Annotated in this window: 43 protein-coding genes and 1 riboswitch (2 of these 44 only partly in view); of the genes, 26 read left to right on the forward strand and 17 right to left on the reverse strand. The window is 47.3% G+C overall.

Annotated features, from left to right (window positions below; genetic code table 11):
- A protein-coding gene (locus ASG33_RS05185) for an exo-beta-N-acetylmuramidase NamZ domain-containing protein (protein ID WP_056281071.1) crosses the window boundary here: on the forward strand, window positions 1–730 show its 3' portion. 536 nt of this gene lie to the left of the window's left edge; 730 of the gene's 1,266 nt are visible here — the last part of the coding sequence; its start codon lies beyond the left edge, outside the window; the stop codon is at window positions 728–730.
- On the opposite strand, the gene ASG33_RS05190 is transcribed toward ASG33_RS05185, so the two are convergent.
- From ASG33_RS05190 to ASG33_RS05220, 7 genes are all read right to left on the reverse strand, one after another.
- Complete coding sequence (locus ASG33_RS05190; protein WP_157474578.1) at window positions 721–1,356, reverse strand: hypothetical protein; 636 nt, start codon at window positions 1,354–1,356, stop codon at window positions 721–723. The two genes, ASG33_RS05185 and ASG33_RS05190, sit on opposite strands and share 10 nt — an antisense overlap.
- 12 nt (window positions 1,357–1,368) lie before the next feature.
- Window positions 1,369–2,412 (reverse strand): hypothetical protein, encoded by a 1,044-nt coding sequence (locus tag ASG33_RS05195; protein ID WP_200942720.1) that lies wholly within the window; start codon window positions 2,410–2,412, stop codon window positions 1,369–1,371.
- Window positions 2,413–2,422: 10 nt separating this feature from the next.
- Window positions 2,423–3,133 carry an NRDE family protein gene (locus ASG33_RS05200; protein ID WP_056281075.1) on the reverse strand — a complete coding sequence of 237 codons (711 nt, stop codon included), beginning with the start codon at window positions 3,131–3,133 and terminating at the stop codon, window positions 2,423–2,425.
- Window positions 3,121–3,606, reverse strand: coding sequence for a DinB family protein (locus ASG33_RS05205; protein ID WP_056283297.1), 486 nt, complete (start codon window positions 3,604–3,606; stop codon window positions 3,121–3,123). Before ASG33_RS05205 ends, ASG33_RS05200 begins: the two co-directional genes overlap by 13 nt.
- 504 nt (window positions 3,607–4,110) lie before the next feature.
- Window positions 4,111–4,845 carry a LytTR family DNA-binding domain-containing protein gene (locus tag ASG33_RS05210; protein ID WP_056281076.1) on the reverse strand — a complete coding sequence of 245 codons (735 nt, stop codon included), beginning with the start codon at window positions 4,843–4,845 and terminating at the stop codon, window positions 4,111–4,113.
- A gap of 237 nt (window positions 4,846–5,082) precedes the next feature.
- A complete protein-coding gene (gene eat / locus ASG33_RS05215; RefSeq protein WP_056281079.1) occupies window positions 5,083–6,384 on the reverse strand; it encodes an ethanolamine permease in 1,302 nt (433 codons plus the stop codon).
- Between the two features lie 25 nt (window positions 6,385–6,409).
- Complete coding sequence (locus ASG33_RS05220) at window positions 6,410–7,189, reverse strand: phosphatidylinositol-specific phospholipase C/glycerophosphodiester phosphodiesterase family protein (protein WP_056281081.1); 780 nt, start codon at window positions 7,187–7,189, stop codon at window positions 6,410–6,412.
- 196 nt (window positions 7,190–7,385) lie between these two features.
- Here ASG33_RS05220 and ASG33_RS05225 point away from each other — a divergent pair, with 196 nt between their 5' ends.
- Window positions 7,386–9,074, forward strand: coding sequence for an amino acid permease (locus ASG33_RS05225; protein WP_056281083.1), 1,689 nt, complete (start codon window positions 7,386–7,388; stop codon window positions 9,072–9,074).
- Between the two features lie 2 nt (window positions 9,075–9,076).
- Here the strand turns inward: ASG33_RS05225 and ASG33_RS05230 are convergent, their stop codons facing one another.
- From ASG33_RS05230 to hxpB, 3 genes are all read right to left on the reverse strand, one after another.
- Window positions 9,077–9,532 (reverse strand): hypothetical protein, encoded by a 456-nt coding sequence (locus ASG33_RS05230; RefSeq protein WP_056281085.1) that lies wholly within the window; start codon window positions 9,530–9,532, stop codon window positions 9,077–9,079.
- Between the two features lie 74 nt (window positions 9,533–9,606).
- Complete coding sequence (locus tag ASG33_RS05235; protein ID WP_229238558.1) at window positions 9,607–10,920, reverse strand: PAS domain-containing sensor histidine kinase; 1,314 nt, start codon at window positions 10,918–10,920, stop codon at window positions 9,607–9,609.
- A gap of 247 nt (window positions 10,921–11,167) precedes the next feature.
- Window positions 11,168–11,842 carry a hexitol phosphatase HxpB gene (gene hxpB / locus ASG33_RS05240; protein WP_056281089.1) on the reverse strand — a complete coding sequence of 225 codons (675 nt, stop codon included), beginning with the start codon at window positions 11,840–11,842 and terminating at the stop codon, window positions 11,168–11,170.
- A gap of 90 nt (window positions 11,843–11,932) precedes the next feature.
- A riboswitch (TPP riboswitch) is annotated at window positions 11,933–12,028 on the forward strand.
- Window positions 12,029–12,113: 85 nt separating this feature from the next.
- On the opposite strand from hxpB, the gene thiM reads away from it, so the two are divergent.
- The 7 genes from thiM to ASG33_RS05275 all read left to right on the forward strand — a co-directional run bounded on the left by thiM (window position 12,114) and on the right by ASG33_RS05275 (window position 19,125).
- Window positions 12,114–12,917, forward strand: a complete 804-nt coding sequence (thiM, locus tag ASG33_RS05245; RefSeq protein WP_056281092.1) for a hydroxyethylthiazole kinase — start codon at window positions 12,114–12,116, stop codon at window positions 12,915–12,917.
- An 8-nt stretch (window positions 12,918–12,925) separates the two neighbouring features.
- A complete protein-coding gene (gene thiE / locus ASG33_RS05250; RefSeq protein ID WP_056281094.1) occupies window positions 12,926–13,585 on the forward strand; it encodes a thiamine phosphate synthase in 660 nt (219 codons plus the stop codon).
- Between the two features lie 28 nt (window positions 13,586–13,613).
- Window positions 13,614–14,432, forward strand: coding sequence for a bifunctional hydroxymethylpyrimidine kinase/phosphomethylpyrimidine kinase (thiD, locus tag ASG33_RS05255; RefSeq protein WP_056281096.1), 819 nt, complete (start codon window positions 13,614–13,616; stop codon window positions 14,430–14,432).
- On the forward strand, window positions 14,429–15,073 hold the full coding sequence (gene tenA, locus ASG33_RS05260; RefSeq protein WP_229238559.1) for a thiaminase II: 645 nt from the start codon (window positions 14,429–14,431) through the stop codon (window positions 15,071–15,073). Before thiD ends, tenA begins: the two co-directional genes overlap by 4 nt.
- Before the next feature lie 150 nt (window positions 15,074–15,223).
- The gene (locus ASG33_RS05265) at window positions 15,224–17,539 is read left to right on the forward strand and encodes a TonB-dependent receptor (RefSeq protein WP_056283304.1); all 2,316 of its coding nucleotides are present in this window, start codon (window positions 15,224–15,226) and stop codon (window positions 17,537–17,539) included.
- 86 nt (window positions 17,540–17,625) lie between these two features.
- A complete protein-coding gene (locus ASG33_RS05270) occupies window positions 17,626–18,126 on the forward strand; it encodes a pyridoxamine 5'-phosphate oxidase family protein (protein ID WP_056281098.1) in 501 nt (166 codons plus the stop codon).
- 84 nt (window positions 18,127–18,210) lie between these two features.
- Window positions 18,211–19,125, forward strand: coding sequence for an LEA type 2 family protein (locus tag ASG33_RS05275; RefSeq protein WP_056281100.1), 915 nt, complete (start codon window positions 18,211–18,213; stop codon window positions 19,123–19,125).
- Window positions 19,126–19,131: 6 nt separating this feature from the next.
- Here ASG33_RS05275 and ASG33_RS05280 read toward each other — a convergent pair whose 3' ends face one another.
- Both ASG33_RS05280 and ASG33_RS05285 read right to left on the reverse strand, forming a co-directional pair.
- Window positions 19,132–21,078: a glycoside hydrolase family 127 protein gene (locus ASG33_RS05280; protein WP_056281103.1), complete on the reverse strand. Its 1,947-nt coding sequence runs from the start codon at window positions 21,076–21,078 to the stop codon at window positions 19,132–19,134.
- Between the two features lie 116 nt (window positions 21,079–21,194).
- Window positions 21,195–22,562, reverse strand: a complete 1,368-nt coding sequence (locus tag ASG33_RS05285; protein WP_056281105.1) for a sigma-54 dependent transcriptional regulator — start codon at window positions 22,560–22,562, stop codon at window positions 21,195–21,197.
- Between the two features lie 392 nt (window positions 22,563–22,954).
- On the opposite strand from ASG33_RS05285, the gene ASG33_RS05290 reads away from it, so the two are divergent.
- From ASG33_RS05290 to ASG33_RS05350, 13 genes are all read left to right on the forward strand, one after another.
- The gene (locus ASG33_RS05290; protein WP_056281107.1) at window positions 22,955–24,202 is read left to right on the forward strand and encodes an efflux RND transporter periplasmic adaptor subunit; all 1,248 of its coding nucleotides are present in this window, start codon (window positions 22,955–22,957) and stop codon (window positions 24,200–24,202) included.
- Between the two features lie 120 nt (window positions 24,203–24,322).
- The gene (locus tag ASG33_RS05295) at window positions 24,323–25,000 is read left to right on the forward strand and encodes an ABC transporter ATP-binding protein (protein WP_031525984.1); all 678 of its coding nucleotides are present in this window, start codon (window positions 24,323–24,325) and stop codon (window positions 24,998–25,000) included.
- 171 nt (window positions 25,001–25,171) lie between these two features.
- The gene (locus ASG33_RS05300; protein WP_056281109.1) at window positions 25,172–25,768 is read left to right on the forward strand and encodes a hypothetical protein; all 597 of its coding nucleotides are present in this window, start codon (window positions 25,172–25,174) and stop codon (window positions 25,766–25,768) included.
- A gap of 12 nt (window positions 25,769–25,780) precedes the next feature.
- Entirely contained in the window at window positions 25,781–28,210 is a 2,430-nt protein-coding gene (locus ASG33_RS05305; protein WP_056281111.1) for an ABC transporter permease, read from the forward strand.
- 130 nt (window positions 28,211–28,340) lie between these two features.
- The gene (locus ASG33_RS05310; RefSeq protein WP_056281112.1) at window positions 28,341–30,701 is read left to right on the forward strand and encodes an ABC transporter permease; all 2,361 of its coding nucleotides are present in this window, start codon (window positions 28,341–28,343) and stop codon (window positions 30,699–30,701) included.
- A 121-nt stretch (window positions 30,702–30,822) separates the two neighbouring features.
- Entirely contained in the window at window positions 30,823–33,213 is a 2,391-nt protein-coding gene (locus ASG33_RS05315) for an ABC transporter permease (protein WP_056281114.1), read from the forward strand.
- Window positions 33,214–33,272: 59 nt separating this feature from the next.
- Window positions 33,273–35,654, forward strand: a complete 2,382-nt coding sequence (locus ASG33_RS05320) for an ABC transporter permease (RefSeq protein ID WP_056281116.1) — start codon at window positions 33,273–33,275, stop codon at window positions 35,652–35,654.
- A 62-nt stretch (window positions 35,655–35,716) separates the two neighbouring features.
- Window positions 35,717–35,956 carry a hypothetical protein gene (locus ASG33_RS05325; protein WP_229238560.1) on the forward strand — a complete coding sequence of 80 codons (240 nt, stop codon included), beginning with the start codon at window positions 35,717–35,719 and terminating at the stop codon, window positions 35,954–35,956.
- Between the two features lie 225 nt (window positions 35,957–36,181).
- A complete protein-coding gene (locus tag ASG33_RS05330; protein WP_056281118.1) occupies window positions 36,182–36,409 on the forward strand; it encodes a DUF433 domain-containing protein in 228 nt (75 codons plus the stop codon).
- Window positions 36,410–36,641: 232 nt separating this feature from the next.
- Entirely contained in the window at window positions 36,642–39,104 is a 2,463-nt protein-coding gene (locus ASG33_RS05335; RefSeq protein WP_056281120.1) for an ABC transporter permease, read from the forward strand.
- A gap of 80 nt (window positions 39,105–39,184) precedes the next feature.
- Complete coding sequence (locus ASG33_RS05340; protein ID WP_056281122.1) at window positions 39,185–41,599, forward strand: ABC transporter permease; 2,415 nt, start codon at window positions 39,185–39,187, stop codon at window positions 41,597–41,599.
- 108 nt (window positions 41,600–41,707) lie between these two features.
- The gene (locus tag ASG33_RS05345) at window positions 41,708–44,119 is read left to right on the forward strand and encodes an ABC transporter permease (RefSeq protein WP_056281124.1); all 2,412 of its coding nucleotides are present in this window, start codon (window positions 41,708–41,710) and stop codon (window positions 44,117–44,119) included.
- Window positions 44,120–44,229: 110 nt separating this feature from the next.
- Complete coding sequence (locus ASG33_RS05350) at window positions 44,230–46,605, forward strand: ABC transporter permease (RefSeq protein ID WP_056281126.1); 2,376 nt, start codon at window positions 44,230–44,232, stop codon at window positions 46,603–46,605.
- Between the two features lie 21 nt (window positions 46,606–46,626).
- Here the strand turns inward: ASG33_RS05350 and ASG33_RS05355 are convergent, their stop codons facing one another.
- The 4 genes from ASG33_RS05355 to ASG33_RS05370 all read right to left on the reverse strand — a co-directional run bounded on the left by ASG33_RS05355 (window position 46,627) and on the right by ASG33_RS05370 (window position 48,163).
- Window positions 46,627–47,022 carry a type II toxin-antitoxin system VapC family toxin gene (locus ASG33_RS05355; protein ID WP_056281128.1) on the reverse strand — a complete coding sequence of 132 codons (396 nt, stop codon included), beginning with the start codon at window positions 47,020–47,022 and terminating at the stop codon, window positions 46,627–46,629.
- A complete protein-coding gene (locus tag ASG33_RS05360; RefSeq protein WP_056281130.1) occupies window positions 47,023–47,235 on the reverse strand; it encodes a DUF2281 domain-containing protein in 213 nt (70 codons plus the stop codon).
- A 176-nt stretch (window positions 47,236–47,411) separates the two neighbouring features.
- Entirely contained in the window at window positions 47,412–47,960 is a 549-nt protein-coding gene (locus tag ASG33_RS05365; protein WP_056281134.1) for a dephospho-CoA kinase, read from the reverse strand.
- A complete protein-coding gene (locus tag ASG33_RS05370; protein ID WP_056281136.1) occupies window positions 47,957–48,163 on the reverse strand; it encodes a hypothetical protein in 207 nt (68 codons plus the stop codon). Before ASG33_RS05370 ends, ASG33_RS05365 begins: the two co-directional genes overlap by 4 nt.
- A 222-nt stretch (window positions 48,164–48,385) precedes the next feature.
- Between ASG33_RS05370 and ASG33_RS05375 the strand changes: the two genes are divergently transcribed.
- Together ASG33_RS05375 and ASG33_RS05380 are read left to right on the forward strand one after the other, a co-directional pair.
- Window positions 48,386–48,763, forward strand: coding sequence for a hypothetical protein (locus ASG33_RS05375; protein ID WP_056281138.1), 378 nt, complete (start codon window positions 48,386–48,388; stop codon window positions 48,761–48,763).
- Window positions 48,764–49,098: 335 nt separating this feature from the next.
- A complete protein-coding gene (locus ASG33_RS05380; protein WP_229238561.1) occupies window positions 49,099–51,537 on the forward strand; it encodes an outer membrane beta-barrel family protein in 2,439 nt (812 codons plus the stop codon).
- 43 nt (window positions 51,538–51,580) lie between these two features.
- On the opposite strand, the gene ASG33_RS05385 is transcribed toward ASG33_RS05380, so the two are convergent.
- Window positions 51,581–52,786: an ATP-binding protein gene (locus ASG33_RS05385; protein ID WP_056281140.1), complete on the reverse strand. Its 1,206-nt coding sequence runs from the start codon at window positions 52,784–52,786 to the stop codon at window positions 51,581–51,583.
- A gap of 332 nt (window positions 52,787–53,118) precedes the next feature.
- Between ASG33_RS05385 and ASG33_RS05390 the strand changes: the two genes are divergently transcribed.
- The gene (locus ASG33_RS05390) at window positions 53,119–55,527 is read left to right on the forward strand and encodes an ABC transporter permease (protein WP_056281142.1); all 2,409 of its coding nucleotides are present in this window, start codon (window positions 53,119–53,121) and stop codon (window positions 55,525–55,527) included.
- A 117-nt stretch (window positions 55,528–55,644) separates the two neighbouring features.
- Window positions 55,645–57,671 carry the 5' portion of an ABC transporter permease gene (locus ASG33_RS05395; RefSeq protein WP_056281145.1) on the forward strand. 376 nt of this gene lie beyond the right edge of the window, so the window shows 2,027 of its 2,403 coding nt (coding positions 1–2,027); its start codon is at window positions 55,645–55,647; the stop codon falls past the right edge of the window.

Below are 57,671 nucleotides of genomic sequence, written 5' to 3' on the forward strand. Positions count from 1 at the left end.
GCTGATCCTCGACCGCCCTAATCCAAATGGTTTTCTGATCGACGGACCTATCCTGGAAGATCATCTGCATTCAGGAATAGGTATGTACCGGATCCCGATCTCACATGGGCTGACAGTGGGCGAGTTTGCGCAAATGATCAATGGAGAAGGTTGGCTGCCGAATAAAATGCAGTGTAAGCTTAAAATCATCAAAGTAGCCAACTATACGCACGATACGCCTTATACCGTGCCGGTGTTTCCATCACCCAACCTCAATACGCAGCAGTCGGTGATGCTCTATCCGCATATCTGTATGTTTGAAGGTACTATTGTCAGTCAGGGGCGTGGAACTTACATGCCCTTTACAGTGCTGGGCGCGCCTGCTTTGAAGGGGAAATACGAGTTTTCGTTTAAGCCGCAAAGCATTAAAGGAATGAGCGAAACGCCGCTGCACCAGGATGTGGAATGTTACGGATTGGACCTGCGAAAATATGATATGTCTTCGATCAGAAAGTCAGGCAAGCTTAACCTGGGCTGGTTAATGGATATGTACAAAGCTTATCCCGATAAAGCACGTTTTTTTGACAGGTCACAGAGCAAGCAAATGAACGATTTTGATAAGCTCGCAGGTACCGAAAACCTGAGAAAGCAGATCATCGCGGGGGCTTCTGAGGAGGAAATCCGGAAAAGCTGGGAGCCCGGACTTTCACAATTCAAGGAAGCCAGAAAGAAGTACCTGCTTTATCCCTGAGCGTGCCTGTACTTGCGGTAGAATTTGACCGACTGCATGATCGCCAGCAGCACGAATATTAGTGAAAATATGTGAACCGAAAGCCAGGGGCTAAACCTGGATGTGCGGGTGAGCACTTTTTGCAAAATCATTACAAAAATAAAAACGCCCGTAAAAGTGCCGGCAGAAGTGCCCGACACGTAGGCGTATTTTCGAGAGCCGGAAACTTCAATGTAACCGGCATTGATCAGGTATAAATTCCAGCCCATCCAGAAAGGCACCTGCACCAGGTTAATGCAGTTCAATGCAAGACCAAGAACAAACGGCGAAAAGCCCGTCATAAAAGCAGGAATACTGTTCTCACTTTTGGTTTCCGTTCCATTGTAGAAGGAAACCGCAAGTGCAAGCATAAAAACGATCGAGAGTATCTCGGTTGCTTTAGTAAAACGCTTATGGTTGTGTAGCCAGTTGGCAGCTTTTAACGTGAGCAGGATCAGCAAAAATTCGATAATCACCACACCGAGCAGGAACGAGGTAAGGCTTGCAATGCCTTGCGACTGGTACATTTTCAATGCAATGACATTGATGTAACCCAGCGGCATTGAGCCTACCATGCTTACTATAAAACCCACCAGAATGTTCTTCAAATGCACCATAGGTTAAAATCTTTCCAGCTTTTGAACATGGAGCTTATTTTGCCTTAACATCCGGATACCTTCCGCAAAGGTCAGGAACCGGTGCCCTTTGCTGTGATTAATGCGGCTGATCCGGAACAACATCGAGAAGTGCCGCACGATCTCCTTCCAGGCTGTGAAAATGGACTGGCCAGGGTCGTAAATGTGCGTTGGTTCGCTGCCAGCGCCATTAAGCTCGATGATCGACAGGTTTTTACCTGCCCGCAATTCTTCCAGCGTGTTGTACTTCATATCAATGCGACCGTAGTAAAAATCAGGTACCTGCAGGCAAATCCTGTTGATTACTTCTGTAAGCTGTTTATCAGCCCAGGAAGTCGCATTGACAAACCTCGATCCGCGCGCGTGATTTCCGTAAGGTACCAGCATCACCCGCTCTCCGGCAGCCGGCACTTCCAGCAAACGTTCCTTGTACATTTTCCGGAGTGCATTCAGTTGCAGGTGGAAGCGCGGATTTCGTTCAATGAGGTCCAGTATTGATGAATTTCCATCGCCCGTAATGGTCAGGAATTCCTTCGCTACAATGCCGGTAATTCTTCCGGTAGCCTGATTTGGAAAACGGACGTAAAACACGCCCATTTCGTTAGGTAAGTCGATATACTCCTGGACCAGGAATTCGAAGTCGACTTTTTCGATGTAGGCTTTAAGATCTTGTTCATTCTCGATCTTTTGGACAGCCATACCACGCATGCCGATATCGGGTTTGGCGATCAGCGGGAAAGTAAGTCCGGCCAATTTGCATTGCTGCTGAACAATGGAGAAAGGCGTACCGGGTTTACACAAAATCGTTTTCGGATAAAACTGACGCGGTATCAGATCGTAGATTTCTTTTTTCGACTCCATTAAAAAACCTCCATTCCGGATCAAAGGATTGGAAGCATTGAAGAAGAAAAACGACCGCGCCCGCAGCGAATAGTAAAACCACACGAAGTACATCGGGATATACACAATCCCGAAAGGCCAGTATTCCCAATGTGTGATTTTGTGAAACAGGAGTGCAGCTCTTTTCAAGACGGTTGCATTAAACGGTGGTGAAAGAGTTGGCGCATGTTTGTTCCTGTAAAAGATCCCGGTGGAACATTTCAGTGTTGTTACGCAGCCTCACAGCCTGTGTAATGCTGAATGTCTTAATGATATTTCCCCTGTTAATGACCAAGCCGTTTTCACGATTGTCCCTGGCTGTATTGGAGTGGAAAAAACGCATATCCTCCGGATCAGGTAGCCGGTTTTGTTCCAGAAAATCCCTGAACCACAACTCCCTTTCCTGCCGGACTTCGGGTGCATATAGCGTGCTCGAAGACCAGATGTAATGCGCATTTACAGAAAGCTCCTGTATTTCCTTTTTCAAACCATCCCAGCGCAGCTGATACAGGTTGTCCGTCAGGCTCAGGATAATTGTAAATGGCTCAATTTCATCCAGATCATAATCTGCCCAGGTAGTAACCGACGATTCCGCAGCGACAATATCGAGCAGTACCAGGCCACGGCTTTTACGGTAAAATGGCTGGGCGACGTGCCGGTCCGCAGCGCCATTCAGAAGTACGCCGACAGTTGCATTTCCATCTATCGCAAACCAACTGCCGCCTCCGAGCGGATCTTTCGGGAAAGTAATCTCCTTATTACCGATCAAATAAGCTTGTGGATAAATTGCCGCCGGCCGGTTTTTATGTTCGTCGCGGTTTGAAGTCAAAATGGTACATTCACCATGCCTCACGTAGGTTACTGTGCACATTGTCTGTATTCAATAGTGGAAGGAGCTACTCCAAAACTTTCGTCCACCTCCACATTGTGCATATCCATGATCGCAACGCGGATCAGCGCCTGGTGATGGATACAATGTTCAAGATTGTAAAGCAGCTCTCTGTGATAATTGGTGTCAATGGAAAATTCCCTGCCCGGCGCATGGTGCAGGAGGGTAAGTCTTTTATCAGCTTTATCAATGCTTTCACGGATCCTGTGAATACACCCGCGTGCGTATTCGGGCAGCGTTTCGATCAGGGTATTCCTGGGCCGACTCTCATAATTGATCCTGCCGCATTCATATTGGTTGATCAGGCATTGAAACAGCTCGATAATATGCCGGGTATGCTGACCAATGCTCGCACCGCTAAGTTCCCGGCAAGGGAAATTGTACTGTTCATTTGTCAACTGACTCAAAAAGGTATCTATTTCGCCAAGGGTGTGCCTTACGGATTGAACGAGCATATCAAAAGTCTTTTTTTTCGGCGGTAAAAAATTGTTCCAGCTACCTGCCCGAATTTCAATAAGCACCGCATTTCCCGGTCTGCGGACTTCCCTGCGAGCAGCAATCATCGCTTGTTTAATGAGGCAGACTGAAAAACGAAACATCCCGGGGATAGCTTCCCAGGGATGTTTAATTATTCTCAACGATATTTAATTAAAGGCGCAAATAGATTTAGTTTAGGTTATAAGCTCTTGGTTAATGTGTGCATAATACAAAAAAAATGTCATTTAATGCCATTTTGTATAGATACGATAATTGGGTCAAATCGGATCTGTCGCGTGCATTTATTTTTGAATTTTTTCGACAGTATTATTAGTGGAAAAAATAAAACTATAAATGCTTGTGGATGCTCTATGAAAATAGTTCGATACCATCGATCTCCCAAAATTTTGGGACAATCCCGAAGTTTTTAGGGGTGAAGTCCTGGAATTGTTGGGTAAAGCCTGCTGAGACTTCAATACTGGTCAGGAGAACGTTTTGACCCTGCTGAGCAGATCGTTCCGGTTGTCGTTTGTGATCGGAATTTCGATTTCGTTGATCATCACATGCACATAGTCAATCGCCGTAATCGCATTCAGATTGATGATGAAGGATTTATGAACGCGGAAGAACACGTTTGCAGGGAGCTGCTGAAGCATGTTTTTAAGTGTTTCCCGGATCGTATATTTTTTGTTCTTTGTGTGCAGTTCAAGATAGTTATCGTCGCTGCGGATGTAAAGGATATCTGCCAGCTGGATCTTTGTAAACATCTGTTTTTCCTTGATAAACAGCGCATCCTTGATCACAGTCGTATCCTCTTTTTCCTTGCTTTTGCTTTCGCCGGCCAATGCAGCAAGGCGGTAATTTTCAAGCGCCAGCTTCACGGCTGTATATACCGTGATTTTCTGAAACGGTTTTTGCAAAAATGCATGCGGCGCCGACTGCAGGGCTGCATTTACTACGGCGATATCGTCGTGGCTGGACAGGAAAAGGAATGGTATGCCGAGATTTTCCCGAATGTGATCGGCAAGATCAATACCAGTCTGGTAGCCGTTCAGGTTGATGTCAAGAATCGCAAGGTGGAAGATTCTGGAATTGAGCATTTCTACCGCAGTAGCATAGTCAGAAGCAATGTCATTGGCCTCATAGCCAAATCCATTCAGGAGAAATTGGAGGTGTCTGGCAATAATAAAATCGTCCTCAACAATTAGAATGTTCATTTTGTCAAATTGTACGCAACGCACTTGGCGAATCGTGACCGATAAATCTTTAATAGAACAGGGCTTACTCGCCGGACTTGAAATAGTATGCATTCAAATACGAAATAACTTGTGTTTCGGATTTTCTAATACGTACTAGTCTTACAATTCACAGCTTTGCAAGATATTAAAATAAATATAAAATCGATTCTCACACAAGGACTTATAAATTTTGTAGAGATATTTCGAATAATGAAATCAGTGCGTTTTGTGGCGGCCGGTGAGTAGAAAAAGCAATGTAACCAATGCAAGTCCGCCGAAGAACCAGAGACTTAATGCAGGATTATAGTAGATAATTGCCACTAGGCACACGCCCGAGAGCAGGAGCGCGACCGCTGGAAAATAGGGATAGGCGGGTACTTCGAAAGGTCTTTCGAGGGCAGGTTCTTTTCTCCGCAGTGAAAACAACGCGGCCATACTGATCATATACATGACCACTGCACCTAATGCAGCCAAAATGATCACCTGATCCGTAGTACCCAGCAGCAACGCGGCGCACCCGGCCACTCCACCGGCGATCAGCGCCCAGTGCGGCGTTTGGAAGCGCGCATTTACCTGGCCTAAAAAAGAAGGAAGATACCCGCTTCTGGCCAATGCGAAAATTTGCCGCGAATAGCCGATTACCGTTCCGTGAAAGGAGGCGATCAGCCCGAAAAGGCCAAGACTGGCGAAGAGCTGCGTGAGCCCGCTGTCGCGACCCAGCACAATGCCCAGGGCAGCAGGCAATGGATAGTCGATCTCGCTCAGCGACTGCCACGGAGCGATACCGCCCGTAACGATCATCACGGCCAGCGCAAGTACCACCAGCGTAAGGATACCATAAATGTAGCCTAGTGAAATAGTGCGCCTGGGATCTTCCACTTCTTCGGCCACCATTGCCACGCCCTCTATCGCCAGGTAAAACCAGATCGCGAATGGAAGTGCAGCAAAAACGCCCGGCCAGCCAAACGGCATCGGGTCTGTGACGTAAGTCTCGTACGAAAAGTGCGGGGCAATAATGCCGATGTAGATCAGCAGCTCGGCAACAGCGAGCAGGGTTACCACCAGGGAAAAGGTAGCCGATTCTTTTATCCCCAATAAATTGATCATAATGAAGATCAGGTAACACGCAAATGCGACGTGCAGCACTTCCAGCTGCGGGTACAGGAAGTGGGAGTAGCTGCCCAATGCAAAAGCAATGGCGGTAGGTGTTACCAGAAACTCGACCAGCGTGGCATAGCCCGCGATCAGCCCGCCCCACCAGCCAAATGCCCGGTGAGCGTAGGAAAACGGCCCGCCAGCCTGGGGAATGGAGGTTGTCAGCTCGGTGAAGCTGAAAATGAAGGTAACGTACATCACTGTTACCACCAATGTCGCGATCAGAAAACCGATTGTTCCTGAAACCCCCCAACCATAATTCCAGCCAAAATATTCACCTGAAATAACCAGTCCGACCGCGATCGCCCAAAGGTGGATTGGCTTTAAAACTTTTTTAAGAGCAGCACTTTGTACGGAGGTCATACGGTTCAGGTTAGTTGTTCAGGAGCTATCTTGGGGCATTGCGCAGGTAGTCGCCCATTTCCCTGACTTTGTCGGTGTTCAGGTAGTCGACATTCATGGACATGAGCGTGCGCCAGGAATTGATATTATCAGGCGTGGCCCAGATCCTTACTTTTTTGCCCATATCGTGAACCTGGCTGATCATTTTCATCAGGTTTTTCTTTTCTTTTTCGGGAATTGGACCTTCACCATTCCAGCGGGAGTATTTCTGGAATGCCTGACTGATCAATCCGATTCTCCGCAGCTGCGCAGGTGTGTAGGTGATTTCAGGCCGGCCGTCGAAATAGATAAACGCAGGATACTTTTCGAATGTGGCGGGATCAGGCACGTTTCCGCTGATCACGATTTTGACAGAACCTTCGGGCGCAAAAATGGCTTTATGCGGTTCGAGCTGCCTGATCAATGCGGCCAGGGTTTCCTCTCCCGGCGTCTTTAGGTCGATGAGCAGTTGCATAGGCATATCGCCGGGATAGATCTTGCCGCCGTTTTTGCCAGCCTGTTCCAGAATGGGTTGAAGATAAAGCGCTCCGAAAGTTCTTTTGGGACTGATTTCCTTTATCTCATGCGCCACGTAAAGGCTGTCCTGCACGAGATAAAGATCCGCCTCGATAGAGCCGAACTGCTGTTCATAGGCATCAAAGAATGGTTTACGGCGCGTGTAATCATTGTGTGAATGCGCCTGGGCGGTGGTGTAAGCTTTGTTTTTTTGAGCAAATGTAAAAGGGGCAACGAATGCAAAAAGCAGGAACGTAAAGGTCAGTTTCATGTGGCTGGTGCGGAATGGGTAAGCTAATATCAGATCGAGAACACAATCTTCTTCGGTTTGATTTATAAAGCAAGAATTTTCTTCTGAAATAAGGGGCTATTTCAAACAAATTTGCAATGAAGTGCGCAGATGAGCTGAGAATATCTTTATTTTAGCCCCACTTATCGCATTCCGATACAGGTAAATCAGCTCCTGCATGAAACAAAATTCTTCTCTATTCCGGAAAAAAACGGTTGATCAAATTCTTAAAGACGCACATGCCAATGAAGGTGGATTAGCAAAAATCCTGGGAGTGAGGGACCTGGTATCGCTTGGAATTGCGGCAATCGTGGGAGCAGGGATTTTCAGTACCATCGGTCTGGCCAGCTTTAATGGCGGCCCTGCTGTTTCACTTCTTTTTGTTTTCACTGCAATCGCATGTGTGTTCACAGCATTGTCTTACGCACAGTTTGCCAGCACGGTTCCTGTATCCGGTAGTGCCTACACGTACGCATACGTCGCTTTTGGCGAGCTCTTCGCCTGGATTATCGGATGGGCGCTTATTCTCGAATACGCCGTGTCCAATATGGTCGTCGCCATTTCGTGGTCGGAGTACTTCGTCAGTATGCTCAAAGGTTTCGGCATTACGCTGCCGGGCTGGCTTACGATCAATCAGGAAAGTGCATTTGAAGCATACAGTAAGCTGCAAACTGCCGGAGCCGCCGAATTGTCGAGCTACGAACAATTTGCTGCTACTGCCTACGAGACCGCCCCGCGCATCGGCGACTTCGCGATCATGCTTAACCTGCCCGCGGGACTGGTTACATTGCTGATCACCGCGCTGGTTTACATCGGTATCCGCGAGTCGCGGACAGCAAGCAACATTATGGTGGTGTTGAAGATAGGAGTAGTGCTCCTGGTGATCCTGGCAGGTGCATTTTATGTAAAACCGGAGAACTGGACTCCCTTTGCACCCAATGGGGCCAAGGGTGTTCTGAGTGGAGTAGCCGCAGTATTTTTTGCATTTATAGGTTTTGACTCCATTTCTACCACGGCAGAAGAATGTAAAAATCCGCAACGCGATATGCCGCGGGCGATGATCTACTGTCTGGTAATTTGTACCGTTCTATATGTACTGATTACACTTGTACTGACGGGGATGGTCAATTACAAAGAACTGAAAGTAAGTGATCCGCTTGCATTTGTTTTCCAGCAAAACGGGCTTGACTTTATGGCGGGGGTTATATCGGTTAGTTCTGTCATCGCAATTACAAGCGCATTGCTGGTGTACCAGCTGGGCCAGCCAAGGATCTGGATGACCATGAGCCGCGACGGCTTGCTGTGGAAAAGGTTTTCGAAGATTCACCCCAAATACCAGACACCCTCATTTGCCACGATCGTCACAGGTTTTGTGGTAGGTATCCCTGCATTGTTTTTCAAAATGGATTTCTTCGTCGACCTGACCAGCGTGGGTACATTCTTCGCATTCATTCTGGTTTGCGGCGGCGTACTTTACCTGGATCACAAAGGCATTTCGGCGCAGTCCAAGTTCAGGGTACCTTACCTGAATGGAAAGTACCTGGTTGGGTTGTTGTTTGTGGTTGCAGTGATCGGTCTCGCCTTGTACGGACAGGAAGTTATTGCAGAATGGGATACACTTTCAGGCGCTGAAATCATCGAGCACAAGCTGCTGACGATTATTTTCTGGATTACCTGGGCGGTTTTATCAGTAATGAGCTTCAAACATAATTTTTCAATACTACCGGTAGCAGGTATCCTGACAAACCTGTACCTGATGACCGAACTAGGCTCTTCCAACTGGCTGATCTTCGTGATCTGGCTGGCGATCGGGCTGGTGATCTATTTCAGCTACGGATACCGTCGGAGTAAACTAGCCGCTCAATAATTTTATAGTTTTTCTACTTTCAGCTTGATCCGGCGAACCTCTTTTTGACGCACGCTGTCGAGGGAAGGTCCGGGTTCCAATGCCGAGAGTATGAATCGGTATTGCTGGCCCGCGAAGTTTTTGTCAAGGGTATCTATCAATACATAAGACGTTTTAACGCTGTCTTTCCGGGAAAACTGGCAACCTCCGAGGCACATCTTGACGTGCTCATTGATCCTACCCTCTGTCGTTATGCCCGATAACAGCAGGTCTACCTGCGCATTGCCCGCCCAAATGCAGTTTGCGCCTTCGGGACAGCGGCTGTCTCCATAAGCAAAGAAGGTCAGGGTAGCTTTGGGAACGTCATTAATTGTGATGGTTTCCTTATAGGCGATCCCTTCATCCCGCTTGTCAATGGAGTTATTTTGGCAGGAAACGATACTGCAAACCGCCGTGATCATCAATGCAAACTTTTTCATACCAGTCAGAATTTTTTTTCTTAACAGATGTTTGAAGGCGGTAAATAGTTGGAATGGAGCTGCCGATGGGCTTACTATATAATAAGCGTAAAAGTGGTACCCTTTCCTACTTCGGAAGTCACATTGAGCTGGCCGTTATGCTGTTGCAAAATCTGGCGGGAAAGACTTAATCCAATGCCGGAGCCAGTCTTTTTGGTTGTGTAAAAAGGAATGAAAATGTTCTCGATCGCCTCTGGTTCGATACCGTCCCCATTATCAGCTACTTCTATCATCACGGTGTTGTCGGTCTGGTAGGCGGTGAGTGTGATGAGCCGGTCGGTTTGGGCCGAAAAAGCCTCGGAAGCATTTTTGACGAGGTTGATCAAAACCTGCTGGATCTGGTCTGCATCAGCTTTGACCATCAGGTTCTCCGGTTTTACCGAAAGTTTCCACAAAACACCCGACTTGGTCAGGTCTGTTTGGAGCAGCTGCAATACTTCCTGCAAAAGCTCTGCAACACTGTGGCTGGCGAAAACCGGTTTGGGCAGCGTCGTAAAATCGCGATACGCATTTACAAATTGCATCATACCCTTGCTGCGCTTTTCGAGCGTAGATAATGCCTCTTTCAAGTCATTAACAGCCTCCTGGTCGCTGGTGGATTTTTCAATATCTTCATTCACGATCAATCGCATGGTACCTACCAGCGACACGATCGGCGTCATGGAATTCATGATCTCGTGACGTAAAACCCGCGTCAGGTTTTGCCACGATTCAACTTCCTGCTGCTGTAATTCGGTTTGGATATTTTGTAAAACCACAATCCTGACCCACATACCGCGCAGCTGGATCGCCGCACCCTGCAATGCAAGCGGCTGGTCTGACGGAGTACGGTACAATTCCCGCACGCCGCTGTTCAGATTGGAAAGCAGCTCGTAAAGGCGCGGATGCTTGTCTTTCAGCTCCACAAGCTGGTGTAGCCGGTAAATACCAAGCATGCGCAAAGCCGCATTGTTGATCAGGTTCACCTGGCCCGTGCTGTCAAAAGTGATCAACCCCGTACCAATATGCTGCACAATGGTATTCAGGTATTGAAGATTCGCCTCCTTTTCTGCCCGCGCCTGGCGAAATGCGTGCAATACCTCATTGAATTGCTGGTTAAGCTCCTTGAAAGTACGCCCCATTTTGTTGTCCGACCGGAAATTGATCGTAAAGTCAGAGTACCGCACCGATTCCAGGAAATAGGTGAGCTTCCTGTTCACATTGGTCACATACTGATACAGCAGCGAAGCCTGCACAAATATGAAAATGGTTCCGAGCACATACACGAGCATTTCATTGGTATGCCTGGCAGCAAGCCACGCCAAAGCAATCACGCTCAGGATAATAATCGCTATCCTGATCATGATCATAATACTAAAGTGCCGAAGTCCGATCATCGAAGGGCTGGTGGTTTTTTAGTTAATGGGTTGTTTGGTCGTTTGTAGTCATTGGGTCATTGATTGCCATTTATGGTCTTTAGGTCATTTGTAGTCATTAGCTTATTGATTGTATTGGATGAAGGTATGCTTTGAGTCAATTGATGAATCTCAAAAGACAAAAAATGACAATCAATGACTATTAATGACCATCAATGACCAAAAATGACAATAATCCCCTTTAACCCTCAACCACATTCGCCGGCACGCCTGACATTTCGCTCAATATATATTTTTCCAGCGAGCTGATTTTATAATGCGCCATATCAAATTTCGGATCTTTGAAAACTTCCGCAGCAGGGACCGAAATGGTTACCATTCCCGCAGCATGCGCCGACCGCAGCCCGGCATGTGAATCTTCAAATGCAATGCATTCTTCCGGCAGTACGCCCAGTTTTTTGGCGGTGGTCAGGTACACAGCCGGGTGTGGTTTGGTAAATTCTTCCAGTTCTCCTGAATGCCAGGTATCGAAGTATTCTGTGATATTCAATCTCTCGAGTACGCCTTCGATCAGATCCATGTGTGAAGCGGAAGCTACTGCCAGCTTCAAACCTTCTGCTTTAAGCGTTTTGAGCAGTTCGATTGCGCCGGGCATTGCCTTGGCATTGTTCAGGATCAGCGTATGTGCCTTTGCTAGGATCTCTTTTTCAAGCTCTTCGAATGAAGGCGTGTTCCAGGGTTGGATTTTGTGACAAAAATCCAGGAAAAGCTTGATCGACAAGCCTGTGGTCTGGAGTTTAAGTGCGTCAGTAATTTCAAAATTCACTTTTTTCATTACTTCATGAGCCGCCTGGTGCCACATTGGCTCTGAGTCGATCAGGAGGCCGTCCATGTCAAAAATTGCTGCTTTGATCATATTTGGGTTATTGTAAATGCGAAATCGGGTTGGTGATTGGTTATAAATTGTTTTTTAATAACTCCTTAAAACTACTACTTTCGTAAATAAGAATGGCTTTGGGGGTGTCCAAAATAAGGACTGAGATTTATACCCTTTGAACCTGAAACAGTTGGTACTGTCGTAGGAAAAAGCGTGCGCGATCGTGTGATCTGCAATACCTTACAAAAAGCCCGCCAATGCGCGGCCGCTCCCTCCATTTGCCCATTCGTTTTTAAACAAACACCGTGCTATGGACTTGCATCTTGAACAAAATCTCACCCAACTGAGGAATACCGCGCCGCTCGTGCACAACATTACCAATTTCGTGGTGATGAACTATACAGCCAATGCATTGCTGGCAGTTGGTGCTTCGCCGGTAATGGCGCATGCGGTTGAGGAAGTTGAAGAAATGGTATCGATCGCCGGCGCCCTCGTTGTGAACATTGGTACATTATCGGCACCGTGGGTAGCAGGTATGAAACTGGCGATCCGAAAGGCTTCCGAACTGAACAAACCCATTGTGCTGGACCCCGTGGGTGCAGGCGCGACCAGCTACCGGAACCAGACGCTCACAGAGCTGCTGGAACTCGCATCTCCTGCTATTATCCGCGGAAACGGATCTGAAATACTCGCAGTGGCCGGCGCTAACATCCGTACAAAAGGTGTCGACAGTACCGCCAATTCTACCGACAGCCTTGGAGCAGCGCGCGCATTGAGCAGTCAGTTTGGCTGCGTCGTAAGTGTGAGCGGCGCCACCGACATCATCGTTAAAGGAGAACAAACTGCCTACATTTCCAATGGAGTCGCATTGATGACGAAAGTAACCGGAATGGGCTGCTCCGCCTCTGCAATCGCAGGCGCCTATGCGGCGATAGTTGCCGATCCATTTGAAGCAGCTGTTTCAGCTGCGGCTACAATGGGCGTTTGCGGCGAACTGGCTTACCGCCATGCAAAATTGCCCGGCTCTTTCCAGATTGCTTTTCTGGATTGCTTGTCAGATATTACGCCGGCACACCTGGCTGAGCTGGCCAGGATCAAACTTTCTGAATTATAATAGAAACAATGAATGCACCTGAAGAAAACGTACAGCTTTACCTGGTCACAGACGAGGCCGCCTGTATGGGACGCGATTTGTACTGGGTAGTGGAAGAAGCGGTACAAGGCGGAGTTACAATGGTGCAGCTGCGGGAGAAAACGCTCTCCACGCGTGCCTTTATTGAACGTGCCAAAAGGTTGAAGGAAGTTTTACAGCCCTATAATGTACCGCTGATTATTAATGATCGGGTAGATGTTGCCCTTGCAGCCGACGCAGACGGCGTGCACGTGGGACAAAGTGATATGCCTTACGAAATCCTGAATCAAATGCTGCCCGCCAGCAAGATCATCGGGCTTTCGGTTGAAAGTGAAGCCGATTTGATGGAGGCAGCGCAATGGGATGTGTCATACCTCGGGTTAAGCCCGCTGTATGCAACTCCAACAAAAACGGATACAAAAAATCCCTGGGGAATAGAGGGTCTGCGCCGGGCAGTTACGCAGACCAAGCACTCGCTGATTGCGATCGGCGGAATCAACTTTATGAATGCAGAGGAGGTGATCCGGAATGGTGCCGGCGGGATTGCCGTAGTATCCGCGATCTGCAGCGCGACTTCCCCTTACGAGGCAGCATTTCGGCTCAAATCGATCATTCTGAATACCAAAGCCGGCACACCTGAACAAACCTGACGATACCTACCAAATCCACAACCACCAAATGACCCGATACCCCACAGTTCTCACCATTGCCGGCTCCGATAGCGGAGGTGGCGCAGGAATCCAGGCCGACCTGAAAACCATTGCTGCATTAGGCGCCTACGGCGCATCGGCGATCACTGCGCTCACTGCCCAGAATACCATGGGTGTAAGATCGATCCACGCAGTACCGCCTGCCTTTCTGAAAGAACAGATTGAAGCGGTGTTCGACGATATTGCTGTTGATGCGGTGAAGATCGGGATGGTCAATACCATTGAAGTGGCGCAGGTAATTGCTGAAATGCTGGAAAGGTACAAGCCAGGGTTTGTGGTTTTTGATCCTGTGATGGTCTCAACGAGCGGTTCCAGGCTGATCCGCGACGAAACGGTAGCTGTGCTCTGGGAGGTACTATTTCCGCTTGTCCATTTAATTACGCCTAACCTCGACGAAGCACGTATCCTGATTTCTGAAAAAATCGATTCTGTTGAAGCAATGAAAATGGCCGCGGAAGAAATGGTGCGCAGAGGTTGTAACGCCGTGCTCCTCAAAGGCGGACATCTTGTGGCACCTGTTTTGTCAGACATTTTTGCCCGGAAAGATCAGGATACCCTTATTCTCGAAAGCAGCTATATCGACAGCCGGAATGTGCACGGGACAGGCTGTACATTGTCTTCGGCGATTGCCGCGTTTGTTGCAGCCGGCAACTCGGTACCGGAGTCAATCATTTTCGCAAAGGAGTACATTTCCGGAGCAATCGCGGCGGGTAAGGACGTAACCACAGGCCATGGACCCGGTCCGCTTAACCATTCTTTTTCTCCCATTCCCATGCAGTTGATATGATCCGGTTTACAGACCTGCTCTGGCAGAACGCACTACCTGTTTACGAACAAATTCAGGCACATCTATTTAACCAGGAACTGAAAGCGGGGACTTTGCCGCTGGATAAGTTCAAATATTACATTTACCAGGATTCACTCTACCTCGCCGATTTTGCCAGGGCGCTCGCCGCCACAGGCGTGAAAGCAGGCAATAGCCACGAGCTGCTGGACTTTCTGGAATTTGCACAAAACGCGATCCTCGTCGAACGTGCGCTTCATGTCAGCTATTTCAATGAATACGCGATCGATTACCAGAGCGGAAAAGGGCCGGGCTGTTTTGCCTATACCAACTACCTCCTGGCGACCAGCGCATTTGAACCTTACGAAGTATCAGTAGCTGCGTTGCTGCCTTGTTTCTGGATATATAAAAAGGTCGGTGACTACATTTACGCCAATCAAACCACACCGAATCCTTACCAGAACTGGATCAATGCATACGCCGGCGAAGACTTCGCGCACTCGGTCCAGAAAGCACTCAACATCTGCAACCAACTGGCCGAAAACGCCTCAGAACAAACCCGCAAGAAAATGATGGAAGCATATCTCACAGCAACACGGATGGAGTTGGAGTTTTGGGAGAGTGCTTATGGGGGTGGCTTTTAGGTGTATTGGGGGAGGAAGGAGGAAGGGGAGGATGGAGAAAGGCTTCCCTTTCCTCCCTTTCCTCCTTCCTCCCTTTCCTCCACTAAATCATTTCCCCCAAAAAAAATAGGGTAACGCTTAGCCTGGTTGTCAATGCTGAAACAACCAGCTATGAAAAAATATATCTTCACGATGATTGCCGCTGCTTTTGGGGCGGGGGCTTTTGCGCAGCAGCTTGCGCAGACTGTCAAGGGACGCGTTCTTGACACTGAATCACAGCAGCCTGTTATAGGTGCCAATGTGATTATCACCTCACTTAATCCCGTACAAGGTGCAGCCACCGACGCAGAGGGCAACTTCCGGATTGAGCATGTGCCGGTGGGGAGGCACGCATTCAGAATTACTTCTGTGGGGTATGATGATGCTTTTTTGCAGGAAATAGGAGTAGGGTCCGGGAAGGAAGTGGAGCTGAATATCAGGCTCACAGAATCTTTCCGCGCATTGGACGAGGTGGTGGTAAAGGCTCAAAAGGAGACCGGTGCTCCATTGAACGATATGGTGAGTGTAAGCGGAAGGTCGTTTACAGTTGATCAGACTAAAAGATTTGCTGCTTCCGTCAACGATCCGGCGCGAATGGCGCTGTCTTTTGCGGGCGTGTCCACCACCGACGACGGAGGCAACCTGATTATCATCCGCGGTAACAGTCCCAAAGGTTTGTTGTGGAGAATGGAAGGGGTTGAAATTCCGAACCCCAATCACTTCGCTTCCGAAGGTACCTCGGGCGGCGGCGTAAGTGCATTGAGCGCGAATGTGCTGGGTAACTCCGAGTTCCTAACTGGTGCATTCCCTGCTGAATATGGCAATGCAACGTCCGGGGTTTTTGACCTCAAACTCAGGAAAGGTAACAACGAAAAGCGCGAGTATGCATTGCAGGCGGGTGTACTCGGCCTTGATTTTGCTGCCGAAGGTCCGATCGGGGCAAAAGGAGGTGCATCTTATCTTGCCAACTACCGGTATTCAACGCTGTCTATCCTGAGCAAGTTGGGGGTCACGATGGGCGATGCCGTCAATGATTTTCAGGATGGGGCATTCAAGGTATACCTGCCTTACGATGAAAAAGCCGTGGTTTCGGTCTGGGGAATGGGGGGTATCAGTACTTCTACGGTTAATAATGACGATATCAAAGAAAAGTTTACCTCCAACCGCGGCATGCTGGGGGTGAATTACCTGCGGTATCTAAACAGCCGGTCTTACATGGAAACCATTGTATCCTACGCGGCTACCAGGCAGACCGGCGATTTTCTGGATAAGGAAAGTCAGGACGTTTATCAGCAGAACTTTATCAATCAGACCCTGCGCGTGTCTTCCTTATTCAATGCAAAGCTGAATTCTCGGAATACGCTCAGAATCGGTGCGATCATCAACCATCTGGACTTCAACCTTTTTGACCAAAATAATGAAGACGGACCTTTTGTAAAGAACCTGGACCAGAAAGGAAATACGCAATTGTTCCAGGCTTATGCACAGCTGAAATCAAGGTTATCACCCAATGTGACTTTGAATGCAGGCTTGCATGGTATGTTACTGGGACTGAACAACCAGTACGCTATCGAGCCGAGACTTGGGATGAAATGGGCGGTTGCGCCCCGGTCCACAATTAGTTTAGGCGCGGGGCTGCATAGCCGGACAGAGTCCATTTCCACTTATTTTGCGCAGGTAAAAGCGATCGACGGACAGAGTAACCTGGTGAATAAAAACTTGAAACTCATGAAATCGGCGCATTTCGTTGCGGGTTACGAATTCAGGCCGTCGGCAGGCTGGCGCGTGCTCGCGGAGACTTACTACCAGCACCACTACCACATTCCGATCGGGCCGCCTAATACCAACTCCCCATTTCTTTTACATAACTCCATGCTCAATGAGATAGACGGGTTCGTAAATGATTCGCTGGTAAGTGCCGGAAAGGGCAGGAGCTACGGGCTGGAAGTGACGGTCGAGAAATCTTTGACAGCCGGCATTTACCTGATGAGTACTACTTCCCTTTATCAATCCAAATACACCGGACGCGACGGCATTGAGCGCAGCAGCCGTTTTAACGGACAGTTTGTTCAAAACCTGCTCGCAGGAAAAGAGTGGAAAGTGGGTAAAAACAAAACCAACATTTTCGCAGCAAACATCAAGCTGCTGGCTGCCGGTGGAAATATGACCACGCCGGTTGATCTTGAAAAGTCAAGAAAAGAAGGTCGCACCGAGCGTGATTGGTCGCGGAGTTACTCCGAGCATCTGCCCCATTATTTCAGGACCGACCTGCGCGTGAGCTATACTAAAAATAAAAGGCGCACAGCTTCCACCATTTCGCTTGATTTACAGAATGTAAGCAACCGGTTAAATGCATTTGACAGGTATTATGATAAAAAGGAAGACCGTGTGAAGCTGATTACACAGGTAGGTTTGATTCCGGTGCTCAACTACCGCCTCGAATTCTAGTAAAAGAGTCAGCGGCTTCCCATGCAATGGAACGGTTGTTTTAGTTTTTTGTAAAAAATGATTTTGATAGACAAACTAAAACAATCATGGAAAAGGATTTTGAAAATAAGGATGCAATAAAAAAGCTGAAATCACTGGCCGAGGATATCCGGTTTTGTATGTACACCACTTATAAAAACGATCGGATTGACTCCCGTCCGATGACCACGCAGCAAATTGACGAGCAGGGAAACGTATGGTTTTTTACAAACCGCAATTCTGAACTCGGGGATACATCCAACCATGGAGAAGGCGTCACGCTGATTTATGCCGACCCTAAAAACAACACTTACCTGAGCATTTCAGGGAATGCAGAGCTGGTCAACGACGAGCAGAAAAAAGATGAACTCTGGAATGTCATGTCAAAAGCATGGTTCCCGGAAGGAAAAGAGGATCCGGATCTGGTATTGCTCCGGGTGATCACGGAGGAAGCTGCCTATTGGGATGCAACATCTTCGAAAATGGTCGTATTCTTCTCGATGCTGAAAGCGGCACTTACAGGAACAACGCCCGAAGGCGGCGACCACGGAAAGCTGAATCTGGCTTAATACCATATATCTTTCAAAAAGAAGTGCTGACTGGCGTTAAGCCGGCCAGCATTTCTTGTTATCTATAAGCAACCTCAAACACCCATGAAAAACAACAAAATCCTCGTCTATATCCTTGTTTTTGCACTCTTGATCGCTGCCGGCTGGGCTGGCTGGCATTTTTACAAAAAGGAAAATGAAAATCCGGTTTCCGGTTTGAAGCCGCGGGTTGAGATGGGGATCGGGCACATTTCCAATATTACGGACAGTACGATTGACCTTTCATTGCAATTGCTGGTACACAATCCCTTGCCCGTCGAGCTGGACATGAAGGGTTTCGAGTATTTTGTTGAAATGAATGGGGTCAAGATTATTGAAAACGAATACTCCAAGCCCTTACTGATCAAATCCCGGGACAGTACTATGGTAATGCTGCCTTCCCAGCTGAAAATCAAAGCGCTCAAACAGGAAGGTAACTCGGAAGCAAAGCGCGGCGAAGACAGCGCCGACTATCATTTTGAAGGTACTTTTGCATTGAACAAGCCATTTTTGGGTAAAGATTCAGTTACACTTTCGAAGGATAAGAGACTGCCTCTTTATCGCCTGCCCAAAGTGGAAATTGTCGATTTTGACATTACCAAATTCCGCCTCGGGAACTCAGATGTGACGCTGCAATTGAAGTTTTCAAATCAAAATCCCTTTCCCGTTCAGTTTGAAGATCCTTCCTATGTAGTTAGTCTGGGAAGTCAGGAGCGACTGGCTGAGGGTAGCGTAAAAGGAGCGACCAAGATCAAGGGAAAAAGCAGCGAGATCTATCAGATCCCGCTTTCGGTTGATATGGGTAAGTTTTTGAAAGCAGTAGGGCAGGTGATTACAAAAGGTAAGTCAATCCCTTTTACACTTTATTTTAAAAGCAAGCTGGTGTCCGATAACGAGATTTTCAAGAAAAGTGACGTGAATGTAGTCGTTGACGGAACCTTGAAGGATATTGAAACCGTAAAGAAAAACTTGTCCAAATAGCAAGAGCTATTTGGACGCGGTAAACCAGACGGTCATTTCATTCGCGCCGCGGTTGGCCCAGGCGTAATAGGGGATCAGCGTTACATTGTCCTGCGACTTCAACACATTCAGTCCGCCCAGCATATCCTCCCGGAACTCGGGAGTAAATGCCTGGTCGGGCTTGATTTGCAGAGAAAGTGCTTTGCCATTGTTATCGTGGCCTTCTGCACAATACAGTACCGGTCCGCGCTCAATAGCGACTTTGCCCTGATTTGATTTAATATTTTCATTGGATACCACTTGTCGCACAGGCATATCCATCGTTACCTCTATCACATCACCTTTTTTCCAGGTTCTGTCGAGTCTTACATAACCGTTTACAGCAGCAGCTTCGCTCTTTTTACCATTAATCAAAATGCTGACAGGCTGCTTTGCAGGTGAAGTGTAGGTATATAAGTTACCCGGAATCGCCTGTCCGGTTGCCCAGCCCGGAATGCGTACCGAAATCGGGAATGCGGCTGCTTTTTCGGGAGATACCGTAATTTTTACTTTTCCTTCCCAGGGATAATTCGTTTCCTGCACCAGCTTTACGGCAGCTCCATTTACGGAGAGCGTAGCGTCATTCCCCGCGAAGAGATTTACAAAAACCTCATTGTTCTTCACAGCATATATGTAACCCGGCATAGACGGGAGAAAGCGGGATACATTGCTCGGGCAGCAGGCAGTGCCAAACCATTCGCTCCGGATCGCCGCGGTACCTTTGCCAAAATCGTTTTTTCCATTGGATGACATCGGATTGACGTAGAAGAACTCATTGCCTTTGACCGATATCCCACCCAGAAATCCATTGTAGAGCACACGTTCGAATACGTCCATGTACTTGCTGTCACCCGAGTTAAGGTACATTTTGTGGTTCCATAGCATATTGGCAATTGCCGCGCAGGTTTCCTGGTAAGCATTGTCGTTGGGAAGCACATAAGCTTTGTCAAATGCTTCGCCATCCTCGCGCGCCCCCACGCCGCCGGTGATATACTGCTTTTTAAAAGTAGCATCTTCCCAGATCGTATCGAGCGCTTTGCTATACGCAGGCTCATTCTCGACCATCAACATATCCGCCACGGCTGCATACAGGTACTGCGCGCGCACCGCGTGGCCCACAGCTTCGCGCTGCCTTACAAATGGTACCTGGTCCTGAAAATAGGAGGGGCCGAGCTTGTGTTCGTCCAGAAACAATGTGCGCTTATCTGAGCGGCCGCGCATTGCGATGAAAAATTTGGAGAGTTCGAGGTATTCTTTTTTGCCGGTCGCGTGGTACAGGCGGATCAGTGCAGTTTCCGTTTCCTCGTGGCCAGGGACTACAACCAGCTGTCCGGGTTTTGGGCCAATGGTTTTGACAAGGTGATCAGCATTTTTAGTAGCAACATTCAGCAGGTTTTTCTTGCCGGTAGCCTGGTAGTGTGCAACAGCCGCTTCATAAAGGTGCCCCACATTGTAGAGTTCGTGGCTGCCATTTTCAAAAGAATAACGGTATGGTCCCGCGATCCAGTCGTAAGAGCCCGTCGTGTCTTTGTTGATTGTACGTATAGTGTACAAATAACCATCAGGCTCCTGAGCAGCTGCGAACAGCGTGATCAGACTGTCGAGATAATGGTCTAGTTTGGGATCGTATTTGTTTTGTAAAACGTAGGAAGCTCCCTCCACCACTTTAAAAACGTCGGAGTCGTCGAACCTGGCGCCCCTGAATTTTCCCTTCTTCAAGCCGCCTGCAACTGCAAAATTGTCAAACCGGCCTGATTCTTCGCATTGGTGTAATGCATGCGGGATTGTGGTATTCCGCGCTGTTTCCAGCCTTTCATGCCAGAAGCCGGTCGTTGTTTTTACATTTTTAAGAGGGACCGGTTTGAGCTGGGTAGTTTGGGCAAAAATGGATATGGATAAAAAAGATAATAGGACCGTCGAGAAGTATTTCGTCATTTTTGGTGGTTTTGAAGGTAGTTTTCTTCGTGGATTCATTTACCAATTCTGTAAATAAACATACCAGCAATGGCACGAAACTGCTCTGTTGCTTCCTTCAAACCCGTCTGACCAACTTACAATCCGTACTTCTCCATTCTCCGGTACAATGCGGCGCGGCTGAGGCCAAGCTCGCGGGCAGCATCGGTAATATTTCCATTGAAACGCTTCATTGCTTTCACGATCATCGTCTTCTCCATGTCTTCGAGATCGAAGCCGGTAGCGGTTGTGGGTTGTCCGGCTGAGCTTTTCAGGAAGAGATCGTCGGGCTGTAATGTTTTTTCCTGCGACAAAATCACCGCCCGCTCAACTGCATGCTGCAACTCGCGGATGTTACCGGGCCAGTTGTACTGCTGCATTTTCTTGATCAATGCACTGCTGATATCGTTAACTGGCCGGTTGTACTTTTTAGCGTATAATTTGAGGTAATAGTCAGCTAATGCGCTGATATCTTCCGGACGTTCGCGCAATGGAGGAAGGTCCAGCTCAATGGTATTGATCCTGTAAAGCAAATCCTGACGGAATGTCTTTTCAGTAACCATTTTTTCGATATTCATATTGGTAGCGCATATCAGGCGCACATCCAGCGTAATGGGCTTGTTGGAACCCACGCGCGTCACCCGCCTTTCCTGGATTACAGTCAGCAGCTTCGCTTGCAGGGGTAAGGTAAGGTTACCTATTTCATCCAGGAATATAGTCCCTCCTTTTGCCTCTTCAAATCTTCCTGCCCTGTCCTCCTTCGCATCAGTAAACGCGCCTTTCACGTGACCGAAGAGCTCGCTTTCAAAAAGAGGTTCACTTAATGCACCGAGGTCAACTGCTACAAAAGGTTTGTCTGCCCGCTTGGAATGCTGGTGAATATGCTTGGCAAGCTGGGTTTTACCAGTTCCGTTTTCACCGAGAATTAACACGTTTGCATCCGTTCCGGCCACTCGTTCCGAGGTGCTCAGCAGCTGGCGCATGATTTCGCTGGTCGCTACAATGTTATCTGACGATGATTTTGCCTTCTTGGGATCTTCCTTGGATTTTTCTTCCTGAACAACAGCGGGCTTGTCTTTCCCGCCTTCGAGTGCCACGGCGATCGTCGCGAGCAGCTTATCGTTTTCCCATGGTTTGAGCACAAAATCAATTGCGCCGGACTTGATCGCGCGTATCGCCATTTCAATGTCGCCGTAAGCAGTGATCATGATCACCTTCGCTGCCGGGTTGATATCAAGTATCCTGTCGAGCCAGTGAAAACCTTCGCGGCCACTGTTCACGTCACGCGTGAAGTTCATATCCAGCAGGATGAGGTTATAGTCCCCGTTGGTAACCAGGAACGGCAGTTTCTGCGGATTTTTTTCGATGTCTACTGCTTTTGCGTGGCGTTTTAGCAAAAGTTTGGCGGCACTGAGTACGTCCACATCATCGTCAATGATCAGGATTTTGGCTTCGGAGAGTTGCATGGCTGTGCTAATTGCCGTCGACTTAAGTCGACGGTTATGGATTAGTTTGCAGTTGCTTTTGGCAACTGATTGTTATTGTGCGGTAAGTTAGTTGATACAATTTAGAATTCTATTTCCCGGCTTGCCAAAAACTCAGTATTTTGAGCCTTAACACTAAAAAACAGGCTTGTCCGCAGCCGAACAAAAATGTCCGATAACGAACATTGGAAGTACTTCATTGATATGTAACCGACTTGAAATTGAGCGTGTTATCCTTATTTCCCTTCTTTGGCACAGCGATTGGATAATCTAGGGAAAACTATCACGGCGAATTTTCAATAACACATATAATGGAAGTCAGGACACCTAACTCAACAAGCACGAGCAACAACGGTTTTTCCGGAGGATCATCAATGGACAAAATTAAACCAAAGAAATTCTGGACTACCCAGCGGATCGGTATCATTGCCGGGAGCACATTGCTGGTCGCTTTTCTGGTTTACCAGTTTTTCTTCGCAGACAAGCGGAGCAAGCTGAATGTAGAACAGGACAAGCTTACTGTATCAACCGTGAAGACCGGGCGTTTCGACGAGTTTATCGTGGTTACCGGTGTGGTTCAACCACTCAAAACCATTCAGCTGGATGCAATTGTGGGCGGATATGTTACCGAGAAGCTGATCGAAGGCGGTAACATGGTCAAGCAGGGAGATATCTTGTTGAGATTGGAAAATCAAAACCTGAAACTGAGCTTCCTGCAATCTGAAACGGAGGCAAGCCGACTGGTTAACGATCTTCAAAATACGCGTCAGAGCTTGAAAATTGCGCGGTTTAATCTTCAAAAGACATTAAGTGACCTGGATTTCCAATTGGACCAGGCCAAAGATGCGCATGACCGGAATGTCAAATTATATAAGGATAAGGTAATCCCGGAGGCTGATTTTCTCAAAACAAAAAGAGAGTATGAGAAGCTGGTGCGTCAGCGCGAGATTGAGATAGAATCGCAGAAATACCAGGAGGAAAATGCGCGGATGACGATTAATCAGCTGGAAGGTACCCTTGCAAATACGCAGAAAAACGTGAGCCTGTGGCGCCAGACATTGGATAACCTGGTTGTGAAAGCGCCGGTGTCGGGTTTGCTTTCTTCCATGAACGTGGAAGTGGGTTCCAACATCAACCAGGGCCAGAATATCGGTCAGATTGATGATTTGAATGGATTTAAAATGCGTGTCAGTGTGGATGAGCATTACATTTCGCGGATTTTCGCAGGGTTGCAGGGTTCAATGGAGTTCAATGGGAAAGATTATGGTTTGAAGATCATTAAAATCTATCCTGAGGTACTCAGCGGCCGGTTTGAGGTGGATATGCAATTTGATAAGGGAGCGCCAGAGCTGATCAAGAGAGGACAGTCGGCACCGATACGCCTGCAACTGGGCCAGCCTTCGCAAGCAACATTGCTGCCAGTAGGAGGGTTCTTCTCTGAAACAGGAGGTAACTGGGTATATGTAGTAAGCGAAGACGGCAAAAGAGCAGCCAAACGCAGCATTACCCTGGGCCGCAAAAACCCTGAGTATTTCGAAGTACTGGAAGGATTAAAACCAGGCGAAAAAGTAATCACAAGTTCCTACGAGAACTTCGGGGATAATGAGGTGTTGGAATTTTAAAGGATACTTCGGCCGTCGGCTTTCGGCGGTCGGCCTTTTTGAGACTCTATTAGTAAATAATCAAATTAACAACAACCCTGGCCGACAGCCGACTGCTGAAAGCCGATAGCCAAGAAACCAATGATCAAAATCACCAACCTGCACAAGGTCTTCTCTACAGAGGAAGTTGAAACTACTGCGCTTAATGGCATTGACATGGATGTGAAAGATGGCGAGTTTGTCGCTATCATGGGTCCGTCCGGATGTGGAAAATCCACTTTGCTGAACATCCTGGGTTTGCTTGACAACCCGAGCGAAGGCTCTTACGAGTTCTACGGCACGGAAGTAGCAAAAATGTCAGAACGTCAGCGTGCGCAGATCCGCAAGGGGAATATCGGTTTCGTATTCCAGAGCTTCAACCTGATCGACGAACTGACAGTTTATGAAAACGTGGAGCTTCCATTGCTGTACCTCAAAACACCTCCTGCCGAGCGCAAGGAAAAAGTAGAGGCCGCACTGACCCGCATGAACATGATGCACCGCCGTAACCACTTCCCGCAACAGCTTTCGGGAGGTCAGCAGCAGCGTACTGCCATCGCCCGCGCCGTGGTAGCAACACCCAAGACCATACTTGCCGATGAGCCGACAGGTAACCTCGACTCCAAGAACGGGGAAGAAGTAATGAACCTGCTCAGCCAGCTGAATGCATCGGGAACCACGATATTAATGGTAACCCACTCGCCTTACGACGCAGGTTTCGCCCACCGGATCGTGAATTTGTTCGACGGCAAGATCGTGACGGAGAAGGTGCATGTATAGGTTGTCGGCTATCAGCTATCAGCTTTGTTTACTACAGTCGAGTAGAAGTCGTCAATTCTCTTTTTTCGACTGCCGACTGCCGACTGCCGACTGCCGACTGCCGACTGCCGACTGCCGACTGCCGACTGCCGACTGCCGACTGCCGACTTTCCATATTTAGCCAAATTAACCATGAAAAGAATCCTGACCATTTTGCTGGCTTGTTCCGGCACATTTGCTCTGGCTCAGAAAAAATGCCATTTGAGCAGAAGTATTGACGACGACGGCAAAACAATGTCGATCCGGGTTACCGGGACGATTGATGGTCGGGAAATTAATTTCTCCCGTTCTTTTGATGTGGCCGAACTGAGCCGCGACGAAAGAACGGAGTTGCGGGATGAAGTAATGGAATCAATAGCAAGCGGTGAACTGGATGTTCCTGAACCGCCTCAGCCTGTGGAAGCTCCTGCACCAGTACCGCCTGTCCCTGCCTTACCAGAGGAGCCGGTTGTTTATTCATCAATTCAACCGGAGCCTGAATTCTCCCGGTCCCGCGATCCGCACAGGAAAGCTTTTGACGGCCTGGAATCGACTGGATACCGGAAGCATGTAAAGTACAATCCGCAAACCGGCGAGCTGTTTTTGCAGTACCATTTCAAGAAAAACGAGGAAGAGTTCGTCTTTGAGAAAACCGTGAATGCGGAGGATAAATCAGAGTCGGAACGCCAGCGTATTATCGACAACTTCGAACGCGAAATCGAATTACCTGGCAAGGGAATGGACATGTAAACCGCCAAGATTATGCTTCAAAATTACCTCAAAATAGCCTGGCGGAATCTCCAAAAGCATAAGTTCTATTCATCCCTGAACATTTTCGGGCTCTCGCTCGGTCTGGCCAGCTGCCTTCTGATCACATTGTACGTGATCGATGAACTGAGCTACGATAAATCATTTGATGCTGCTGACCGGATTTACAGGGTAAATTCGGATATCCGCTTTGGTGGTGCAGATATGACGCTGGCCGTCGCACCGGATCCGCTTGCATTTACATTGCTCAAAGATTATCCGCAGCTGGAATCAGTTGCGAGGCTGCGGGACGACGGAAGCTTTCTTGTACGCCGCAAAAACGCGACGGAGAGTCTGAAAGAGGATGTTGTATGTTATGCTGATTCCACCTTTTTCGACGTATTCTCAATCCCTCTCATTGCAGGCGATCGTAAACGTGTACTCAGGGAACCTTTAACAATGGTGATCTCCGAGCGCGTTGCGCAAAAGTACTTCGGTTCGGAAAACCCGGTCGGGCAAATTCTGGTGCTTGATAACAATCTTACCTATACTGTTACCGGTGTGATGAAAAACATTCCGGAACATTCGCATTTGTCAGCGCTGAACATGCTGATGGCTATGAGTGCTTATCCCGAGAGTAGAGAGGACAACTGGGGTAGTCACAACTTTGTGACTTATCTCAAATTGCGGGAAGGAGTGAAAGCGGCTCAGTTCGAAAAGAATTTCGATACCATTCTTGAAAAATATACGAGTAGCTGGTTAAAGCAGGTGATGGGCGCTACGCTGGGCGAGATGCGGAAGTCAGGGAGTAGTATCAAATACAGCCTCATGCTGCTGACGGACATTCACCTGCGCTCGGATCGTAAAGCTGAGATCAGTGCGAATGGTAACATTCAGTATGTGTACATTTTCGGTATAGTTGCAATTTTCCTTTTGGCAATCGCGTGTGTCAACTTTATGAACCTGGCAACGGCACGTTCGTCAAACCGGGCCAAGGAAGTAGGCGTGAGAAAAGCGCTGGGCTCAAAGCGTTCATTTTTGATGAGCCAGTTTTTGACAGAGGCCATTTTACTCAGCCTTTTATCCCTGGTACTGGCACTGGTTCTTGCCTATGCCGCATTGCCATTTTTCAATAATCTGGCCAATAAGCACATCAGTTTTCCATTCGAGAGCTTATTATTCTGGATTGTGGCCGTATCAACGGCGGTAGTAGTAGGAGTATTGGCGGGGAGTTATCCGGCTTTTTTCCTGTCCGCATTTACACCTTTGAAAGTGCTGCGCGGCGCAATTGAGCAGAACGGCAAGGGAGGCTATCTCCGCAATGCGCTGGTAGTATTCCAGTTTGTAGTATCCGTAATGCTGATTATCGGCACGGGCGTTATTTACAATCAGCTGAACTACATTCAGACCAAAAAACTCGGTTATGATAAGGAGCAGGTCCTTATTATCAAAAATACGTATGCACTTGACAAAAAAGCCCGTGCATTCAAGGAAGAAGTGGCTCAGCTGCCGAATATTCAAAGTGCCACACTCACCAGCTTTTTACCAACTCCCTCAGCCCGTACCGACAACACCTTCTTTCCCGAAGGCGAAATGCAGCAGGAAAAAGGGATCAGCATGCAGCGCTGGACAGTTGATCATGATTATATCAAAACACTTGACCTGAAAATGAAATCAGGTCGGGCTTTTCAACGGGATTTCCCAAGCGATTCTTCCGGTATTATTATCAATGAAGCAGCTGCCAAGATTCTCGGCTATGCAGATCCGGTAGGAAAGCGGATATACGATTTGGTCATGGATTCGGCCGGGACGCGCCGAACGTATACTGTGTTGGGTGTAGTAAAAGATTTCCATTACGAGTCGCTGCGGAAAAACATCGGCGCGTTAAGTATGATCCTGGCACCAAGTAACGGGCTTGTAGTTGTAAGAATCAAAGCAGCCAACTATACACAGACTGTCGACCGGATTGAAGCATTATGGAAGCAAATGGCTCCTGGGCAACCCTTCAACTTTGGTTTCATGGATGAGGATTTTGATCAGGAATACCGCAGCGAGCAGCGTGTAGGCCAGATATTCATCACCTTTGCGGTAATCTCCATCATCATAGGCTGCCTGGGATTATTTGGTTTGTCTGCCTACACAGCCGAAAGACGGACCAAGGAGATTGGTGTCCGCAAGGTACTGGGCGCAAGTGTGCCGAATATCATTGCTCTTTTATCCAAAGATTTCCTTAAACTGGTACTCCTCTCGATCCTGATCGGAAGTCCGGTTGCCTGGTACGCAATGAACAGCTGGCTGAAAGATTTCGCTTACCATATCGACATATCCTGGTGGATGTTCGCCGCCGCAGGCGCATTGGCCATCGTTATCGCATTACTTACAGTGAGTTTTCAAAGTATCAAAGCCGCATTGATGAATCCGGTGAGGTCGTTGAAATCTGAATAGCGGAGGAAAGGGAGGAAAGGGAAGAAAAGGAGGAAGGGGCATTGTCAGACTGACAATACAAGTTAAATTTTTCATCCTCCATCCTCCTTTCCTCCATCCTCCCCAACATCACTAACAATCCCGAAATCCCATGCTAAAAAACTACCTGAAAATCGCCTGGCGGAACTTGTGGAAGAACAAGACTTTCAGCCTGATCAACATTCTCGGACTTGCGCTGGGAATGGGTTGCAGCCTTTTGATTATGCTTTGGGTTCAGGATGAAGTGAAAATGGACCGGTTTCATGCGAACGATGCGCGGCTGTTTTCTGTCATGGAAAACCAGTTTTACTCTGGTACCATCAGCACGTTTTCGGCTACTCCCGGTGTGCTTGCAGAAGCGATCGTGAAGGATATACCCGAGATCGAAATGGCGAGCCAGGTACTTTGGCAAGAAGAGCCGGTTATCATGGTAAAAGATGTTTTTGATAATGAAAAAGGAAGATATGTTCAGGGTGATTTTCTGAATATGTTCTCTTTTGAACTCGCGCAAGGTGATAAGGCGACTGCATTAAAACGGCCCGACGGTGTGGTTATCTCCAAAAAGCTGGCTGATAAGTATTTCAAAGGCCAGGACCCGATGGGGAAGACAATTCGGGTGGATAATAAAGATGATGTGATCGTAACGGGTGTTTTGAAAGAACTCCCTGCTTACACTTCCATGAAGTTTGACTTCCTGATGAGCTACGACCGCTGGTTGAAGCAAAATAAATGGGCAAATGAATGGGGGAATAATGGTCCGCGCTGCGTGGTGTTGCTGGCTAAGAATGCGGATCCGGAGCGGGTAAATGCGAAGATCAGAAACTATATTAAAACCAAGAACAAGGATAGTAATGTAGAGTTGTTTTTGATCAATTACGGGAAATCGTACCTGTATTCTAACTGGGAGTCGGGCAGGCAGAACGGCGGCCGGATCGAGTATGTGCGGATGTTCACGATCGTGGCCATATTCATTCTCGTTATTGCCTGCATTAATTTCATGAACCTCGCTACTGCCCGTTCAGTAAAGCGGGCCAAAGAAGTGGGACTGCGGAAGGTAGTGGGCGCTTACCGCACGAGCCTGGTGGGGCAGTTTATGGGTGAGTCTATCCTGATCACCTTCATCTCGCTGCTCTTTGCATTACTAATTGTTTTGCTGCTGATCCCTGCTTTCAATAATCTGACAGAGAAAAAACTCTCAGTCGATTTTCTGAATCCGTTCCTGTGGGTACTCCTGTTTGCGCTGACGATCATTACGGGCATTGTTGCAGGTAGTTATCCTGCCATTTTTATGTCGTCGCTCAATCCGGTTACCATTCTCAAAGGCGCATTGAAGTTTAAGCCGAGCGCTACTTATTTCCGTCAGGGACTGGTAGTGTTCCAGTTTGGCTTGTCCATTCTTCTGATCCTGGCAATGATCGTGATCTACCGGCAAATAGAATATATACAAACGAAAAACCTTGGTTTTGCAAGGGAAAACCTGTTGTATATACCTGATATAGAGAAAGGAATGGAGAAGAATTTCACTTCATTCAAGCAGGCGCTGGAAAACGAGCCCGGGATCAAATCAGTTACAAATGCACAGTCGAGCCTGCTGGATATCGGAAGTTCGACCATGGGTGTATCGTGGCCGGGCAAAGACACGACGCAGCAGCTGCTCTTCAGTGTAGATCCTGCGGGTTATGATTTTGTAAAAACAATGGGCATTCAGTTGCTCGGTGGCCGCGATTTCAGCCGTGACTATGGTACCGATTCACTCAATTACCTGATCAACGAGGCGGCAGCGGCGAAAATGGGTTATAAGGATCCGGTTGGAAAAGAACTGACGATGTGGGGGAAAAAGGGGGTAATCATTGGTCTGATGAAAAACTTCCATATGGGCTCGTTACACGTTCCGATACAGCCCCTCATCGTCAATTTGCAGCCTGCAAAATCGGTTTGGGGTGTTGCATTGATCAGAACAGAAGCGGGACAAACAGATCTGGCGATCAAAAATATCGAAAAGCTGTTCAAGCGGTATAATCCGGGGCTGCCTTTCAAATACCAGTTCGCCGACGAAGAATTTGGCAATCAATACAAAGCTGAAAATGTGGTCAGCAAACTTTCCAACTACTTTGCATTCCTGGCCATTTTCATTTCCTGTCTGGGTTTATTCGGACTGGCTGCATTCACTGCCGAGCAGCGCACAAAGGAGATTGGAGTGCGTAAGGTGCTGGGAGCGAGTGTCAGTAATCTGGTCGGAATGCTGTCCGCTGACTTTATCAAACTTGTAGGGATAGCCGCATTGATCGCATTCCCGATCGCCTGGTATTTCATGCAATCCTGGCTGGAAAAGTATGCCTACCGCATTGATCTTGAATGGTGGTACTTCCTGGTCGCAGGGATCGCAGCATTAATCATAGCACTGTTAACAGTCAGTTTTCAAGCTATCAAAGCCGCGTTAATGAATCCGGTGAAGTCGTTGAAGAGTGAATGAAAAAGGAGGAAGGAGAAGAAAGGGAGGAAGGATTTTGACAACTCTTTTTGCATCTCCATCCTCCTTTTCCTCCATCTTCCCCTTCCTCCTTCCTCCCTTTCCTCCCTTTTTTCAAAAAACTATGCTCAAAAATCAACTCAAAATCGCGTTCCGGAATCTGTATAGTTCCAGGCTGTTTACTTCACTTAATATCATCGGACTTACCGGTGGAATGGTGGCGGGTGTTTTTATTTTGTTGTGGGTCCAGAATGAGCTGAGCTTTGACAGCTACCATAAAAAGTCGGACAGGATCAGCCGCATTATCACACACCTGACGCTGAGCAAGGAAGAAACCTGGCATTGGGCTACCACGCCGCTGCCGCTGGCCGAGCAGATCAAAACACTTCCCGAAATTGAAATGGTGACCCGCGAAAACTATGTCGGGAACCTGCCGATCAGGGTAGGGGAGCGGAAGATCAGCGGACAAAATGCAGCTTACGTCGATACCAACTGGTTTGAGGTTTTTGATTACGAATTCATAGCAGGCTCACCGGCTACATTCAAATCGGCTGTAAGGAATATTGCCATGACCGAGGCAAAAGCCGAAGAGCTTTTCGGACAGACGGACGTAGTAGGCAAAACAGTCCGCATTGACTCGCTTGATTATGCAGTTGCGGCGGTTTACAAGAATAATCCCGCCAATTCGAGTTTGCAGCTCGATTATATGCTCCCGATGTCTGCCTATCTGGCTGATGACGCGGTACTCAAAAACAGCAATAACTGGAACAACTTCAACTTTCAGACATTCATTGTCCTGAAAAACAAGCCAGACCTCAAAAAGCTCAGCAAGAAGCTGACGGGTATTATTTCTCTTGCAAAAAGAGACGATAGCGGAAAGCCTTCCACGAACACTGCACTGGAAGCAGAAATGCTGACTGATGTTCATTTTAACAATGAAATCCAGCACGCAAATACTACCAATGGCGACCGCAGGACGATTTACATTTTCTTTGGGCTGGGTGTTGTAATTATCCTGGTGGCGTGCATTAACTATGTGAACCTTACCACCGCACGCGCCAGTGTGAGGTCCAAGGAAGTTGGCGTGAAGAAGTTGCTGGGAGCAAGGCACGCGCACCTTTTTGGCCAGTTTATGACGGAGTCGGTGGTTACCTGCGTGACAGCCTTGCTCTTGTCTGTGCTGTTTATTTATCTGCTGCTCCCCGTTTTCAATTCAGTTACGTCGAAAACATTCACGCTTTCTTTTACCAATCCGGCAATCTGGATGATTTTGCTGGGTACCACCTTGCTGGCCATTGTTCTGACAGGCGTTTATCCTTCCATTTTGCTTTCATCATTCAAGCCTTTCGACACGCTCCGCGGTACCAATGTACTTGGGTCAAGCAGTACAGCTTTCCGCAAAGGATTGGTGGTAGTACAGTTTACAGTCGCCATTGTTTTTCTGATCGCGATGCTGATTGTGAGGCAGCAAATGGATTTTATCCGGAACAAAGAGCTCGGCTACGACCGTGCGCATACGTTTTCATTCAGTCTGCCGTGGGGCATGAAATCCAAAGTTGATGCGGAGACTGTCAAGGCAAAGCTGCTGGGCGAGTCCAGCATTGCTGACGTGACAATCGCCAGCCAGAGCATTGTGCAGATCAATAGCAGCACGTCGGGTTCTTATGACTGGGACGGCCGCCCGAAGGATTTTTCTCCTACTGTAGCACAGATTGTGGTGGAGGAGAATTTCCAAAAGATGTTCGGCCTGAAAATGGCGGAAGGCCGCTGGTTTGAGGCGAACCGCGTAACGGATCAGGGGAATGTCATATTAAATGAGACCGCTGTTAAGAAATTCAATTTCAAAGAACCTGTTATCGGCAAGCGATTCGACTTTCAAGGTAACAAAGGAGTGATCATTGGAATAGTAAAGGATTTTCATTTCAAAAGTTTGCGCGACAAGATTGAGCCGCTGGTGCTTTTCAAAAGCAAAGGCTGGCAATCTGCCCTTTACGTAAAAGCACAGCCCGGCAAAGATGCCGAGGCAATCAGGGCGGCAAACCGGATCTGGGACGAATTTGTACCGGATTATGCAATGAAATACACTTTTTTGGATGAATCTTACGATATGCTTTACAAGAATGAGCAGCGTACTGCAACGCTTTTCAACACATTTACAATCACTGCACTGCTAATTTCCTGCCTGGGATTATTCGGTCTGGCCACATTTACAGCAGAGCGGCGCATTAAAGAGATAGGTATCAGAAAAGTGCTTGGTGCGTCGGTTGCCTCATTGGTTTCTTTGTTATCGGCAGACTTTGTCGTGCTGGTATTACTGTCCGTCGCGGTCGCCTCGCCAATCGGGTACTACGCCATGGACAAATGGTTGCAGGGATTTCAATACCGCATTGAGATCAGCTGGATTGTATTTGCCGTGGCGGGAGCTGCATCAATCATCATTGCATTGCTGACGATCAGCTACCAGAGTGTGAGGGCCGCATTGATGAATCCGGTAAAAAGTTTACGCAGTGAATAGGGAATAAGAAAAAACAGGAGGGCTCTCCATTCTTTTTTTTGTTTGAAAACGTTAAATCAATGCTTAGAAATTATTTCAAGATCGCGTTCCGCACGCTTTGGAAAAACCGGCTTTTTACTGGGATAAACTTGCTGGGACTATCCCTTGGGCTCGCCAGTGTAGGTGTGCTGATCCTGTTTGTTCAGCGCGGGATCACTTTCGATACTTTTCACGAAAACACCGATCAGATCTACCTGGTACAAACCGAAACCCGCGACGGCAGGTACAATCAAACTGTACATCCGATTCTGGGTCAGCTGGTGAAAACATATCCTGAAATAGAGGACGGGACGCATTTTCAGGGTTGGTACGATTTGTGGATCGGCTACAAGGGAAAAGATGCGCAGGGCGATACCAAGTTTGTGGATCCGGGCTTTCTCAGCATTTTTACTTTCAAACTTAAATACGGAAATCCTCAAACGGCTTTGAAAGACCGGCAGTCTATCGTGATCAGTCAGCAAATTTCTGAGTCGCTTTTTGGTAATAAAAATCCTGTCGGCGAGACAGTTTCAGTAAACGATACGCTTAATTTCAAGGTAACAGGTGTTTTGGAAAAAATACCTGAAAATTCGTCGCTGCAATTTGATGTACTCGCGCCCATCGCTTTCCTGGAAGCTGACAAGAGCTTTGCAAACAATGCAGATTGGTACAATACCTTCTCAAACGTATACCTGAAATTGCGGAAGGATGCCGATGTCGCCAAATTTCAGAAGCAAATGCCCGCTTTTGCAAAAGCACATTTCGGCACTGCAGATGCTGACCGGGGCGTGCATATCGCTCCATTGAAGGAATATATTCACACAGAAAATCCGGGCTTCAAATGGATGATCTATGGCGCAATCCTGATAGCAGGCTTCATTTTGCTCATTATCAGCATTAATCTGCTGAACCTGAATACTTCCATTGCGTTTACACGCGCCAAAGAAGTGGCTGTGCGGAAGGTAACCGGGTCGACATTGAAACAGATCCTGTTCCAGTTCTGGACTGAGTCCGGAATCGTGCTGATTGCCTCGCTGCTACTTTCCATTGTATTTGCAGTAACCTACCTGGTGCCCGAATTCAATGAATTCAGACAGGGCAGAATGCAGCTGGTACTCAGCTGGGAGCGGGATTATGTAACGCTTGTTGTGCTTGCGGGCGTTATCAGCCTTATCGCTGTAATTGCGGGCACCTATCCCGCGCTTTATCTGAACAAACTGGATCTGAGGGATACCATTAAAGGAAAACTGTCCAACAAGGCTGGCGGACGCGGCTGGACCCGCAGTACGCTGATCGTCGTGCAGTTTGTGATTGCATTTGCACTGGCCATCGGCGCGATTACTGTAAGAAAGCAGGTAAGCTTTATGCGGCAGGCCAAGCCCGGGTATGAGCACAGCAATGTGGTAGTAGTCTCCACGGACCTGCAATTCAAAAATGAAAAAGCGGCCAGAAGTCAGTTTAAGTCAATTCTCGACGGTCTTAATCAGGATTCGCGGGTGCAAAGCTTTGTGACTTCAAGTGTAGTACCGACCAAATACTGGGGTAACTACAACATGTACCTGCCAGAAAAGGAGACCAGCAAGGAAGTGCGGTTCAGGCATTTGGGTTCTGGCGCACGCTATGCCGAGACGTACGGGATACAAATCGTCGAAGGCCGGGAGTTTTCGGATGAGATTGACAAGGATGGTAAAAATAATCCGGTTATTATCAATGAGTCGGCGATGAAGGCGCTGGGCTGGAAGACGGCGGTGGGCAAGCGCCTGCGCCAGAAAAATAACACAGAGGTTTATACGGTAGTGGGCGTGATGAAAGACTTCCATTACCAGGAGCTGAAAGACAAGATTGAGCCGCTGCTGCATTGGTACGGAGGCCCGGCTGGCATAAATAATTACCTGAGCATCAGGCTTCATGACATTGGTCAGGCAAAGAAGGTACTGTCGGCGGTGGAGGCCAAAATGAAACAGATTCCCGCGCGCAAGCCGTTTTCTGCATTTTACGCCTCTGATGCGTTGAGCAGTCAGTACAATCACATGGACGGGATCTGGAAGATGGTCAATTTTGTCAGTTTGTTGTCGATTATCATTGCATTTGCAGGCGTTTTTGGTCTGATCACACTGGCGGCCAATCAGCGTACCAAAGAGGTGGGTATCCGCAAAGTACTGGGTTCCGGCGTTTGGGAAATTGTTTATTTGCTTTCAAAAGACTTCCTGCTCCTGGTGGTAATCGCCGTGATCATCGGTTCGCCGCTGGCTTACCTGTTTGAGAAAAACTATCTTCAAACATTCGAATACCACATTAGCATTGACTGGTACATTTACGGATTGGTAGGGCTATTCGCGTTGCTGTTAACCATGCTCACGGTCGGCTTTCAAAGTATCAATGCAGCATTGACAAATCCGGTGAAGAGTTTGAGGAGTGAATAGAGGGGGAATTGGAGTTTAGATTATGTATGATTAAATTGAAGTAGTTAATAGAAAAAGCGGAAATGATGGAAGCTAAAACAATTGACTCGGAGATTTTACTTTACCTTCCTTTATTGGAAGATGAAGAGAAAAAATCTTTATTGAGCGTAATTAAGTCCTTTCTGAATCTTAAAAAGGAGCATAGCCGGGATTTTGAAAACTCCCTGGAAGAATATAACATGGAACTTGATGACGCACTTAAACGCATTGACAGTGGTTCCTTTATAACGCATGAAGACGTGGAAAAGCATTCCGCTAAATGATCGAGCGGTTCTACAGGGCATTTGAGATTAACAAAATACGCATTTCATACTATATAGACGAAGCAGCAAAAGCAGTAAAGATCATCCGCGTAAGAAGTACACATCAAAAGCCGTTTTCTTATTAGAAGTCAAAGTCTCGAATTTATGATCGACTTTGAGAAGTGAGTTGGCGGAGTTTATATCTGACATTAAGTACTTTTTTTAATTAAAACAAATGAGGCTGGGATGTATTTAGAGAGAATTACATTTGACCCCAAAATCATGGGCGGGAAGCCTTGTATCAGGGGAATGAGGGTAACTGTTGGTACAATTGTTAATCTGGTTGCATCAGGAAGCAGCTTTGCAGAGATACTGCATTTTTACCCATATCTTGAAGAAGAAGATATCAAAGAAGCATTAAGTTACGCCGCCTGGCGTTCTGAGGAAATGGAACTCCCCTTTCTGGTTGCATGAAGGTTCTTATTGATATGAACTTGTCGCCAACTGAAAGTCAGAATTCTGCCTTTAAGGCCTTGACAGCCAAAGTCCAATACCGAACAAAAGTGTCCGAAAGCGGACACTTTTTTAGTTTAAAACCGGACTTATCGCATTGTTAATCAATATGTTGTAGTGTGTTTAATTGCTTTGGTATAATAATTCACTAACGGATAACAGAAGTTTGCAAATCTTCCAATATCCGTTAGCCATGATTAAAAATTATCTGAAAATCGCGTGGAGAAATGTGCTTAAAAGTAAGCTGTTCTCTTCCATTAATGTATTTGGGCTGTCAGTCGGCATGACCTGCTGCATGCTCCTGTTGCTGTATATACTCAGTGAAGTTGCTTTTGACAAACACCACAGGAATGCAGGTGATTTGTATCTTCTCAGGAGCGAGAATGTGCAGGCAAATGGTGAGAAAATGGATAATCCGCGCGCGCCTTCGCTTTACGCACAGGCTGTAAAATCCGAATTCCCGGAAGTAGTAGAGGTAACCCGCCTGTGGCAGAACTTTCTGGAAGACAAAACACTCCTTAAAATTGAGGAAGCCGGCAAAACAGTCCGGTCTTTTTACGAAACAAAAGGTACGCACGTAGATCCGGCATTCTTCGATATGTTCTCTTATGAATTTACCGAAGGCGATCCGCACACCGCGTTAAAAGACCCGCATTCCATTGTGCTTTCCGAGGAAGTAGCTGCAAAGCTGTTCGGCAATGGACCGTTTTTAAACAAGAACATCAGAGTAGGAGGTCGCACGGGGAATAATGAGGTTTTCAGGGTTACCGGGGTCTATAAAGACGAAAGCCGCAGGTCACACATCGACGCGCGCTACTTTTTGTCGCTGCAGGCAGGTTGGGTAGGAGATTACCTGCGGGAGTCGAAGCAGGATTTTACGAATAACAACATGTTTTACACTTACCTGCAACTGAAACCCGGGACAAGCGCAGAGAAGTTTGGACAAAAGCTGCCTTCCTTCATAGACAAATACGCAAGAGCGGATTTGAAGCTCGCCGGCTTTGAGAAAAAGCTGCATTTGCTTGCTGTGCCCGATATTCACCTTTTCAATGTTATTGATAAAATTGTAACTCCCACTACCAGCACTACGTATCTTTACATTCTGGGCTGCATTGCACTATTTACGCTCCTGATCGCCTGCATCAACTTCATGAACCTTGCTACTGCACGCTCAGCCAAACGCGCTGCCGAGGTAGGGATGCGGAAAGTAATGGGCGCGGGAAAAGCTGGGTTGGTAGGTCAGTTCCTGGGCGAATCGATGGTGCTCACTTTTCTGGCGCTGATCATCGCTGTGCTGGCTGTGGCGCTTTGTCTTCCGTTCTTCAACCAGCTGGCCGATAAAACCTTGTACATCAGTGACCTGCTCAGGCCTGAGATTATCCTCGCATTCATCGCCCTGGCATTGATCACCGGACTACTCGCAGGCAGTTATCCTGCTTTTTTCCTTTCGCTCTTCAATCCACTGGATGTTATCAAAGGCAAATTCGTGAATTCTGTATCTGCTACCGCTTTGCGTCGCGGACTGGTGGTATTTCAGTTTGTAATTTCCATTGGTCTGGTAGTTGGCACGATCGTCATTCAGCGGCAGATCAAGTTCATGCGGGAACAGCCTCTTGGCTTTAATAAAGACCAGCAGATTGTAATCGCATTCAGAAGTGAGGATTCCCGCAAAGTGTATACAGCGTTGAGAAACGAGCTGCTGCAAAACAGCCAGATCAGCGCGGCAGCGGGTACCTCTTATTATCCTGGTATCCTCAATCCAAGCGATATGAAGGTGTATCTGCCTGGTCAAAGCGCGGCGACTGACAATACCGTTAAAACAAACTGGGTTGCACCGGAATTTATTGAAACAATGGGCTTCATTCCGCTTGCAGGAAGGATGTTCTCAAAGGAATTCCCGAGTGATACTAACATGAAAATGGTCGTAAACGAGGCTACGCTGCGGAAGTTCGGAGTTCCGTTGGAAAAGGCGGTTGGTCAGAAACTGTTTTTCGACGACCGGTTTGGCGGGAATGTACCTGTTCCGATCGAGATCATCGGTGTAGTGAAAGACTTCCATTTCGCGGATATGCACCAGGTGATCGAACCTTACGCGTTTTTTCTGCAAAGCAATACTTACTTCAATTATCTCATTGCACACGTCAATACGAATGAGGTGACCACCGTGCTGCCGTTTGTGGAATCCAAATGGAAAGAGCTGGTGCCGGACGAACCTTTCAGTTTCAGTTTTGTCAATGAAGATTTCCAGCGCAATTATGCCGCCGACGCGCGCACAGGGCGCATTGTAAATTCTTTCACGATCATTTCCATTCTGATATCCTGCCTCGGATTGTTCGGGCTGGCGGCATTCGCGGCGCAGCAACGGATCAAGGAGATTGGCGTCAGAAAGGTACTCGGCGCCTCGGTAACAAGCATTGTAGCGTTGCTTTCGGGTGATTTTATCAAACTGATCCTTGTCTCGATCGTAATCGCCACGCCATTGACCTGGTACCTGATGGACAAATGGCTCGAAGACTTCGCTTACCGGATCGATATCAAATGGTGGATGTTCCTGGTTGCAGGTATCATGTCTATTGTGATCGCATTGCTGACAGTAAGTACCCAGGCGATCAAAGCAGCAATTACAAATCCAGTGAAATCTCTTAAAAGTGAATAGGGGAGAGGATGGAGGAAAGGGAGGAAGGACGAAGGAAGCGTTTTTCTTTTTCCTCCATCCTCTTCAAAACCAATAACGCTATGTTCGAAAACTACGTCAAAATCGCAATGCGGAACCTTTGGAAGAGCAAAGGTTATGCGCTTATTAATGTTACCGGGCTTTCTGTTGCTTTTTGTATCAGTGCTTTTTTGTTCCTCACAGCCTACTTCGCGCTGTCGTTCGACGATTTCCACAAGGATAAGGAGCGCATTTATCAAACTTATTTTTTCTCGAATGAGGCGGAGAAAGCGCGTAAGTCCGGCTCAATGCCGCTGCCGCTTACACCAGCGCTGAAAGCGGAGTTCCCCGAAGTGGAAGCCGCCGCGCGCATTCTGAATGGAAGCGATGTGGTGCAGTATAACGGGAGGTACTTCGATAAGCAGATCAAGTTTACAGATGCAGATTTCTTCAAGATCTTCACCTTCCCGCTGATGCAAGGCAGCCCGGCAAGCGCATTGAGCAACCTGAGTAATATCGTTATCACCGAGGATATGGCGAAGGATGTTTTCGGGAAGGAAGATCCCATCGGAAAGCAGTTGGAGGTAGGGCTCGACGGAAGCAAGAAGCAGTATATCGTTTCAGGTGTTTTTAAAGATTTTCCGGAAAATTCGACGATCAAGTTTGATGCATTTGTCAGGATTGAGAATGCAGGTGGTTACCAGCAACAAAAAGATCAATGGGACGCGCATTCACATCCTGTTTTCGTGAAACTCAAACCCAATGTTGATCAGGTTGCTTTTGAAAAAAGGCTGCGTTCGTTAACCCCCAAATATTTCAGCGACAACATTACAAGTTTGAAAAAACAAGGAGCCAAGCCGGACGAAAGAGGCGATCTCTTTGCATTGCGGCTCACCAAATTGGAGGATGTACATTTCGATTCTTCACTGGCGGGCAGCTCGCCCATTGCATTGATTTATGCATTGATGGCAATTGGGGTTTTCATTCTGCTGATTGCCTCTTTTAACTTCATCAATCTGAACGTAGCGAGGTCTTTCATCCGTGCGCGGGAAGTAGGCGTAAGAAAGTCGCTGGGCGCATTAAAACAACAGCTTTTCCTGCAAATCTGGGCGGAAGCGGGTATCATTTGCTTTTTCGGATTTCTGGTTGGTATCGCACTTACCGTACTGCTCCTGCCTTCTTTCAATGCAACTTTCCAGTCCAAACTAAGTCTCGGCTACATTTTCGAGCCTGATAAGCTGGCGCTGATCATCGGGCTGTTTGTATTTGTTGCATTGCTTGCAGGAGGCTATCCCGCCTGGCAAATGTCGCGGTTCAATGCAGTAGAGGTTTTGAAAGGCAAAGTATCTTTGAAAAAACCAGGTATACTACGCAATTCACTCATTGTTGCCCAATTTACCCTGTCAAGCCTGCTGATCTGCTGTACCATCATCGCCGTGCAACAGGTTAATCACTTACGCACAGAGCCGCTCGGGTTCAAAAAAGAAGAAGTGATCAGTATTCCGGTGGGTAGCAAGGTGGACGGGCAGGTAGCATTGCGCCGCCTGCGAAATTTGCTGAAAGATGATCCCAATGTACTGAGCATGACCGGCAGCGGAGTTAACCTCGGTATCGGGCTCGACAGAAGCACTTCCCGCAGCGTAATCGGTTTTACTTTCAAGGAAAGGGAAGTCTCGACCGACTGGCTGCAGATCGATTACGATTATCTCAAAACATTGAATATAAAGCTGCTCGCAGGTCGCGAGTTCGATCCGGCTTACCCGACAGATTCGCTGGACCGCGTTATTATCACCGAAAGTATGGCCAAGATGATCGGAGAGAAAGATCCGATCGGTAAGTTTTTCCAGACAGATACAGCCGGTGTAAAGTATCAGATCATCGGACTTGTTTCTGATTTCAACCTTTATTCTTCCAAAAACGAGAAGAAGCCGATTACCATGCATATTTCACCCTCGGGCGGAATCAGCTACATATTTGTCAAAGTTGCGCCGAATAGTTTAAGAACCGCAATGGATAAATTGAAAGCGTCCTGGAAGGAAATCTCACCTGAATCGGATTTCAATGCTTCGTTTGTGGATGAAAATACAAATGCCTGGTACAAAGAAGAAGAACGTATGTCGCAGGTGTTCAGCCTGGCTTCGGTGGTGGCGATTATCCTGTCCTGCCTTGGCCTGTTTGCTGTGGCGCTGATTGTAATTGAGCAACGTACAAAGGAGATCGGGGTACGCAAGGTGCTTGGGGCGAGCATTGCCAGTCTTGTTCTGGTACTGTCCAAAGACTTTGTCAAACTCGTGCTGGTAGCAATTCTGATCGCAACTCCGCTGGCGTGGTTTGCAATGCAGGCGTGGCTGGACAATTACCCTTACCGGATCAGCATCAATCCATTGATCTTCATTTTTGTAGGTCTGGCAGCAGTGATCGTCGCAGTAGCAACGGTGAGTTTCCAAAGTATCAAAGCAGCATTAATGAACCCTGTTAAATCATTAAAATCGGAATAGAGGGAGAATGGAAGAAGGAGGAAGGAGGAAGGAGGAAGGAGGAAGTCTTTACCATCCTCCCTTTCCTCCATCCTCCCTTTTCTCCCTTTCCTTCATCCCAAAACAGCCATGATAAAAAACTATGTAGTTACTTCACTGCGCAACCTGCGCCGCAACTGGAATTTTACGGTTATCAACATTGTCGGGCTCACACTAGGGCTTGCTTGTTGTGTGCTGATCTTTTTTACGGTCCGGTTTGAGTTGAGCTATGACAAGCACCACAAGAATGCAGATCGCGTGTTCCGTATCCTGAACCACAGCATTGCCGACGGAGACAAGGGATTTAATACCGGTATGCCAATGCCGGCAATCGGTGCGCTCGGAAACGATTTTCCAGAGCTTAAAAAACAGATTACCTGTACTTATGCATTGCGCAGTGCATTGATCACGATTGGAACGGGTGCAGAAAAGAAAAAATTTTCAGATCCCGGAAATACCGTTGCATTCATCGGTCCTGAGTATTTCAACCTGTTGGATTATAAGTGGCTGAAAGGTTCTCCCAAAACCTCACTGCAAAATCCCGGCTCGGTTGTACTTGCTAACTCCGAAGCTAAAAAGTTCTTCGGCAATGCAGACCCGATGGGGAAAACGATCCTGGTTGAGAACCACCGAAGCTTTACTGTAACAGGTATTATCGCAGATCCGCCTGTGACAACCAACTTTCCATTCAAAACCATGCTTTCGTTTGCTTCTCTGAAAGACTATGGGGCATTTACGAACTGGGACGACTGGATTTCGAGCTATGGCGGCGGACAGATCTATCTGCTTTTGCCAGACCATATCAGCAAAGAGCAGTTTGAAAAACAACTTGATGCTTTCAGCAAGAAGTACCGCGACCCGGAAGCAGCTAAAAAGTCCAGATTTGTGCTTCAACCACTGAATGAGATCCATTTTGCAACCAAAATCGGCAACTACTCCAATCGCACGATCAGCAAAGGGATGATCTGGGCAATGTCGCTCGTGGGCATATTTATCCTGATTACCGCCTGTGTCAACTTCGTCAATCTGGCAACTGCGCAGGCATTGCGGCGGTCTCGTGAGGTAGGTGTGCGTAAAGTGCTGGGCAGTACGAGAGGCCAGCTTTTGCGTCAATATTTCTCTGAAACAGGGCTGATCACCACATTGTCCGTTTTACTGGCACTGCTTTCTGCGCAGCTGGTTTTACCCTATATCTCGGATATCCTGGACATCAATGCAGAAGGTGCGCTGTTCTTTGCCGATCCCAGCATTCTGCTGTTCTGCCTGGTATTGACTGTAATTGTTACATTACTTGCGGGATTTTATCCGGCGCTGGTGGTATCCGGCTACCAGCCGATCCTTGCATTGAAGGGGAAAGTATCCAAAGGCGGGAAAGGACAATCTAACCTTCGCCGGGGATTAATCGTGCTGCAATTTGCCATATCGCAGGTTATCCTGATTGGCACTCTGATCGCGAACAGTCAGATGAACTACTTCCGTAATCTGGACCTTGGTTTTAGCAAAGACGAAATCCTCACGATCGGCATTCCTGATGTGGACGCGGGGAAAGTCAATGCAATGCGATCAAAGCTGGCTGAAATGCCGGGTGTGAAATCGTATAGTTTCAGCGCATTTACACCCATGTCGCGAAGCAACTGGCAAACCGGTTTTACTTATGAAAACGATCCTGAACCGCTTGACTTTGGAGTCGTGATGCGGCCGGCGGATACGGCATATTTTAACACTTACAACCTCAAAATGGTAGCTGGCAGAATGTACCAGCCTTCGGATACGATCAGAGAGTATGTGGTGAATGAAGCTTTTGCGGAAAAACTGGGTTTCAAAAATCCACAGGATATACTTGGAAAACGGCTGACGATAGGTGGGAGCGAGTTCAAGCTGCCGGTTGTAGGTGTTGTTAAAAACTTCAATACGTTTAGTCTGCACCGTGAAATCATTCCCTGCGTAGTTACTGCAATGGGCGGATACAGAACATTAAGTGTGAAGCTGGACAAAAGCGCAGGCCCGCAGCAGATTGACAGGATCAAGGCGGAATGGACAGCATTGTATCCCGATTATCTGTTCTCGTACTCGTTTTTTGACGAAACACTCAATAGTTTTTACGACAAAGAAAACAAGCTGTTCCAGCTATTCAGGATACTCTCGGGGATTGCGATTTTCATTGGCTGTATGGGACTTTACGGCGTAGTGGCTTTCATGGCTGAATCCCGTACCAAAGAAATGGGGATCAGGAAGGCAGTAGGTGCCTCGGCCTTGAACATATTCGGACTTTTTTCCATGGATTTCATCAAGCTCGTGATTGTGGCATTGGTCATCGCTTCTCCGATCGCCTGGTATTTCATGAATGACTGGTTGCAGGATTTTACCTACAAAATCAGTATCAGCTGGTGGATTTACGCGGTCGCCGGGCTTAGCGCCGTAGTACTTGCATTGATTACGATCAGCTTCCAGAGTGTCAAGGCTGCATTGACTAACCCGGTTACCGCATTAAGAAGTGAATAATTTTCTGGATTGGCCTGCTGCATGCAACTTTCAAAGCAAAGTAAGTATCTGTTGTGCAGCAGGGCCCATCCATTTATCTAACTAAACCCTAACAATCAATCCAAGTCGGCATGATCAGGAATTATCTAAAAATCGCGATGAGAAACCTGCTGAAAAGCAAGGTTTACTCTTTAATTAATATTGTCGGACTGGCGGTTGGAATAGCAGTAGCCATGCTGATCGGCTTATGGGTTTGGGATGAGCTTTCTTACAATAAATACCACAAGAACTACGACCGGATCGTGCAGGCCTGGATCAGCCAGACATTCAATGGACAAACGGGCACAGGTACTGCGGTATCGATCCCGGCTGTCACTGAAATGGCGACCAAGTACGGATCTGATTTTAAATATACCTCACTCGCTTCCTGGAACTTCGGGCACTTATTGGCGAATGGGGATAAAAAGATCAACAAAACGGGCATGTGGGCGCAGCCTTCGCTGCCGCAGATGCTCTCGCTTGAAATGGTGCGCGGCGACTACACTGCATTGAAAGATCCGGGCTCCATCATTATCGCTGAGTCTGTGGCGAAGGCGCTTTTCGGGAATGAAGATCCGCTTAACAAGACCCTGAAAGTGGATATTAAGAGGAATGTAAAAATTACGGGTGTGTTTAAGGATGTTCCGTTCAACTCCAACTTCAACGAGCTCTTCCTGGTGATGCCGTGGAGCGATTATCTGCAAGCCGAACACTGGGTAAAAGAAGCCGAAACGCAATGGGGTAACCACTCCTGGCAGTTTTTCGCACAGGTAGCCGATCATGCCGACATTGAAAAGGTATCACGCAAAATCCGCGACGTAGAGCTGCCGCACGCATTTTCGAAGACCGACAAGCCACAATACATGCTCCACCCGATGAGCCGCTGGCATTTATATTCGGATTTCAAAAACGGAAAAAATATAGGCGGCGCAATCCAGTTCGTCTGGCTTTTCAGCATTATCGGCATTTTCGTGTTGCTGCTGGCTTGTATCAATTTCATGAACCTCAGTACCGCACGTTCTGAAAAGCGTGCAAAAGAAGTGGGGATACGGAAGTCGATCGGATCGTTGCGGAGTCAGTTGATTTTCCAGTTCCTGAGCGAATCGTTTTTGGTGGTGTGCTTTGCGCTAGTCCTGGCAATAGTGATTGTATTGATCTCACTACCTGCATTTAATTCACTGAGCGGCAAGCAGGTGAGCTTCCCATTTTTGCAGCCGCAATTCTGGCTGCTACTCATTGTATTCTCGTTGGTTACGGGCTTTGTATCGGGCAGCTACCCCGCATTCTACCTGTCTTCCTTCAATCCGCTCGCTGTGCTCAAAGGTACGTTCAAGGTAGGCAAATGGTCGGCGGTGCCGCGGAAGGTTATGGTGGTTATGCAGTTTACAGTGTCCATTACCCTGATTATCGGTACAATTATCGTCTTCCAGCAGATACAGCATGCAAAAAACCGGCCCGTAAGCTATGACAGGCAGGGGCTATTGCAGATAAACATGACGCCGAACCTTTATGGAAAGTACACCACACTGCGCGACGATCTGCTTAAAACAGGCGTGGTTTATGAAATGAGCCAATCGTCCAGTCCTACGACAGGTATCTACTCAAACCAGATCGGTTTTGAATGGGAGGGAATGGAACCTGGTTCTGTGCCACTATTCGGTACGATTGCCTGCACGCATGATTTTGGTAAAACAATCGGCTGGAAAATTGTGAAAGGCCGCGATTTCTCACGTAAATATTCCACGGATTCAACCGGATTTATCCTGAATGAATCAGCTGTGAAGCTTACTGGCATTAAGGATATTATAGGTAAAACTATCCGGTATAATGGAAAACCCCGGCAGGTGGTGGGTGTTGTGAAGGATATGGTAATGCAGTCGCCTTATGAACCTGCTGTGCCTACTATTTTCCTGATGGATTATGGCTGGGGTAGCCTGATCAATGTCAAACTGGCTCCGGGCAAGCCGGTAGACGAAGCTTTGAAGAAAGTAGGTGACGTTTTCCGGAAGCACGATCGGGATTCTCCTTTTGAGTTCAAATTTGCAGACGAAGAGTACGAGGCTAAATTCCGCTCGGAAGAGAGGATTGGTAAGCTGGCGCGGGTGTTTGCGGTGCTGGCTATCTTTATCTCTTGTCTTGGACTGTTTGGATTGGCGGCTTATACGGCCGAGCAGCGGACGAAGGAAATCGGGATCCGCAAGACGCTGGGGGCGAGTGTGGGACAGATGTGGAGTTTGCTTTCGAAAGAATTTGTATACCTCGTGCTGATTTCCTGCGTCATTGCTTCGCCCATCGCATTATACTTCCTGGCTGACTGGCTCGACAAGTACGAGTATCACATTGAGTTGAGCTGGGTTGTTTTTGCAGTATCTGCATTGCTTGCAGTCGTAATTACACTGATCACAGTGAGCTTCCAGGCAATTAAAGCTGCGCTGATGAACCCAGTGAAATCTTTAAGGAGTGAATGAGGTGGGGATATCCGGGATTTTTTACCAGACCAGCTGTACTAACTTATTATATAAACTGAATTTGGGATCAGCGGAAATCAGCGCGTAGCCTTCTGTTAGTGCGGTCGCGAGAATCATTCTGTCAAATGGATCTTTATGGTTATCAAAGACCGGCAGTTGTCCGTATGTGACTGTATGATTTTCTGTGATCCCTATTGTTTCAATTTGACTGAGCGTCGATTTTGAAATGGTTTCCCGTAGCGAGTCTGGTAATTCGAGCTTTCCGATTGAGATCTTCACTGAGATTTCGAACCAGCTGGTAACACTTACGTAGATGTCGTTCTCGAAAGTTTCAATCATCTTTTTGGTCCTCTTCGAGAGTCTTGGACTGTCTTCTAAAAACCAAAGTAATGTGTGTGTGTCTAGTAAAATTTTCATTTAGCTATATGCATTAAACGCATCAATTGGGTCATCAAAATCGTCGGACATCTTTATTTTTCCACTGAGAACGCCTGCTTGTCGCTTTTTTGCGGGTGCAAGTGTTTTCTCAGGGATGAATGTCACGAGTACAGCTGTTCTCTTCTCAACAGGAGGTCTTTCATTGAGGGTGATTTGCCCATTCTCGAAAATTCCTTTAATCACATTTCTCATCGCGCAAGGTATGTTTGGCTATAAACAAATATACAAAATCGCGGCAATCACGCTTTTACTTCAATGCGGCGGATGTGCGAGCGGTCAGTTTGAAGTAACCATTCGTCGATTAGAATTAGCAGGTGGTAGGCAAAGGTCTTTGCGAGCGAGTGAAATAGGATGCACTCATATCGATTTTAGAGGATGTATGTGCCCAAATGGTTTAATTTAACCCAATCGGGTACAGCATCCTCAGCAGTTAATTCCGTGATTGCGTAGTAAGTAACATCGACCAGTCTTACATCCTGAAATAGTATCCTGTTCTCTTGAAACAAAGGCATTGTACTGTGATACATTGTTTCAATCGTTGCAGGAACTACCTCGTGACCTCCGTTGAGGTGGCGGATTTTTGCGCGGTCAAGACAAAGGTTGATATCGTCCGTATAGAAAAGGATAAGGCTGAGGTGACAATCTGGAGTCAATGCCAGAATTGAGCGCAGGTAAGTGTAGTGTGACGGAAAGCCAAGATTTAATTCCAGGGCGAAGTCTGCTGAATTGAAGACAAAATCTCGGATTAACGCATTGGTTGCAATCGAGGCAATGTCTTTATAGTTGTCAAACCCTTTCTGCTTATACTGGTAGGCTGCAAGATCCTGATCAATGATGGGCACGCCTTTCGGAATTAATTCTTTTGCATTCGTGCTTTTTCCGATTCCGGGAGGACCTGCGATCAGGAATATATTCACCGGACAATCAGGATTTTTCCGTCTTTGTGTTCAGCAACAACACGGCCATCATCACGCTTGTATACCAGTGGCTGACCGATTGAAAACAGATATTCCTTCGCATTACCGGTAATTTGCCGACGCCAGCTTTCTCTTTCATGCGACGACATAGCGCGTGGCTCTTTCGCCATCTTCCCAGTTTGAAATTTTACGTCCTCTGCCATGATGTAGTGTTTTTACAAATATACAAAATCGCGGTAATCAGACTTTTACTTCAATGCGGCGGATGTGCGAGCGGTCAGTTTAAAGTAACCATTCGTCGATTAGAATTAGCAGGTGGTAGGCAAAGGCGGGGCTTTGGCAGATTGGGTGTTTGTGTCGGTTAAACTTAGTTGCCAAAATGGCTTCTAACCTACATAAACGAACAATTTAAACATTTGGAAACCATGAAAAAGACCATTTTAGCCATCGCGACAATCATAACGTTGACAGTAGGAAACAGCTTTGCGCAACGCTACAAAGCCCACGAAATTCCTGCGATCAAAAACGGTAGTTCGAGAGTGGATAACTCCTATGAAGAGTTTCAGATCAACCGACTTGACAACATCGTAAAACTGACCCGCAAGCAGGAAAACCAGATCAAGAAGATCGAGAATAAATACGATCGCATTGCTGCAGGCAACAAACGCAGCCGCTCTTACCAGGGATTGAGAAGATTGGAAGAAGAGAAACAGAGAGAAATCGTTTCCTTGCTCACCCCGGTGCAGCGCCAGCGACTTTTCGTCTACCAGCACGCAGGCAAGCGCAACAATTGGAGAGGATAGTTAGCAAAGGGTAGATAGCCATGAGAAATTGAAAAGGCCAGGTCGCAAGATCTGGCCTTTGTTGTTTCTGCCCAACAGCTTGATAAGTTACAATGCCTTGCCGTTCAGCTTCCAAAATTAACCACTTATCCCGAATCATTGAAATTTTCATATAGTACCTTGCATCACAAAGTACCTTAGTATACATTTGCTTCCATGTTATTGATCTCGAATGCCTTAGTCAGTGCATTGAGTCAATAAACAACTTCCGGTACATCCCGATCATTTTAAAAGAGCCAAAATCTCTTGCTGGAACTTCATTGCCATTTTGAATCTATTAGCCATTTAAAAAACTCATGATGAAAGCGTTACTTCTTCTTCTCCTATCCCTGCTGGTCTCCGGCCTGACCTGCGTTACGTCCTCCGCACAATCAGCCGACGGGGCCAGGATACTCGGCATTGTGGCTGACTCGGCAAGTAAAAAGCCGATGGATTTCATTACAGTGAACCTGATGATCAATGAAACAACGCCGGTAAAGGCGGATTTTACCAAAGCAGACGGATCATTCCTGTTCGTAAACCTGAAACCTGCCAAATACACCGTGGTGCTTGTGGGAGTGGGATACAAAACCAGGATTATGGCAGCAGACCTGAGCGACCCGGCCAGGAAGGAGCACAATGTAGGTACAGTTTACCTGGCTGCCTCCACGGTGGGGTTAAAAGAGGTAACGGTAACCAGCGTGAAGCCGATCGTAAAGCAGGAGGTCGACCGCATTACTTACGATTTGCAGGCCGATCCTGAAAGTAAAGTGTACAGCGTGCTTGATATGATGCGCAAAGTGCCTTACCTGTCGGTAGATGGGGATGAAAACATTCAGCTGAAAGGAAATGCGGATTTTAAAATCCTGATCAATGGAAAACCGTCGAGCATGATGGAGCGGAGCTACAAAGAGGTACTCCGGAGTATGCCTGCCTCTTCTATCGAGCGCATTGAAGTGATCACGACGCCGCCAGCCAAATACGATGCAGAAGGTTTGGCGGGGATTATCAACATTATCACGCACAAAAAAGTAGATAACGGTTACAGCGGCTCGCTCAATGTGAGTGAGAAGTTTCCGGTTGGCGGTCCGGGCTTTGGAGGCTCTTTTGCGGCAAAGTTTGGAAAGGTCGGTATGACAGTACTGGTGGGAGGAAGCCAGTATAATACGCCATCAACGCGCAATATGGTCAGCAGGAGCACATTTGGTGAAGTGAAGTCGGATTTGAATCAGGATGGTTTTTCCAGATCGGGAAACAACAGCGGGTACCTGGGCTACGAAATTAGCTATGAAATTGACACCCTTAACCTGCTCAGCGCTCAGTTTAATGTGAATGGGAGCAAGTCAACGGGCTCAGGTTTTCAGACCTCGGCTTTAAGCCAACAGGGCGAAACGCTGGAAGGATACCGCATTGAGAACGACAACCGCGGAGATGGAACAGGAATGGACGCTGCGCTCAATTTCCAGCGGACTTCCAGGGCTGACAAAAACAGGCTGCTTACATTTTCGTACCGCTATTATGGCTTCAATAACACTCAAAAGAATAACCTGACTGTCTCGGAAGAAATCAACTTCAATCTGCCCGATTACCGGCAGGTCAACGATCAGAGCTTTTCGGAACAGACCATTCAGGTAGATTATGTTTATCCCGTCAAAAAGCTCAGCATTGAAGCGGGGTTGAAAGGCATTATGCGAACCAACCGGAGCGATTTTCAGTATGATACGTTTGATCCTGAAAGCGGGCGGTATGTGGTGAACAATGAAATGAGCAACAAATTCAATAACACCCAGAATGTATTTGGCGCATACAATACCTACCAGTACAATCTGCAGAAATGGAGCCTGAAAGCAGGTGTGAGAGTTGAACAGACCGTAGTGGATGCAGATTTCATTTCTACGGACTCGAAAGTGAAACAAAACTATTTCAATGTGATCCCGTCCGTTTCGATCAACAGGAAACTGAAAAACAACAATGCGCTCAACTTCGGGTACTCACAGCGCATTCAGCGGCCGGGTATCTGGCAACTGAACCCGTTTATTGATCGCTCTAATCCCAATTTCGAGCGTACGGGAAATCCTAACCTCCGTCCTGCTTTTGTAAATGATGTGCAGCTGACTTACAGTATATCAAAGAAAGGGTCGATCAACTTTGGCGGGGGACTCATTGCATTCCGCGACCTGATATTCGGCGTTGCCGTGTACGATCCTGAAACTGATATCACGCGCACATCTTATGCCAATACCGGAACCGCTCGCCTGATTATGGGTATGGTAAATGTCAATTACCCGATTACTAAAAAGTGGAATTTCAGTTTGAATGCAAGAGCCGCACACGGTAAGGTTCGCGGGGTTGTCAACAATATACCTGTTACAAATCAGGGGATTATGTCGCAGGTTTCCGTGTCAACAGGTTACCGGCTGGAAAAGGACTGGCGGGTGAATGCCAACCTGAACATCAATGGACGTAACATCAATTTGCAGGGGATTAACAATGCGATGACAAGCTATTCTTTCAGTGTCAATAAAGATGTTGTGAAAGACAAGCTCTCCCTCTCGGCGGCCGTAAACAATCCCTTTACCAAATTTCGTCAATGGCGGAGAGAAACATCGGGACCGGATTTCGACCAGGTTGATTCCCGCAGGGACTACTTCCGGACATTTAATATGAGTCTCAACTACAAGTTCGGGAAGCTAAAAGAGGCGATCAAGAAAAATAAAAGAGGTATCCGCAATGACGATGTACAGAGCGGTAGTTAAACGTGGTAGTCAAACCCGGCACTTCGCATGAGGCTGCCGGGTTTTATATTAAAAATTGAGGTGCCGGGATCACGTGAACCACTTTTCCGTCACGCTCTATTTTGTCAGACTGGTGAAAGGTGACCAATGTTCCGGCTGTCAGGTTAAAAAACGCCATTGCTTCAAACAGGCCATTCAGCTCCCTGTCGAGGTTATCTGGTGTAAGTTCATAGCAAACCTGGATTACCTGCTGCACTGTGCCTTTGTTGACAACTACAAAATCGCATTCCCCTTTTTCAGCGAAATAGTGAATTTCCTTGTAACTCCTTCTCAAATGCAGGAATATCATATTTTCAAACTTTCGTCCAAAATCGTCGGAAAACGAGCCGGAGTTTGCACTGATCAGTCCGGTGTCGGCTGCATATATTTTCCTGGGGTTGACCAGCTGCTTTCGTGCCGAGTAACTGAATTTTGGTATAAAATGAAACAGGTAAGTGTATTCCAGGTGAGACAGATAGTCCATTATCGTATTGGTAGAGCCAACTTCAAAAACGCTTTTCAGCCGATTGCCTGTCACCATTTTACCCACATTTGATATGAGGTATAAGGCAAGTCTTTGTAGCGTTTTTACATCCCTGACCCCATACCTGACAGCGATATCCCTGATCAGTATATCTTCGAAAAGGTGATGCAATACTTCTTCCAACCCGGATTTGACATACTCAGGAAAGCCGCCTTCCTGCAGGTAAGCCATGACAGTTTCTTTCGAAGGTTTTTGTTTCCTAAAAGTCAGAAACTCGCTGTAAGAGAATGGAAAGAGTTCCTTCGTGATGTGCCTGCCCGTTAGTTTGGTGCCCAGCTCGCGGCTGAGCAATGACGCATTAGAACCGGTAATTACCACTTTGCAGCCTTCGTCCAGCTTTTGCCTGACATAACTTTCCCAGCGGTCTATGATTTGTATTTCATCAAAAAACAAAACTTTGGTGTTCGAGTCTTTAACGATTGCATCAACCCTTGCAAAATCATTAGGTTCGAAATCGTATAGCCTCGTATCTTCAAAATTGAGGTATAGTGCTTCCGGGTGTTTTTCTTTTAGCAGCTGGTACAACAACGTACTTTTCCCTGACCGCCTTATACCTGACACGATCAATGCGTGTGACGATACATCGGGTAATGTGGTAAGAGTATGCCGGCGTAACCCTGCATCAAGCTCGTCAAGGTTCGCTTTCTGCGCGTTCATCACATTCAGCAGTACCGATTGAAGTATCATTCCTTTACTTTTTGCAGATATATAGATTAATACAGTGCTAATATACAAATTTAATCATTGCTAATGCACAAGTTTATGTACTACTAATGTGCAAGTAATTTCAGCGTCAACCCGCGGAATAAAGTAACCCGATAGAATGCACGTTCGACCTCATAAGTAACTGTCCGTTTTCGAACGCAGCAGGTATGATAATGCTTTGAAAAACAGTTCGTTAGCAAGGTGGCATAAATTTGTTAACCACCCTCAAATTAATCCCAAGCCAAAATACTAACAGCCAACAGCTAACAGCTAATACCTAACAGCCAACAGCCAACCACCAAAACCTAACCAACATGCTCCGCAACTACCTCAAAATCGCTTTTCGCAGTCTGTGGAAATACAAGACGAACTCTTTTATCAGTATTGCTGGTCTTGCAATCGGGATAAGCTGTTTCCTTTTGCTGGCGACCTACGTGCTGCATGAGCTGCGTTACGATCGTTTTCAACCCAATTCGGACAGGATTGCGCGAGTCGCATTGTTTTACCAGCCTGGCGAGGGTACGGCGGAGTACATTGCCATGACACCTACGGCCATTGCGCCGCTGTTTGCGCGGGAGTTTGAAGAAGTCGAAAAAGCGGTACGGATATATCCTTACAGTGGCAATGGAGCGGTTTCTGTACAATATCAAAATACTTCATTCAACGAGCGTAAAGTAGTATTTGCCGATTCTTCTTTCTTCGGCGTATTACCATTTCCATTCATTGAAGGCAATGCAGCCACTGCATTATCTGCTCCCAACTCGGTCGTGATTGACGAGACCACAGCCAGGAAGGTTTTCGGAAGTGAAAGTCCGCTTGGAAAGTCTATCAAAATGGATGAGCGGCTCACCTTGCAGGTGACGGGCGTGATCAAGGATGTACCTTCTTATTCGCACATTAAATTCAACTGGGTCGGCAGTTACAGTACGCTTTCCCGCTCTAAAAACGAGGTATTTGATTCAGCCAACGATTTTTCCTATGTTCTGATTCGTCCTAATGCCGATCTGAAAGCGTTACAATCGAAAGTGGATAATTATGTAAATAAAAACATCAATAACCCGCAGAATGCAAACTTTAAACTGAGCCTGGTACTGGAACCTTTCGCTGATATCCACCTTTATTCCAAAGCAACAAACGGTCCGGAACCTGCCGGCAATTACAAATACATTTACATACTCTCTGGCATTTCGGTCCTGATCCTGCTGATTGCCTGCATTAACTTTATCAATCTGGTTACCGCGCGCTCGGCGGTGCGGGCGCGCGAAGTTGGCGTGCGTAAAGTGATCGGTGCTTTAAGAATGCAGTTGTTCCGCCAGCATCTTTTTGAGAGCGGCATGATCACCTTTGCAGCCACCATTATCGCATTACTGGCTACAATCCTGCTACTGCCAGGACTGAGCAATCTGACCGGCAAAGTACTCGATCTCGCAGTGTGGCCGGGTTACAGCTTTGAGCTCGTCGTGCTTTGTTTGGTATTGCTGGTTACCCTGCTCTCGGGCGCGTATCCTGCTGCAGTACTCTCAGGTTTTGAGCCCGTGAAGGTTTTGAAAGGAATGCCTCTTTCCCACACCGGAAATGGCGGGCTGCGGAATTTCCTGGTGGTTTTTCAATTCACGATATCGATGCTCTTTATCATCGCCACCATTATTGCCAATCAACAGCTTAACTACATTCAAACCAAAAACCTGGGTATCAATCCCTCCCAGATTATCGTGCTGGATATGAGTTCGGGGTTATCGGCCGGCAAGCTGGCAGCTATGAAGAGCGAGCTGCTCAACAATGCCACTGTCCAGTCGGTAACGGCTTCATACGATTCGCCCCTCAATGTGCAGGGAGGATACTCGATCACAGCAGCGGACAAACCGGCAGGTTTTAACATGAACATTACTGCAATACCTGTTGAAAAGGATTTTGTGCCTACAATGGGAATGAAGCTCGTTGCCGGTGAAAATTTCAGTGATGCCGACGTCGCACAGGCCAGTCTGGATAGTGCCGAGCTGCGGTCTTATGCATTCGTATTAAATGAATCGGCGGTAAAAGCGCTCGGATGGACACCGGAGAATGCAATCGGTAAGCTGGTTAATCTGAATGGCCGCCACGGAAAAGTTAAAGGAGTAGCGCAGGATTTCCATTTCCGGTCGCTCCACGAAAAGATCGGACCGATCGCAATCATGCCTGAATACAGCTATTTCGGTAAAATGCTGGTCAAGGTTTCAGCCAGCAAAGCTTCCGACGCCATTGCCACACTGGAAAAAAGCTGGAAAGCCAATTTCCCTCTCCGGCAGTTTGAATACCATTTTTTAGACCAGGAGTTTGACGAAATGTACGCAGCCGAAAACAAGGTATCCACGATCCTGCAAGTGTTTTCTTTGGTAACAATCCTCATTTCGTGTCTGGGCCTGTTCGCATTGATCGCCTTTATCTCGCAGCAACGTACCAAGGAAATCGGCGTGAGGAAAGTGCTGGGAGCATCTGTGGCAAGTATTGTCCTGCTGCTTTCCCGTGATTTCATCAAGCTGATCGTGATTGCCATCGTACTCGCCTCGCCGATAGCCTGGTACTTCATGAGCGAGTGGCTCAAAGATTTTGCATACCGCATTCAGATCAGCCCCGGCGTATTCGCGCTGGCAGCACTTATCGCGATGATTATCACGATATTGACCATCAGTTTCCAAAGTATCAAAGCCGCATTAATGAACCCGGTGAAAGCACTGGGGAGCTAGTGGTGAAGGGAAGGAAAGGGAGGATGGAGGAAGGGGATTTTACCATCCTTTTTCCTTTCCCCCTTTCTCCCTTTCCTCCTTCCTCCCTTTCCTTCCAACATTAAAACGAACAAGAAAATGATCAAGAACTATCTCAAAATCGCGCTTCGCAACTTGTTCAAGCATAAAGCTTTCAGCTTTATCAATGTTGCCGGCATTACTATTGGACTTAGCTGTTTTTTGCTGCTTTCACTATATGTAAAGGATGAGCTGAGCTATGATCGGTTTCATGTGAATGCAGACCGGATTTACCGGCTTTCAAGAACGTTTTTGTCAAAAGACGGGACTGAATCGCTGCGTCTGGGTCACGCAGCGCCGCCTTTTGCCCCGCTGCTCAAACAGGATTTCCCAGAGGTAGAGGAGGTAGTCAGGCTGTTGGATGTGAGTTCCAATGTTCGCTATGGAGAGAAGAGTTTTAATGAAGACGATGTATTTGCAGCCGAGGCCAATCTGTTTAAAGTATTTACATTCCAGCTGCAACAGGGTAACCCGGCAAATGCATTGGTAAACCCGTTCTCCATCCTGTTTTCCAGGCCAATGGCGGAAAAATACTTCGGGAAGGAAGATCCGATGGGCAAGATCGTGCGACTGGATAATCAGCTTGACTATACGATCACAGGTGTTTTTGAGCCGCTGCCTTCCCAATCCCATTTTCATCCCAATTTCCTGATCTCGTTTTCAACGCTCAATGACGACCGCGTTTATGGCGCAGAGGGACTCAGGACCAACTGGGGCAACAATTCATTTTCTACCTTCCTGCTTTTACCCGCCGGCTACAATCCTCAGAAGCTCGTAAAAGCATTCCCGGCTTTTCAGAACAAACACATAGATCCGCGCGCGTCGACCTACTCCCGGCTGGACCTGATGAAACTGACAGATATCCACCTGCATTCGCACATGGATTCGGAAATTGAAGCAAACGGTGATATTCAATACGTGTACCTGTTTTCTGCGATTGCGCTTTTCATCCTGCTGATCGCCTGCATTAACTACATGAATCTGGCTACTGCCAAGTCGGCTACCAGGGCGAAGGAAGTGGGAATGCGTAAGGTGATCGGCGCAGTAAGGCACCAGCTGATCAGGCAGTTTTTAAGTGAATCGATGCTGCTGGTGACCATATCGCTCATTTTTGCATTGGTTACCGTCACGCTTTGCCTGCCTTTGCTGAACCAGTTTACGCAAAAGCAGTTAACATTCACAGCGCTTCTCGACCCTGTTTTTGTGTCGGTGCTCATCGCCATTACCTTGTTTACCGGACTGATCGCTGGCAGCTATCCCGCGTTTTTCATGACTTCTTTCCAGCCGCTCAGCGTGTTCAGGGGAAAAGTGTCTTCCGCATTAAAAAACGGAAAATTGCGTCAAATCCTCGTTGTAACGCAGTTTTCCATTGCTGTTGTGTTGATTGTGAGCACTACTGTAGTTTACAATCAGATGCGCTACGTGCAGAATTACAATCTGGGTTATTCCAAAGACCAGGTGGTGCTCCTGCAGGCAGGTAGCGATTCCAGTACCAACTATGAGAGTATCAAACAAAGGTTAAAATCGGGCAGTAACATCATTGAAGTGGGACGCTCGTCGCGGATACCCTCAGGCAGGCTGCTCGATTCCTGGGAAGCGTACGTGATGAAGGGCGATTCGATGGCACCGTCGGATATTAACATCAAATCACTCAGTGTGGATGAAGACTTTATCCCTGCCTACCAGATCAGAATGGCAGCCGGAAGGAATTTCTCGCGCGAGTTTCCGACAGATCGCACCAATGCATTTGTGCTCAACGAGACTGCCGTGAAGCTACTGGGCTGGAAAAACCCGCAGGAGGCAATTGGTGCCAGATTTGGATATGGTGAAATCCGTGGACAGATTATCGGCGTTACCAAAGATTACCACTTCGAGTCCCTGCATCAGAAAGTTGCGCCCATTGTAATGTTTTGCCAGCCGGACAGGCTGGGCTGGATGTCCGTACACATTTCTGGCGGCAATGTGAAGCAAGCGCTTGCGCATATCGAGACAGTATGGAAGCAACAATATCCTGAAGTGCCCTTTTCTTACGAGTTCCTTGATCAACGTTTTGGAAACCTGTATGCCCGCGAGCAGACACAGCAAAT

Origin of the sequence: Dyadobacter sp. Leaf189, assembly GCF_001424405.1 — a bacterium.
In the GTDB taxonomy this organism is placed as follows: domain Bacteria; phylum Bacteroidota; class Bacteroidia; order Cytophagales; family Spirosomataceae; genus Dyadobacter.

Coding starts and splice junctions, on each gene's coding strand:
- ASG33_RS05280 (WP_056281103.1), bottom strand. CDS start 21,078: ATGACGAAATACTTCTCGACGGTCCTATTATCTTTTTTATCCATATCC.
- ASG33_RS05275 (WP_056281100.1), top strand. CDS start 18,211: ATGAAAAACAACAAAATCCTCGTCTATATCCTTGTTTTTGCACTCTTG.
- ASG33_RS05220 (WP_056281081.1), bottom strand. CDS start 7,189: ATGAAACTGACCTTTACGTTCCTGCTTTTTGCATTCGTTGCCCCTTTT.
- ASG33_RS05335 (WP_056281120.1), top strand. CDS start 36,642: ATGATTAAAAATTATCTGAAAATCGCGTGGAGAAATGTGCTTAAAAGT.
- ASG33_RS05285 (WP_056281105.1), bottom strand. CDS start 22,562: ATGCAACTCTCCGAAGCCAAAATCCTGATCATTGACGATGATGTGGAC.
- ASG33_RS05350 (WP_056281126.1), top strand. CDS start 44,230: ATGATCAGGAATTATCTAAAAATCGCGATGAGAAACCTGCTGAAAAGC.
- ASG33_RS05325 (WP_229238560.1), top strand. CDS start 35,717: ATGATGGAAGCTAAAACAATTGACTCGGAGATTTTACTTTACCTTCCT.
- ASG33_RS05375 (WP_056281138.1), top strand. CDS start 48,386: ATGAAAAAGACCATTTTAGCCATCGCGACAATCATAACGTTGACAGTA.
- ASG33_RS05345 (WP_056281124.1), top strand. CDS start 41,708: ATGATAAAAAACTATGTAGTTACTTCACTGCGCAACCTGCGCCGCAAC.
- thiD (WP_056281096.1), top strand. CDS start 13,614: ATGACCCGATACCCCACAGTTCTCACCATTGCCGGCTCCGATAGCGGA.
- ASG33_RS05340 (WP_056281122.1), top strand. CDS start 39,185: ATGTTCGAAAACTACGTCAAAATCGCAATGCGGAACCTTTGGAAGAGC.
- thiE (WP_056281094.1), top strand. CDS start 12,926: ATGAATGCACCTGAAGAAAACGTACAGCTTTACCTGGTCACAGACGAG.
- ASG33_RS05290 (WP_056281107.1), top strand. CDS start 22,955: ATGGACAAAATTAAACCAAAGAAATTCTGGACTACCCAGCGGATCGGT.
- ASG33_RS05300 (WP_056281109.1), top strand. CDS start 25,172: ATGAAAAGAATCCTGACCATTTTGCTGGCTTGTTCCGGCACATTTGCT.
- ASG33_RS05390 (WP_056281142.1), top strand. CDS start 53,119: ATGCTCCGCAACTACCTCAAAATCGCTTTTCGCAGTCTGTGGAAATAC.
- ASG33_RS05385 (WP_056281140.1), bottom strand. CDS start 52,786: ATGATACTTCAATCGGTACTGCTGAATGTGATGAACGCGCAGAAAGCG.
- tenA (WP_229238559.1), top strand. CDS start 14,429: ATGATCCGGTTTACAGACCTGCTCTGGCAGAACGCACTACCTGTTTAC.
- hxpB (WP_056281089.1), bottom strand. CDS start 11,842: ATGATCAAAGCAGCAATTTTTGACATGGACGGCCTCCTGATCGACTCA.
- ASG33_RS05225 (WP_056281083.1), top strand. CDS start 7,386: ATGAAACAAAATTCTTCTCTATTCCGGAAAAAAACGGTTGATCAAATT.
- ASG33_RS05200 (WP_056281075.1), bottom strand. CDS start 3,133: ATGTGCACAGTAACCTACGTGAGGCATGGTGAATGTACCATTTTGACT.
- ASG33_RS05230 (WP_056281085.1), bottom strand. CDS start 9,532: ATGAAAAAGTTTGCATTGATGATCACGGCGGTTTGCAGTATCGTTTCC.
- ASG33_RS05330 (WP_056281118.1), top strand. CDS start 36,182: ATGTATTTAGAGAGAATTACATTTGACCCCAAAATCATGGGCGGGAAG.
- ASG33_RS05295 (WP_031525984.1), top strand. CDS start 24,323: ATGATCAAAATCACCAACCTGCACAAGGTCTTCTCTACAGAGGAAGTT.
- ASG33_RS05370 (WP_056281136.1), bottom strand. CDS start 48,163: ATGGCAGAGGACGTAAAATTTCAAACTGGGAAGATGGCGAAAGAGCCA.
- ASG33_RS05205 (WP_056283297.1), bottom strand. CDS start 3,606: ATGCTCGTTCAATCCGTAAGGCACACCCTTGGCGAAATAGATACCTTT.
- ASG33_RS05265 (WP_056283304.1), top strand. CDS start 15,224: ATGAAAAAATATATCTTCACGATGATTGCCGCTGCTTTTGGGGCGGGG.
- ASG33_RS05320 (WP_056281116.1), top strand. CDS start 33,273: ATGCTTAGAAATTATTTCAAGATCGCGTTCCGCACGCTTTGGAAAAAC.
- ASG33_RS05315 (WP_056281114.1), top strand. CDS start 30,823: ATGCTCAAAAATCAACTCAAAATCGCGTTCCGGAATCTGTATAGTTCC.
- ASG33_RS05310 (WP_056281112.1), top strand. CDS start 28,341: ATGCTAAAAAACTACCTGAAAATCGCCTGGCGGAACTTGTGGAAGAAC.
- ASG33_RS05380 (WP_229238561.1), top strand. CDS start 49,099: ATGATGAAAGCGTTACTTCTTCTTCTCCTATCCCTGCTGGTCTCCGGC.
- ASG33_RS05210 (WP_056281076.1), bottom strand. CDS start 4,845: ATGAACATTCTAATTGTTGAGGACGATTTTATTATTGCCAGACACCTC.
- ASG33_RS05235 (WP_229238558.1), bottom strand. CDS start 10,920: ATGATCATGATCAGGATAGCGATTATTATCCTGAGCGTGATTGCTTTG.
- ASG33_RS05355 (WP_056281128.1), bottom strand. CDS start 47,022: ATGAAAATTTTACTAGACACACACACATTACTTTGGTTTTTAGAAGAC.
- thiM (WP_056281092.1), top strand. CDS start 12,114: ATGGACTTGCATCTTGAACAAAATCTCACCCAACTGAGGAATACCGCG.
- ASG33_RS05270 (WP_056281098.1), top strand. CDS start 17,626: ATGGAAAAGGATTTTGAAAATAAGGATGCAATAAAAAAGCTGAAATCA.
- ASG33_RS05305 (WP_056281111.1), top strand. CDS start 25,781: ATGCTTCAAAATTACCTCAAAATAGCCTGGCGGAATCTCCAAAAGCAT.
- ASG33_RS05360 (WP_056281130.1), bottom strand. CDS start 47,235: ATGAGAAATGTGATTAAAGGAATTTTCGAGAATGGGCAAATCACCCTC.
- eat (WP_056281079.1), bottom strand. CDS start 6,384: ATGACCTCCGTACAAAGTGCTGCTCTTAAAAAAGTTTTAAAGCCAATC.